The sequence below is a fragment of the Planctomycetota bacterium genome (genome assembly GCA_016207825.1).
Taxonomy (GTDB): domain Bacteria; phylum Planctomycetota; class MHYJ01; order JACQXL01; family JACQZI01; genus JACQZI01.
In genome coordinates, this window is the sequence record JACQZI010000022.1 from 1 (window position 1) to 57671 (window position 57671).

40 protein-coding genes and 1 tRNA gene (1 of these 41 running past the window's edge) are annotated in these 57671 nt (G+C 46.7%); 13 read left to right on the top strand and 28 right to left on the bottom strand.

Translation table 11 applies throughout. The features are described 5' to 3' along the window. The 5 genes from HY811_08035 to HY811_08055 form a co-directional block, all read left to right on the top strand. A partial coding sequence (locus HY811_08035) for a hypothetical protein (protein MBI4834749.1) occupies nt 1–6607 on the top strand: 6607 nt, incomplete at its 5' end. Nucleotides 6608–6786: 179 nt separating this feature from the next. Then, nucleotides 6787–13044, top strand: a complete 6258-nt coding sequence (locus tag HY811_08040) for a hypothetical protein (protein ID MBI4834750.1) — start codon at nt 6787–6789, stop codon at nt 13042–13044. A gap of 11 nt (nt 13045–13055) precedes the next feature. Beyond that, nucleotides 13056–16643 carry a PQQ-binding-like beta-propeller repeat protein gene (locus HY811_08045; protein ID MBI4834751.1) on the top strand — a complete coding sequence of 1196 codons (3588 nt, stop codon included), beginning with the start codon at nt 13056–13058 and terminating at the stop codon, nt 16641–16643. 58 nt (nt 16644–16701) lie between these two features. Beyond that, on the top strand, nt 16702–17457 hold the full coding sequence (locus tag HY811_08050; protein MBI4834752.1) for a hypothetical protein: 756 nt from the start codon (nt 16702–16704) through the stop codon (nt 17455–17457). 1055 nt (nt 17458–18512) lie between these two features. Beyond that, on the top strand, nt 18513–19424 hold the full coding sequence (locus HY811_08055; protein ID MBI4834753.1) for a nucleotidyltransferase family protein: 912 nt from the start codon (nt 18513–18515) through the stop codon (nt 19422–19424). 55 nt (nt 19425–19479) lie between these two features. Here the strand turns inward: HY811_08055 and HY811_08060 are convergent, their stop codons facing one another. From HY811_08060 to HY811_08110, 11 genes are all read right to left on the bottom strand, one after another. Next, nucleotides 19480–19740: a GIY-YIG nuclease family protein gene (locus HY811_08060; GenBank protein ID MBI4834754.1), complete on the bottom strand. Its 261-nt coding sequence runs from the start codon at nt 19738–19740 to the stop codon at nt 19480–19482. A gap of 57 nt (nt 19741–19797) precedes the next feature. Further along, a complete protein-coding gene (locus HY811_08065; protein ID MBI4834755.1) occupies nt 19798–20901 on the bottom strand; it encodes a radical SAM protein in 1104 nt (367 codons plus the stop codon). Between the two features lie 8 nt (nt 20902–20909). Further along, complete coding sequence (locus HY811_08070) at nt 20910–21188, bottom strand: PqqD family protein (protein ID MBI4834756.1); 279 nt, start codon at nt 21186–21188, stop codon at nt 20910–20912. 164 nt (nt 21189–21352) lie between these two features. After that, a complete protein-coding gene (locus tag HY811_08075; protein MBI4834757.1) occupies nt 21353–21775 on the bottom strand; it encodes a S24/S26 family peptidase in 423 nt (140 codons plus the stop codon). Next, nucleotides 21741–22547, bottom strand: a complete 807-nt coding sequence (locus HY811_08080; protein MBI4834758.1) for a hypothetical protein — start codon at nt 22545–22547, stop codon at nt 21741–21743. The genes HY811_08075 and HY811_08080 overlap by 35 nt, the downstream gene beginning before the upstream one ends. Before the next feature lie 158 nt (nt 22548–22705). Further along, nucleotides 22706–23341: a HEAT repeat domain-containing protein gene (locus HY811_08085; protein MBI4834759.1), complete on the bottom strand. Its 636-nt coding sequence runs from the start codon at nt 23339–23341 to the stop codon at nt 22706–22708. Nucleotides 23342–23406: 65 nt separating this feature from the next. After that, nucleotides 23407–23700 (bottom strand): GIY-YIG nuclease family protein, encoded by a 294-nt coding sequence (locus HY811_08090; GenBank protein MBI4834760.1) that lies wholly within the window; start codon nt 23698–23700, stop codon nt 23407–23409. 468 nt (nt 23701–24168) lie between these two features. After that, nucleotides 24169–24363 carry a hypothetical protein gene (locus HY811_08095; protein ID MBI4834761.1) on the bottom strand — a complete coding sequence of 65 codons (195 nt, stop codon included), beginning with the start codon at nt 24361–24363 and terminating at the stop codon, nt 24169–24171. A gap of 238 nt (nt 24364–24601) precedes the next feature. Next, on the bottom strand, nt 24602–25033 hold the full coding sequence (locus HY811_08100) for a hypothetical protein (protein ID MBI4834762.1): 432 nt from the start codon (nt 25031–25033) through the stop codon (nt 24602–24604). A 39-nt stretch (nt 25034–25072) separates the two neighbouring features. Next, complete coding sequence (locus HY811_08105; GenBank protein ID MBI4834763.1) at nt 25073–26275, bottom strand: cation:proton antiporter; 1203 nt, start codon at nt 26273–26275, stop codon at nt 25073–25075. Nucleotides 26276–26435: 160 nt separating this feature from the next. Continuing rightward, nucleotides 26436–26507: transfer RNA gene (locus tag HY811_08110), tRNA-Asn, on the bottom strand. 93 nt (nt 26508–26600) lie between these two features. Between HY811_08110 and HY811_08115 the strand changes: the two genes are divergently transcribed. Both HY811_08115 and HY811_08120 read left to right on the top strand, forming a co-directional pair. Next, a complete protein-coding gene (locus HY811_08115) occupies nt 26601–27947 on the top strand; it encodes a replication-associated recombination protein A (GenBank protein ID MBI4834764.1) in 1347 nt (448 codons plus the stop codon). Next, entirely contained in the window at nt 27944–29068 is a 1125-nt protein-coding gene (locus tag HY811_08120) for a glycerate kinase (protein ID MBI4834765.1), read from the top strand. The genes HY811_08115 and HY811_08120 overlap by 4 nt, the downstream gene beginning before the upstream one ends. 69 nt (nt 29069–29137) lie before the next feature. Here the strand turns inward: HY811_08120 and ilvE are convergent, their stop codons facing one another. From ilvE to HY811_08145, 5 genes are all read right to left on the bottom strand, one after another. Beyond that, nucleotides 29138–30040 (bottom strand): branched-chain-amino-acid transaminase, encoded by a 903-nt coding sequence (ilvE, locus tag HY811_08125; GenBank protein MBI4834766.1) that lies wholly within the window; start codon nt 30038–30040, stop codon nt 29138–29140. Nucleotides 30041–30059: 19 nt separating this feature from the next. Next, a complete protein-coding gene (locus HY811_08130) occupies nt 30060–31199 on the bottom strand; it encodes an acyl-CoA dehydrogenase (protein MBI4834767.1) in 1140 nt (379 codons plus the stop codon). 106 nt (nt 31200–31305) lie between these two features. After that, the gene (locus HY811_08135) at nt 31306–33345 is read right to left on the bottom strand and encodes a DUF4838 domain-containing protein (protein MBI4834768.1); all 2040 of its coding nucleotides are present in this window, start codon (nt 33343–33345) and stop codon (nt 31306–31308) included. 38 nt (nt 33346–33383) lie between these two features. Next, nucleotides 33384–34115, bottom strand: coding sequence for a PIG-L family deacetylase (locus HY811_08140; protein MBI4834769.1), 732 nt, complete (start codon nt 34113–34115; stop codon nt 33384–33386). 9 nt (nt 34116–34124) lie between these two features. Beyond that, on the bottom strand, nt 34125–36308 hold the full coding sequence (locus HY811_08145; protein ID MBI4834770.1) for a hypothetical protein: 2184 nt from the start codon (nt 36306–36308) through the stop codon (nt 34125–34127). Between the two features lie 315 nt (nt 36309–36623). Between HY811_08145 and HY811_08150 the strand changes: the two genes are divergently transcribed. The 6 genes from HY811_08150 (at nt 36624) to HY811_08175 (ending at nt 41845) form a co-directional block, all read left to right on the top strand. Beyond that, complete coding sequence (locus tag HY811_08150) at nt 36624–37451, top strand: AAA family ATPase (protein ID MBI4834771.1); 828 nt, start codon at nt 36624–36626, stop codon at nt 37449–37451. Nucleotides 37452–37488: 37 nt separating this feature from the next. Next, nucleotides 37489–38763, top strand: a complete 1275-nt coding sequence (locus HY811_08155; GenBank protein MBI4834772.1) for a hypothetical protein — start codon at nt 37489–37491, stop codon at nt 38761–38763. Nucleotides 38764–38895: 132 nt separating this feature from the next. Continuing rightward, entirely contained in the window at nt 38896–39822 is a 927-nt protein-coding gene (menA, locus tag HY811_08160; GenBank protein MBI4834773.1) for a 1,4-dihydroxy-2-naphthoate octaprenyltransferase, read from the top strand. A gap of 31 nt (nt 39823–39853) precedes the next feature. After that, entirely contained in the window at nt 39854–40474 is a 621-nt protein-coding gene (locus HY811_08165; protein MBI4834774.1) for a hypothetical protein, read from the top strand. A gap of 63 nt (nt 40475–40537) precedes the next feature. Next, complete coding sequence (locus tag HY811_08170; GenBank protein ID MBI4834775.1) at nt 40538–41056, top strand: hypothetical protein; 519 nt, start codon at nt 40538–40540, stop codon at nt 41054–41056. 48 nt (nt 41057–41104) lie between these two features. Continuing rightward, on the top strand, nt 41105–41845 hold the full coding sequence (locus HY811_08175; protein ID MBI4834776.1) for a hypothetical protein: 741 nt from the start codon (nt 41105–41107) through the stop codon (nt 41843–41845). Between the two features lie 768 nt (nt 41846–42613). Here HY811_08175 and HY811_08180 read toward each other — a convergent pair. From HY811_08180 to HY811_08235, 12 genes are all read right to left on the bottom strand, one after another. Then, nucleotides 42614–42949, bottom strand: coding sequence for a PAS domain-containing protein (locus tag HY811_08180; GenBank protein MBI4834777.1), 336 nt, complete (start codon nt 42947–42949; stop codon nt 42614–42616). Nucleotides 42950–42995: 46 nt separating this feature from the next. Beyond that, nucleotides 42996–44201, bottom strand: coding sequence for a hypothetical protein (locus HY811_08185; protein ID MBI4834778.1), 1206 nt, complete (start codon nt 44199–44201; stop codon nt 42996–42998). 152 nt (nt 44202–44353) lie between these two features. Continuing rightward, entirely contained in the window at nt 44354–45046 is a 693-nt protein-coding gene (locus HY811_08190; GenBank protein ID MBI4834779.1) for a hypothetical protein, read from the bottom strand. Beyond that, nucleotides 45027–45341 (bottom strand): hypothetical protein, encoded by a 315-nt coding sequence (locus HY811_08195; protein MBI4834780.1) that lies wholly within the window; start codon nt 45339–45341, stop codon nt 45027–45029. Before HY811_08195 ends, HY811_08190 begins: the two co-directional genes overlap by 20 nt. A 231-nt stretch (nt 45342–45572) precedes the next feature. Then, nucleotides 45573–46646 (bottom strand): redox-regulated ATPase YchF, encoded by a 1074-nt coding sequence (gene ychF / locus HY811_08200; protein ID MBI4834781.1) that lies wholly within the window; start codon nt 46644–46646, stop codon nt 45573–45575. Next, on the bottom strand, nt 46643–47866 hold the full coding sequence (locus HY811_08205) for a DEAD/DEAH box helicase (protein ID MBI4834782.1): 1224 nt from the start codon (nt 47864–47866) through the stop codon (nt 46643–46645). Before HY811_08205 ends, ychF begins: the two co-directional genes overlap by 4 nt. Next, nucleotides 47847–49310: a ribosome biogenesis GTPase Der gene (gene der, locus HY811_08210; protein ID MBI4834783.1), complete on the bottom strand. Its 1464-nt coding sequence runs from the start codon at nt 49308–49310 to the stop codon at nt 47847–47849. Before der ends, HY811_08205 begins: the two co-directional genes overlap by 20 nt. Nucleotides 49311–49331: 21 nt before the next feature. Then, a complete protein-coding gene (locus HY811_08215) occupies nt 49332–50768 on the bottom strand; it encodes a GAF domain-containing protein (protein ID MBI4834784.1) in 1437 nt (478 codons plus the stop codon). 4 nt (nt 50769–50772) lie between these two features. After that, a complete protein-coding gene (locus HY811_08220; protein MBI4834785.1) occupies nt 50773–51549 on the bottom strand; it encodes a hypothetical protein in 777 nt (258 codons plus the stop codon). Beyond that, nucleotides 51550–52812 carry a M20/M25/M40 family metallo-hydrolase gene (locus tag HY811_08225; GenBank protein MBI4834786.1) on the bottom strand — a complete coding sequence of 421 codons (1263 nt, stop codon included), beginning with the start codon at nt 52810–52812 and terminating at the stop codon, nt 51550–51552. It abuts the gene before it with no gap. Nucleotides 52813–52910: 98 nt separating this feature from the next. After that, entirely contained in the window at nt 52911–56348 is a 3438-nt protein-coding gene (locus tag HY811_08230; protein ID MBI4834787.1) for a hypothetical protein, read from the bottom strand. Beyond that, on the bottom strand, nt 56299–57671 hold the 3' portion of the coding sequence (locus HY811_08235) for an outer membrane beta-barrel protein (GenBank protein ID MBI4834788.1). Its footprint extends 247 nt past the window's final position; the window shows 1373 of its 1620 coding nt (coding positions 248–1620); its start codon lies beyond the right edge, outside the window — the gene reads right to left on this strand; it ends in the stop codon at nt 56299–56301. Before HY811_08235 ends, HY811_08230 begins: the two co-directional genes overlap by 50 nt.

Genomic DNA, 57671 nt, shown 5'->3' on the forward strand with positions numbered 1-57671 from the left:
ACCAACCACGCTTAATGAAGATGCCGGCACGATCATATTTGACGGCACAGGACAGGCTATACCGGCTGAATCATATTACAATTTAAAGACCGGCAGTATCAATACGACTTATACATTAGGCGGAGCTATCCAGGTAAAAGGCAATTTAACGATAGACGAGACAGACGACGCGACCAAATCGACATTGGATGTAAGCGGAAGCAATCATGGGATAACCTGCACCGGCAACTGGCAGTTAAACGGCACATTTAATCCGCAAGGCGGCATGGTGGAATTCAACGGGACCGCCCCTGCGCTCAATATCAGCAAGGGAACAAACGGCACTGCCCTGTCATTTAATAATCTCAAGGTAAATATCGGTCCAAGCAGCGTATTACAACCTAATGCCCCGCTTACGATAGGCAACAGCTTACAAGTCAGCGCCGGAGAATTCGACCTCTCAACCGGATTAAGCCACAGCATCAACGGCATTACCACAATAGATAAAATAATGGATATAAACGGAAGCCAGTTAAGTTGCGCCAACAATCTGTCTGTCTCGGCTTCAGGCGGTTTGATTATGAGGGATAACGCCGTATTAAAGATGGCCGATGCCAAGCCCATAGCCATTGCGGGAGGATTTACGACCTACTGGGGCGGCGGAGGCGCGACTAAGCCTAAGATCACCACATCCGGAGCGGTTGGAACAAATTCATATAGTTTTGACGCCAATTCAGGCAGTAGTGTGGATATCAGCGGATTAACGATTGAAAGCATAAACGCAAACGGATTAAAGATAAATACCGGTGCGAACATACTGGATATAGACGATGTCGCGTTTGCCTCACAGGTCGCGCCGACAGGAGGAGCCGCACTTAATTTACAGGTAACATCGGGATATAATACGACGCAGTCATTCACATTCTCTGACATGGGCTTTGACGGTAGCTATAAAGGCTCGGCTGGCGGGCCGTCATCAACAATAGGTAATGTGGTGGTTGGGGATAATGCCAATGGGGTAAACGTTACGATCACACTGTCGAATGCGAATGATGTAGTGCCCGGGCAGGAAGACTGGGATTATGACGACCCGACTCCTGGAGACGGGAATGCAGTAGTAAACTGGGTGCAGTTAAATACCTGGATAGGCAATACCACGAGCTGGAATTTAGCAGGCAATTGGACCAATGGGATACCTGACGGGACAAAGGACGTATTAATACCAACTACACCAGCTGGAGGGAATTTCCCGATATTGGACACAACCGGTAATTGCATCGGATTAAAGATAGAAAACGGGGCCTGCCTTACGGAAAGCGGCAGCGGAGCATATAATCTGGAGATAAAAGGTGATATACTTATAGAAGGTAACGGAACTTTTGATGCCGGGGACGGAAAGGTAATCTTTAACGGACTCGGTAGCCAGACCGTTGACCTCGGAAGCGTAACGAACAATGAGTTTTACAAACTGGATATAAGCAAAGCAAGCGGAACGATTACATTATTGAGGGATTTAACGATAGAGAATAATCTGGCTGTAACCGGGACGTTAAATACAGGCAATAAGACTTTAACCATAAACGGGGCGACGACAAATAATGGAATAATACAGGTCGCAAACGGAGTATTAGACACAAACAATAACTTAACTGGAGGCACCCTGACATTTGGAACCGGCCAACTCCGGTTTAGCGGGGTAACATTCTCTCCAATAACATTAACGGCTGGAAGCGGGACAATTATATTTGACGGCAAAACCGCGGACCAGAATATACCGGTTTATAATTATTACAATTTAGAGATAGATAAATACTCGGGAAGCGTAAGTTATACGGCGAACGCAGGTGCAAGCGGGCTAAATGTAGAGGGTAATTTTACTGTAACATCAGGCATATTTAAGGCAGACCCGATAAACGCCGGATGGAGCCATAGCATCGCGGGCAATTATAATATAAATGCTGCAAACAGCGAATTCAACCCCGGATTAAGTATCATAACATTGGATGGCGTTTCGCAATTAATAACGCAGAATAACAATAGCTTCTACAAGCTGAATATCGGAGATGACGCGGCAACCCCATCTGTTACAATAAATACGGGAAATAATTTAATAGTCGCAAATAACCTGGTGGTAAACACGGGAAGTTCGTTAATCTTCAATTCCAATACAGGGCATAGCATAGGGGGAACGCTTGTAATAGATAATACAAGCACATTAAATCCATCAAGCGGTCGTATCGTGATTACCGGGAGCATGACGAACAACGGAATGATAAACATGACCAATTCAAGCGCATATATCAGTGCGGCTTCATTTACCAATATAGGAACACTTGATTTCGGCACATCATCCGCCGCAGGAATGGCTATAAGCGGCAATTGGAATGATTCAAATACTGTTAATCCGGGATATTCAACGATTACTTTAACTGGAGGCGCAAGCAGTATTATTGCAACCGCAGGGATCACCGACTTCTATCATTTGGTTATTAACGGGAGTTATACCGCTTCTAATGCATTGGATATCGAAGGCAGTGTAACTATTGGCGGAACGTTTAACCCTGATATTTATACGCATAAGATAGCCGGCAATTGGAATGATAGTGCCGGAACATTCAGTACTACAAATGGAACTATCAGATTTGACGGAACGGGAAGCCGGACCATAACCACGAAATTATCAACAGGCGGGAATAAGTTTAAGAATCTTGAAATCGGGAATGATACGAATACGCCGTCGTTTACAATTGTATCGGGCGATTTAGTAGTCAATGGTAACCTTATTATCAATACAGGAAGCGGATTAACAATTAATTCTAATACCGGACATTCTGTTTCCGGTTCGGTTACCATAGACCCTTCGGCAACCCTCTTTATCAAAACAGGGCAGATAAACGTCGGTGCGGTCGGCAATAATGGAACGATTGACCTGACTGAAACGACCGGGGTAAATGGTAAATTAACAGCTTCTTCTGTAACTAACGGAGGGCTCATTACATTCGGAACAAGCGCAAGCGGCAAAATAACCTGCAACGGTACATTCATCAACAGCAGCGGAACATTTACCAAGGGAAATTCAACACTGGAAATAGGAGGTTCAACGACAAATCTTAATGCGCCAACCACAAACGGATCGCTGTATAATTTAACTGTCAGCGGAACGGTCAGTGCCGCATCATCTATCAATATTGATAATAACTTAGCTGTCAATTCTTCCTGCAGTTTTAATCTCGGAACAGTATTGACGACGACAGTAAACGGAGTCACCTCTGTTTCCGGAATGCTTAATATTAACAATTCAATATTCGTTGCTAACAACAACCTGACAGTCTACGGCAGCGGTACATTACAGATAGTCGGGTCTAATATAAACGGACAACAGGGACAGCTTAAAATAGCCGATGGAAAAATAGTCAGCATGCAGGGATTTCTCCAGACCAATCCAAGCGGGACTTACACATATAAACCCGTGGTAACACATGCCGCCGCTGGTGCCCGGTACTCATTTAACGTGGAAAGCGGGGGAAAACTTGATATTAACGCCCTTATCTTTGAATATGCCAACAGCAATGGATTAACCATTGCTTCAAATGCGGACATTTCCAATATCGATATAGATAACACAGACTTCCGCTATGTCCTGGAAAACCCATCCGGCACAAAACAGGGCAATGGCGCACGCTACTTATATATTGGGTTTGCTTCGGGCAGTTTCGCCCAGACCTTTGACAGTTGCACTTTTGATAATTCTTTCGGAATAAATACGGGTAATAATATTATCGGCGCAGCAACAACTGGCTCAAACCAAATATCGCTTTCTAATTATGGAGGCTTGGGCTCCGGCCCGGCTTATGAATGGGAAAGCAATGACACCGATGTGCAGATTAAATGGCTGGGCTCAACGACCTGGGAAGGCAATAATTCCAGCAATTGGAATGACAACGGCAACTGGTCTAACGGCGTGCCAGGCTCGGAAAACTCGGCCGTGGTCGTTTATCCGGCTTCTGGAAGAAACCCTGTTATGGATATAAGCGGCGCCTGCGCATCGCTTGAAATAAAAACCAACGGAACACTTGACATCAACGGCAAATCACTTACCATTACCGGTAATTTCATCCTTGCTTCAACAGGCATCCTGCAGATGACCACGGCTAATTCCCAAGTGATAATCGGCGGCAACTGGAGTAATACAGGCGGAACGCTTAACCAAACTGCCGGACTGATTGTCTTTAACGGAACTAACACGATTATTTCAAGCGAGCAAAACTTCCGCGCTGTCAGTATTACCGGCACTGCGTCTTTGGCTTCAGGCTCATTCGTAAAAGTATCAGGAATAGGCTCGGTATTCGCCGTGCAAGGAGGCATTTTCAACCTCAGCAATGCTACTTTCAACACGAATAGCTGGTCGAAAAACGGAACGTTTATTTCTGATACCGGAACATTTGTCTGGATGGGAACAACTGCCCTTCCGGCAGAAAACTATTACCATCTGCAGGTCGGTGACGGAGTTGTTTCTTTTGCCTGCAGCATGGCAACTTTCACATACAACATAAGCAAAAACCTTACAATCAAGATGACCGGTAATCCCAATTATCTCGATGCCGGTTCGGCTACAATCAATATTGGCGGCAATCTCACGATTGATGGCAGTGTCGCGGCTTATGATATTTTCAGGCCATCTACCAGCAACATAAAGTTTAACGGCAATACCACCCAGGCAATAGGCGGAACAGCCCAGCAGCCATTTGTTCTTAATGATCTTAACATATCTGGCATATCAACAATAGTTTCATTACAGGGCAATGTCAAATTAGCCGAAAGCGGAGTAGATACGGGTGATATCAATCCTGATTTAACCGCCCCTCTTAAAGGGCAAGCCGGAATACTAAAGCTTAACTCTTACACAATGGAAGTCCAGGGAAATTACAATGATGACAGTAATGATAGCATCTCAACCGCCCCGTTTAACGATAATATTTCCGAAGATACCGGAACTGTTTATTTTAACGGCGACCAGGGAGCAACGCCATTAACCGTATCTTTTCCAATCGAAACTTACTATGATCTTATTGCCGGAAGCGGTGGAAATGCGGATATAGAAACTTATAATCTCGTTTCGGACACGACCGTCAGCCGCAGTATAACAATCACTTCTAATAGCTTACTTGATGTCACAGGCGGAAATTATTCCCTGGCAATCGGCGGTAATTTCACACTTAGCGGAACATTCAATCCTCAAAGCGGAACTGTTGCTTTTAATGGCAATATTAATCAAAATATTACCGCTAATTCAAACTTCTATCATCTCATAACAAACAATACCGGTGTTGGCACAAGTGTATTGGCACAGGGAAAGTTGGCGGTTAACGGCAACCTGACGATTTCCAATGGGACACTGGATTTAGGGACTGGTTTTATCGGTGGAAACAAGCATACCATAGGCGGTTATTGCTATATAGACAAGGGCAAGCTGAAGGCGAATACATCATCAATCGGCATAACCGGCTTATTGCGGATAGGCGACGGGATAAATACGGGTATCTTAGATATGACGAGTAATTCCACGGACGACCCGGATCTAACGGCAGGAGGCGGAGTGAATATCACCTCGACCGGTACATTGGATGTAACCGGCTCTTCTGCATCTATCTCGTCTGGTGGCAACTGGGTGCGGACGGGCAGTTTCAATCTGGGGCAATCCAAGATTACCCTAAGCGGAGCCGGCAATTATATTACCACCACCGGAACGGGTGATTTCTATGCCCTGCATATCGCCTCGGGAAGCGTCATTTCCGCGGGAAGTAATTGCGGCATTACGAATAATCTGGTCGTCACCGGCCAATTCGGGACAGCCAACAAAACTGTGTCAATCAACGGTAATATAACTAATGGTGGAATAATCTATATCGGGCAGTCCGCGGCAGCCGGAACACTCGACCTGGAAGGCGATTTCACCGGCGGGTCATTGCGGTTCATCAATGGAAGCGGTTCCCTGATGTACTTTAGCGGAGCTAACTTTACCCCGTCATCACTAACTGCCGCCGACGGCACCATTATCTTTGATAATACAATAAGCGGGCAGACCATTCCATCGTATACGTATAATAATATCAGGATTCTCAAAAGCGGACAGACATCCACATCCGGGGGAAATCTCACCATAAACGGGACATTAAACGTAACTAATGGCATATTTGACGGCGATGATGGCTCAATCAGGGTGCATACTATTGGCACCATCTCAAATAGCGGCACGGTCAAGATGGACCTGGCTTCTACCATAAATGTTACCGGTAACACGATAAACGCAAGCCAGGTAGATATCGGAATCGGGACGTATAACAATGCGGTTAATTATACCAATACCGGAGGCACAACCACCCTCGGTGCGGGACTGCTGGATATAAACGGCAACCTGAACGGCGGGACGATTGAATTCAATAACTCAACCGGCATATTGCGAATAGCCGGCACCTTTGCACCAACCACGCTTAATGAAGATGCCGGCACGATCATATTTGACGGCACAGGACAGGCTATACCGGCTGAATCATATTACAATTTAAAGACCGGCAGTATCAATACGACTTATACATTAGGCGGAGCTATCCAGGTAAAAGCAATTTAAAGACCGGCAGTATCAATACGACTTATACATTAGGCGGAGCTATCCAGGTAAAAGGAAATCTGACCATAGACGAAACCGATGATGCGACCAAGTCAACACTGGACATAAGCGGAAACAATTACGGGATAACCTGCACCGGCAACTGGCAGTTAAACGGCACATTTAATCCGCAAGGCGGCATGGTGGAATTCAACGGGACCGCCCCTGCGCTCAATATCAGCAAGGGAACCAACGGCACTGCCCTGTCATTTAATAATCTCAAGGTAAATATCGGGGCGACCAGCGTATTACAACCTAATGCCGCTCTTACAATAGGAGGTAATTTACAGGTTAACGCCGGAGAATTTGACCTGAATACCGGATTAAACCATAGTGTCAGCGGACTCTCAACCATAGAAAAAACGCTTGATATTAACGGCAGCCAGTTAACCTGCAGCGATAATTTTACGGTATCTAATCAGGGCAGTTTAATCCTGAGGGATAATGCAGTATTAAAGATAGCAAACAATAAAGCAATAGCCATAAACGGGGCATTTACAACCTATTGGGGCGGCGGAGGCGCGACTAAGCCTAAGATCACCACATCCGGAGTGATTGGGACAGATTCCTATAGTTTTGACGCTAATTCGGGAAGCAATATAGACATCAGCGGATTAACGGTCGAAAGCGTAGACGCAAGCGGATTAAAGATAAATACGGGCGCGAATATACTGGATATAGACGATGTCGCGTTTGCCTCGCAGGCAGCTCCGATCGGCGGAGCGGCCTTAAATTTACAGGTTACTTCCGGTTATGTTTCCACGCAGTCATTCACCTTCAGCGACATGAGCTTTGACGGCAGTTACAAAGGGAGTGCCGGAGGGCCGTCAGCCACGATAGGTAACGTGGTAGTAGCAGATAATGCACAGGGAGTGACAGTAACTATTACACTATCAAATGCCAATGACGTGACACCGGGACAAGAGGATTGGGATTATGACGACCCGACTCCGGGAAACGGCAATGCTGTAGTTAATTGGGTGCAGTTGAATACCTGGGTTGGAACTACCACCAGTTGGAACTTAACCGGCAACTGGACCAACGGAATACCGGATGGCAGTAAGGATATATTGATACCTACTGCTCCGGCCGGAGGCAATTTCCCGGTGCTGGATACGACCGGTAATTGCATCGGATTAAAGATAGAAAACGGGGCGTGTTTAACGGAATCAGGAAGCGGGACATATAACCTTGAAGTAAAAGGCGATTTTATCATAGAAGGCAACGGCACATTCGGCGCGGGTGACGGCAAGGTGATACTCGACGGCAACGGCACCCAATCGATAGATTTGGGAATTGCCGGCAGCACTTATTATAACCTGGAGATAAACAAATCAACCGGCACGGTAACGGTTTCAAGGGACTTGACGATAACCAATAACCTGTCAGTAACCGGCACGTTAACCAGCGCGGGTAAAACCGTAACCATAAACGGGACGACCGCGAATAACGGGACTATCCAGCTGGCTAACGGCATATTTGACATAAACGGGAATCTAAGCGGAGGGATAATAGACGGGGGAACGGGGACAATAAGATTTTCAGGCGCAACCTTTAACCCAACGACACTGGCGCCAAATTTAGGGACAATTGTATTTGACAATAAAGCTTTAGACCAGACGATACCGGCATTAAACTATCATCATTTAGAGATAGATAAATACTCAGGAAGCGCAAGTTACACGGCCAATGCCGCATCAAGCGGGATAAACATAGACGGCAATTTCAAGGTGACATCGGGAATCTTTAAGGCAGACCCGACAAACGCCGGATGGAGCCATACAATCGCAGGAAATTACGACATAAACACGGCTAACAGCGAATTCAATGCCGGATTAAGCACAATAACATTGGATGGTATTTCGCAATCCATAACACAGAATAATAATAGTTTCTACAAGCTGAATATAGGCAATGGGACAGCCACTCCGACAATCCAGATGACAGGGAATCTTAAGACCGGAGGTAACTTAACCGTAAAGGCGGGAAGCACCCTGGCATTAAACAGCAATAACGGACACACAGTCGGAGGGAGCATAACCATAGAAAATACGGGCAGGATAGATTTAACCACCGGGACAGCGGCGATAACCGGCGGCTTAACGAACAGCGGAACCGTGGATATGGACCAGGCATCCATCTTGAACTGCAACGCATTTACGAATACCGGAACAGGGGTATTGGACTTCGGCTCAGCCGCCAGCCAGATAACCGTCTCCGGCAATTGGGATGATTCGGGCACGGTTAATCCCGGAAATTCCACCATCAACCTTACTGCCGGCTCAGGGACAATCACCACATCAAACTCAACCGATTTCTATAGTTTGAATATCAACGGATCTTATACGGCGAATAATGCTCTGGATATAGTCGGTAATATAACTATAAACGGCTCATTTAATCCGGGTAGCTTTTCACACCGTATTGCCGGCAACTGGAATGATTCCTCCGGAACGTTTACAGGCGGAACTTCTAATATTATATTTGTCGGAACATCCCAGTCTATTAACACCGATGTCGGTTCTGGCAATAATAAATTCTATACCCTGACTATTGGCGATGGAACGGCAACCCCGTCTGTTTCCGTTACATCCGGTAAGGACTTGGAAATATCAAATAATCTGGTTATAAGGAGCGGTTGCCAGTTAACCCTTAATTCTAATGTCGTCCATACTGTCGGAGGCTCATGCACCATTACCGGAACCTTAAACACCTCCACAGGTAAAATCACGATTAGCGGCGCGGTCACCAACAGCGGCTCGCTTGACGCTTCTTCTTCTGTTGCCGCATCACAAGGGCTAAAGTCCGCCGGATTAACCAATACCGGCACAATAAACTTCGGTGTTTCCGGCAGCGGGATGATTGAATGCGATGGCAACTGGGTTGACACCGGCGCGTTTACATTAGGCAACTCTACCGTAAAAATAATCGGCTCCGCGCGCACTATAAAATCCAACCGTGCAACAGGTGATTTCTATAAATTAATTGTCAGCGGTTCCGCTTCTATTGATTCAGGCTCATCTAACGGATTGGATGTAGACAGCACGCTCCTCGTGAATAACAGCGCTTCGCTGGATTTGGGCACGGGTTTTACAAACGATGTCGCCGCCACTTGCGATGTCGGAGATACCTCAACAACCGGCACGCTCAATATCAATAACAGCAAGCTTATCGTTCATGGCAATCTTACCGTCAAGAACAATAGCACGCTCATTATAAAAGGTTCTAACACCGCCGCCAATGTGGGAGAATTGCGCATGGGCAATAACGCTACGGTCTATATTGAAGGGTCCTTCCAGACCAATCCAAGCGGCTCGTATACCTATAAACCGAAAGTCACCCGCGCTTCCTCCGGAGAACGATATGATTTCACCGTCCAGAATAGCGGCGGAATTGATATTAACGCTCTTATCTTCGAATATGCCAAAAAGTATGGATTAACCATCGCTTCCACGGCTGCCATTACCAATATTGATATCGATGATGCGGACTTCCAGAATGTTGAGGAAGACCCAACCGGCACCGGACAAGGCAACGGCGCCAGGCATCTCTATATCGGATTTGCTTCAGGCAGCTATACGGGCAACTTTGATACCTGCTCCTTTGACCAGAGTTTCGGGACTGCCACCGGTAATAATGTTGTCTGCGCCGCGACATCAGGTTCAACCTCTCTTAATTTCTCCAACTGGCAGGGTAATAACGGAGGCGGCGACCAATATGAATATGAAAGTTCCGGAACGAGCATTATCTGGATTGCCACCAACACATGGGTCGGAGGCGCCAGCGGGCATGAAACCGCCTGGAACTGGGGCGCTAACTGGAATACCGGGAGCAAGCCGGGCGCCGGTTCGAGTGTTATCATTCCCAGTCGCGCTTATGCCCCATCGCTTAATGAAAGCGTTATCATTGCCTCATTGGAAGTCCAGGATGGCGGCATCCTTAATATGAGCGCTGGTTATCAATTAATTGTTAACGGAACCGCCTCTATCGTTACCGGCACAACCGGCGGCAAAATCAACATCACCAATAGCGGCGCTGTTTTGACCTGTAAATCAGACCTGCTGGATAATAACGCCGCAGGTGGCATCAACCAAACCGCCGGTAAAGTCGTATTGCTCGGCACCAATTCTACATTTTATTCCGCCACGATAAAGACCCTGGAAATCGGAGACGGGAACCAAACGGTCAATATTAATATTCCTTCCGGCAAGACAGTCAAATTGGCGGCTAACGGGACACTAACGGTAAAATCCAACGCCGCTTATTATTTACAGGGCGGAACTCTTGTCCTTGGCAACGGGCTCACTATCAATGTTAACTCAAACGGGACTTTCAAGGCGGATAATAATACCGCCATCACGACGCCTGCGCCGGGAACCGACCGTTTTTACTTTATTGTTAACGGCGCCGTTAACCTTGATACCTGTGAAATCCGCTCAATGACTGCCAATGGATTAGACATCCAAAGCACGGCCGTTACGCCAACCCTGAAAAACATCAGCTTCTACAATCATCCGGGCACATCCAATAGCCGTTATATATCTATTGCTCTCGCTAATCTTAATATTGACAGCCCCGATTGCTGGTTTGAGACGATTACCACCGGTTATAATGTCTCTGCTACGGGAGCGAGTTCAGTCATCCGTTTCCAGGACAGGTTCCAGAAGAAGGAAGAGCAAAACGACCTGATTACCCAGGCAGGTTCCAATATTATTACTTCAATCTCGGCAACGTTCACCACCAAGAACGTAATGAACGGCGATATCCTAAGGATTGAACAAGGAATGGATATCGGCACTTATGTAATCAGCGCCGTTAACAGCCAGACCGAATTAACCTTAACGTCTAATTTAACCGCCTCGGATAACGGCATCAAATACTCAATCGGCACCATGTCAAGCGGGCGCGGCGCCGGTGAACCGTTTGATTATGATGATGACTCCAACGATGACGGCGTGGCGGACGGCACCGGGGCGGTCGTTTTATGGACTTACACTCCCGGAACCCAGGCGCAGGGTCAAATCGAGGGGTTCCCCACCATTGCTTTCGACCTTAATACCTATGCGTATTACTCTACTTATTTGCCGTCAAAAAATATACAAGGGCCAAATACCGTTGACCGTATTTATGTCATGGATAGCCAAGGTGCTTTTAAGGATTATTATTATAATATAGATAACTCCTACGGCGATATAGTCGGCCAGGTTTGGTGGTATACGGAAGGAACGGACCATACTGTTTACTTTGGGACAACCGGCGGCCATCTTTTCAGGTTAATTGACACCGGTAGCGAACTTCAGCTTTCCCCCGGCTGGCCTCTCGATGTTCCGGGCTGCACTGAAATCACCTCGCCGGTCATCACCGATGGAATTAATCTCTATTTCGGCGGCATGAACGGTGTCACTCCAAAAATCTATGCCGTGGTCATCACTTCCCGTGAAGTGCTTTTTGCCCGGACGGCCGCTTCGCCGGTCCGCTCTATCCCTTCTTGGGATATGTCAGGCGGCACTACCTATCTTTTTGTCGGCTCGGATTACCAGGAGCTTGCCGGCGGCAACGACTTGCAGATTACGGCCGGGGAACCTTATGTCACTTCAACCAGTGCTTTCTTCCTAACCGTTGGGCTTGAAGCCGGCGATATCCTAATCATCTCCAGCGGTTCTCAACAAGGGCGCTATCGCATTACGGCAGTAAACAGCCTCACCGAATTAACCGTAAATTATACTTTTACCTCCAACGAATCCGGCATAGTATATTCTGCCGGGCAAACGCCCCTATTATATCGTTTGGATATTTCCAACGAGGCTAATGACAAGCAGAATAATTCCCCGTTGGATAGCGTCCGGGCGCCGACCACCTATTGGCCGTTTACAAACGGGCTCTATGTGGGTGATTATTACGGGTTGATGCATGGAATAGACGTCTGGTCCGCCACCTTCACCAATACCGACAGTTTTCCATATACCCCGGCAGTAAAAAATTCTATTAAAGTAATGGCTTATGTAATGTTTATCTATCATGACCCGCCTAACGGACCTGAAACCAGGCTGCTCTATGCTGATACCGGTGGTTATTTCTATAGCCTTAAGATGAACGGCACTGCCTACGACCCTGATAAAGGCGGGTCGATTACGCCTTATCCATTATTGCTTGGCGGAGGAACAGCCATAGAATCATCGCCCATGCCCAATAACACCGGATTAATCTACATCGGCAATAATGACGGAAAGATATTTGTCATAGACGAATCTCAAAAAGCGGTCATCAAGACCTTTTCATTTGGTTCCGGGATAAAGATCGGGGATATCAATTACGATTCCGATAACCGGCGATTCCTGATACCGACTGACCAGGGCAAGATATATTATTTGGAGAATATGTTAGACCCAACTCCTTAAGAGAGGTTTAAATGTTTAAGAGTTTAAGAGTTAAAAAGTATTACGCGGTGCTTGTTACTTGTTACTTGTTACTTGTAACCTGTAACTTGTTTGCTGAGGACTGGCCTTCCCTCTCCCGCGATACCAGCCGCCAGCGCTCTACCCAGGAAAAATTATCCTCCGCCTTTAGTGCGGCGTGGCAATACGCCGGAAGCTCGGACCTGCCAGCCAGCCAGGCAGGGATAGTCTCTTCCCCGGCAATTGCCGATGGCGTAGTGGTTTTCGCCGCGCGCGATAACTTCGTCCGCGCGATTAAGGAATCCGATGGCTCGCTCCTCTGGTCTTTCCTGAGCGGCGATGAAATCATCGCCTCGCCTTCTATCAGCAATGGACGGGTTTACATCCCTTCCACTGACGGGAAAATCTATTGCCTGAACCTCTCAAACGGGGCGCTAATCTGGAATTACCGCACCGGCGGAACGGAATTCTCTTCGCCCGTTATCTCCGATAACACACTCTACATGGGCTCGGGATTCCCGAACGCCAAGGTTATTGCCATTGATGCCCTAACCAAACAGTTCTTATGGGAAACCCAACTGGAACAGATTGTTTATTCATCCCCGGCAATATCCGGCACGGTCCTGGTTGTCGGTTGCAATAGCGGCAAATATTACGCGCTTGACAAAACCACCGGAGAAATAATCTGGTCCTGCCAGGCAGGCGGACAGGTAATGCTTTCCTCTCCCTTAGTCGTGGATGACTCCGCTTACTTATTGCCCGGCGGAACCAACCTCTCTTTCTATCGTGTCGCGATTAACCAGGCTGATTGGGCGACGAATTACCAGATACTTCTTTCTGACCCGCTCTCTCCAGCTGGCAGCACCATACTTAACACCAAACTAAACTCATCTTCTCCGGTAAAAATCGGTAATCTCATCGGCTTTACCGCCCGCTTTGATTATTTTATAGACACCAACGCCGACAGCATTGTAGACCAATACACGCTTAATGAATATATCATTGCCATTGACCCCGCCGCGCATTCTATTAAATGGCAAAAGAATATCGGCGCACGCATTACCGCCGACCAGAACAAAATCCCGCCTTTGGGCTTGTGCCCGGCCCCGGCAACAATGTCATCCGCTTCAGGAGAGCTTATCGTAACGGCTTCTTCGCTCGCGGAGGAACTAAGGATTATCAATCCCGCCGACGGCGAAACAATATCCATCTATCCGCTGGATGACGCCTGCCAGTCTTCGCCGGCAATCGCCAACGGTAAAATATTCATCGCCACTAAAAAAGGCTCGGTCTATGCCTTCCGGAATGACGGCAACCGCGCGCCTTCTCCGCCGACCGCCGGATTTACTCCGGCTGATAACGCAACCATCACCTCGACCACCCCGGCCATCAGCTGGAACGCGGCGGTTGACCCGGATGCAGGAGACCCGTCAAACACGCTCAGCTATCTGGTGCGCGTAGATGACGACGGCGAAATCCTGCTCGATTACGATTATATCACTGCCACTCTTGCCGGCGTAACATCCATCACACTGCCTTCGGCAATCACGGATAATACCAATCTTACCTATGCCGTCAGGGCCATAGACGCCAGTCTGGCATATTCGGAATGGTCCGAAGCGCAGAGCTTCTGGATAAACCGCGCGCAAGACGCGCCTCTTTCCCCGACTAATTTCCGTGCCGAGGCCGGAAATGGTTATGTTGACCTTTTCTGGCAGTCCAGCGCTTCTCAGGATGTCCAGAGGTACCTGCTTGCTTACAAGGAAGAAGGTGGCTCTTACAACGCGCCAATCAACGCCGGTAACACAACCAATTACCGCGTCAACGGGCTAACCAACGGAACGATGTATACATTCCAGATTATCGCTGAAGATTATGACGCGCTCCAGAGCGCCCCGCTTGAAATCTCTGCCCGGCCGCTTTATCCCATTATGGTCAATACCACGCCTTATAATAACCTCATTTATGCGCTGGCGCAGGCGCAAAGCGGCGATACTGTCCGCTTGGGCGTGGGCACATTCGTAATCAATTCCACCTTATCGCTTAAACAAGGCGTCAACCTTGCCGGTTATTCGCCTCACCACACTATTCTTAACGGAACCGGCTTGGACCGCTTGGTTCTCCTAACCGCGGGCGCCGGCATCACCTCGACCATCAGCAACTTGACCCTTTACGGAGCGCATGTCGGCATAGATACATCCGGCGATAACGCCCTCATCAGAAACACCGTCATCCGTAATTGCAATATCGGGATATTTGCCGGCTCCGGCTCGGACACCTCTATCATCAATAATACAATCATTAATAATTCCATCGCCGGAATTTACGCCAACAGTTCCCAATGCGCAATCCGCAATAATATCATTATGTATAACGGCGACGGCGTTTACGCCGCCACCGGAATTATTCCTGCGATAACCTATAACGATGCCTATCAAAACACGGTAAACTATAATAACGCCTCACCGGGCATCGGGAATATCTCCCTGCATGTGGTTTTCCTGGATGAGCCGAACAAGGATTATCGGGTCGTCCTCGACCAGCCGACCATAGATATGGGCGCGCCATCTGATGATTATTTGAATGAACCGCATCCGCGCGGCACGCGGGTCAATATGGGCGCTTACGGCAATACCATTTATGCCGCCACCAGCGGTCCTTTTTCTATTGCGGACGGGACGCTCTCTAATTCAGAGACCGGAGCTTATTACAGCGCGTTACTCAGCACGCTGGGCGGTTCAGGGCCAGTGACCTGGACTATTTTCATCGGCTCCATCCCGCCGGGACTGAACTTAAATACCTCAACCGGCGACATCACCGGCACAATCCAGCTCGGGTCCGCAGGATTATATAATTTCACGGCGCGGGCAGTTGATTTCCTTGATAATAACGATACCGCAGATTTCTCTATCCAGGTCAGCCAGATAAGCGGCAACACCCTGCATTTTGTGACTAATGCGCTTTCAAGCGGCTATGTCAGAGCCACATATAAGACAACTGTTTCCGTAGCCGGCGGATTCCCGCCTTATGCCTGGTCAATAACTAACGGAGGACTGCCGCCGAACTTCACTTTGAACAGCGCCACCGGCGAAATCATCGGCACGCCGCCCTACGGGACGGATAACACCTACGGCTTTACGGTTCAGGTTAAGGACGCCGATAATTTCACTGTCTCCGGCATATTTAATATAACCATTAATGCGGGACAGGCAAGCGGGAGCAGTGCTGAAGGCGGCGCCGGGAAAACCTGGTGCTTTATCGCCACGGCGGCTTACGGCTCGCCCCTTGCGCCCGGAGTGATGGCGTTAAGGCATTTCAGGGAGAAATATCTCCTGACCAATTCGCCCGGCAAATGGTTAGTCGCACAGTATTACAAGAATAGCCCGCCTCTGGCGCAGTATATCGGGCAACATAACTGGGCGAAACGCATAGCACAAGTTATGTTGATTCCTGTAGTTGCCTACGGCTGGTTTATGGTCTCAACCGGTTGGATGGTAAAACTCATCACCTGTATCGGCATAATGATTCTCGGTATTTTCCTCATCCGCCGCTTAAGACGCATACGATCGGCAAAAAGAACTGCTTCTAATGCAGTTAAATAATAGATGCTGATACGCTGGTAAACCGAGAATTTGTCCTAAAAAGAATGAGGTTAAAATTATGAATGGGAATTTTGATGATGCCATATTTAAATGGGCAAGTGAAAAGAAAGATGAGATTAATAAAGGAATTATAGCTAATGACAGTAAATATACACTTCTTCTGTCATTATTAGATACTCTATCGACATGGGCATTTCCGCATGAAAAAGATAATCGTAAACGATTCGTGAAATTAATTGATGAGTATTCAGATTGGAACCTTAAAGATAGAATAAGCCTTGTTCAACTACAATATCTTATGGAAAAGATTAAAATTCAAGACCAACCAGATTATGATAAGTTGAATAAAGACGTATCTGGAAGACTAAGCAAATGGGAATATGGTAAGGTTCATCGTTCTGCCGATGTTGACCCATTATTAAGTGATTTTGACCGATATAAAAATGATTTGATTAGACCTCTTATCCAAGCGGTTCGTTATCCATTTCTTCTCTGGGTTATGCGTAATTGGTCAGTTCATAGTTTCAGGCAACACGGATTTAACATTTCCAGTGACCAATCGAGCCCCTATTATTTAGGGGGTTCTGACATAAACGATAGAAATAAAAATTATTGGATTTTAACAATTCCCCCTCTAGTCATTTCGTCTCTTATAGATAATTGTGCTACCAAACTGAAAGAGTATTTTAAAAAGCATCCGATTGACCCAGATAAACAAATTCCTTTACTCGATAATTGCTGGCTATCTGTAAGAGATACGAAGTCATTACAGAATAAGATAGACCGCTTACTTACTGCATCTTCAACAAAGTAAGCTGGACGTAATTCGAGGGACGCCTTACCTGATTCTAAAACCCATTTTTGTGATATCAGCAGTAAGATTCTGATGTTTTAAATTTAAACGCGCCGGCGCCTGATTACTTACTCGCATGCACCGGCAATTCAGGGACGCCATACTGAATCCTTAGCGATATAGTAGCTCACGGGTATCCTTCCGAGCCTTTCCGGGTATACTTCAGCTACGTGTCCCAATCCCTTCAGCTACGTGTTCCTATCCTTTCGGCTATGCGCCCTAACCTTTTCGGCTACGTGCCACACTCCTTTCGGATACGCTCCCTAATCCTTCCGGGTATATGCCCTAATCTCACCGGGGATATATCCCAGTCCTTTCGGATACGTTCCCTAACCCTTTCGGCTACTGGATGGTATCCTTTTGGCGTGGGGAGGGGTAGCTTTCGGGTGGTAGGGGGGTAAGGCACCCTCCACCCCTAGATGGGGGTAGACTGTTTCTAACCGCCTTATAAATCACAAGATGGAAAGACCTCGTTTTCGTGGATAAAGACCGCGGAGATATTTTATCCAATCCCTAAAACCATCCTAATCCCGAACCTGGCATATTTCCTGTTTTTTCCACAAGGGGTATATCAATCTGCCAGAGTATAGGTATTACGTCCATATATAGAGTATATTACGTCTTGATATGGAGTATATCACGTCTAAATATGGAGTGTATCACGTCCAAATATAGAGTGTATCACGGCTAAATATGGAGTATATCATGTCCAAATAGAGGGCGTATCACGTCTAAATATGGAGTATATCACGTCCAAATATAGAGTATATAACGGCTTGATAGGAGATATATTACGGCTTGATATAGAGTATATGACGGCTTGATATGGAGTGTATTACGTTCTGATATGGAGTATATTACGTCCAAATAGTGGGGATTATACGGATTTAACTTGGGAGTATAACTGTTTTAGACTGGGGGTAGGTAGGGTATCTACACCCCCCTATGCCACCTTTAACCCTCTTTTGTTTGCTTTAAACTTTGATTTTTCAGGAGTGATTTGATAGTTTTAAGCCATGGATAACTGGACTCTGGCAAGGAACATTATCATCTATAACGAGCTGGCTAAAACACTAAAACAATTAAACAATCCTGCCTGCCAAAGCCTCGGCGCAGGCAGGTCCAATATTAAAACTATAGTCCTGGCAGGCGCGGCGCTGGCTCAAACCGTCTACCCGGATATAGGCTCACGCCCGATGTCGGATATTGATTTATTGGTGAAACGCGCGGATTTGCCGTTACTTGAAAAGTCAATGGATGCCTTAGGCTATAAGCTGGAAATGCGCCGGAGTTCTGAAGCCCATTATAGCAATAATCTTCCTGAATTCACCATACATATTGATATCCACACAGACCTCTCTTTCCTCGATACACGAGGCAATTCCGAAATATGGGAAAGGGCGGTAAAAGCCGCCCTGTCCGATAACGAGACCTATATCCTTTCCCCCGAAGACGCCCTTATTTACGCCCTGACATATTCCTTTACCGGGCACGGGCATATCAAGAATGCGGCGATAAATGATGCCTCATGGATTATACGGAAACACAATATAAGCTGGGATTTAATCTCAACGCTCATAAAACGCTATAACCTTGAAGTCCCGATGTATTGCGGGCTTATGGCGGCGCGCAAGAAGGCTGTTATTGACGATGAAGTATTAACCAAAATCAAGCCGCCTACCCGCAAATCTATGGAAATGAAAATCTATTGCATGGCATTAAATCATCCGTCCGAAGACATGGCGCCGGTATTGCGCTTCCTCACCTGCCCGGGCAAATTGCGCTTATTGAAAGACTCCTTTTTCCCCTCTTCCGATTTCATGCAACGGAGATATGGATCAAGCGCCTCTCTCGCCGTATTATATTATCCCCTGCGCCTCATACATCATTTCTGGCGAATACTGAAACTTGCCAGCCGGATGATGTGAAACAGCCTTTCCTCTACTGTCATTACGATTCCGATGTATATCGGAAGAATCAATCTCAAAGTTCCTCGTATAAATCCTTCCACTCCGGATTCATACGCTCAATTAATTCTATCTTCTTGTTACGAGACCCAGCTTTAATCTGCTTCTCTCTGAGAATCGCGTTTTCAATATTATCAAATTGCTCATAATAAACTAATTTTATCACATTATATTTTTTCGTAAACCCATCTATCATTTTTTCTCTGTGCTCATACACTCTTCTTTTTAAGTTATTTGTTACGCCAGTATAAAGGACTGTATTCCTTTTATTAGTCATTATATAAATACAATATTGTTTTTCTTTCATAGCATTAGATTGCCACGCTCCCGAAGTTTACCCCAAGCGAGATTGCTTCAGGGCTTTGCCCTTCGCAATGACAGAGCGAAGGAGTCGCTCGCAATGACAATCAATCCTCTGTGTTCTCTGCGCCTCCGTGGCTAATTCTCTTATCGCCCTCGCATGTCGGCAGGCTTCCCTGGACGGCTTATACAAACTCCCCTCTTCCACATACGCCACCCCCGGGCATCTCCGGCAATAAGACGCCAAATCACACCTGCGGCATTCCTTAACTTTATCGGCAGAATATCCCCTCAATTCCTTAAGCCATTTGGATTCGCGCCAGACTTTAATAAACGGTCTTTTTATAATATTACCTGCTGAACGCGGCACTTGGATACAGGGATAAACATCACCGTATGTGTTAATGGCGCAGAGCGAACGTCCGAAAGAACAGGAAAACGTGCCCGGTGTCGTGCGTTTGGCGTCAGGCGTTTTAATGGCGCGGCTATAAATCTTCTTGAGTCCTTCATCGCTTAAGCGTAATTTGGTCGGCGCTGTATCTCCGTTATCGCACGGCGTAATTACCGGGTCGATATCGTAATAAACGCCCATCTTTCCCGCAAGCTTGCGCATCCGGCTGTATTCTATGATATTATCGTTCATCATAATAAACTTAACGCGGACCGGCAGTTTATGCCTCTTTAATATAGAAACCGCCCGAATGGTTTTATTGAACGAGGCATTATCACCGGTAATCCGGTTATGCGTTTCCGGGGCCGCGCCGTAGAGCGATAAAGAGATGTCTGTTATATTAAAACGAGATAATTCCCGCGCCAATCCCGCGGTAACCAGCGTGCCGTTGGTAAAAATCTGGATTGCCATATGCGCGTCATTAAGCGCCGAACATATTCTCAATAAGTCAGGATGAAGCAACGGCTCCCCCCCGGTAAGCGTAACGTATAGAGAACCTGCCTTGCGTAATTCATTGACCAGGGAAATAACCCTTGTGGTTGGGATTTCTTTGCGTGCTTTATTAACCACACGATAACAATGGCGACAGGAAAGATTGCACCGCTTGGTAAGCTCCAAAACAGCATTCAAGGGGATGAGGTGTTTATCCGCATTATCACGGATTGATTCGGGAATTGATTTATCCATATTCAGGATTAATGCTTTTTCACGAGATTCTGCCTGTGCAATTCTTCCAGGAAACCTATGACGTCCTCTTTCACATCGGCATCAGCCGTATCATATTCGGCGTCAATCTCTTCAAGTAGCTCGTTTATTGTCACCGCCTCAGACAGTTTCTCCCAGATAAAACTGCCGACCTCGTTAAAAGAATGCATCAGGCGGTTGTGCGGGTCAACGATTATCGTTTCATCAACTATTTTCTGGAAAGGCAGGTTACTCACCCGTTTGACGGTATCATTTAATCCAATTTTCATCTTACATCACCTCAATATTTCTAGCTTCTTAGAGCATGTAATCCCGCTGCGGCGGGAAGATTGCCACGCCCCTCTGGGGCTCGCAATGACAGTCATTGCGAGGGATCCCGCTTTGCGGGAGACCGAAGCAATCTCATTTCAGTCATTATGCTAAACGCTCATAATCAATGCCCCCGCGCAACCTGATAAGGTATAAACACCAGGGAATATATCAGCCGGAATAAGCCAACCAAACGGTTTTCCGTGGAGATATATTTATTGCGTCGGATTATTCTCACCACTTTGCCGAAAAGCCTGCTCTCGGAATCAATCCTGACCTTTTCCATCCTGGATATATCATCGCCTTTGATTATTAAATCAGCGTGTGTTCTGCGTTCCGTGCATTTACGCAAAAGCCTATGGACGCATATCATCCCGTCCGTGCCTGCCAGGGCAACCGCGACAATATCCCCTGCTTTTAGTTCGCCGGGCGAACACGGACTGACCAATACGGAATCCCCATTAAATAAGAACGGCTGCATGCTTGTTCCCTTAACCGATAAAGCAAACATATTATTTCCCGCTGATAACTCTCTTAATTGATTCATAGGAGCTCTTTTTAGCCAGCCAAATATTATAACAAGGTGTTTCCATTATACATTGTCTGACTGTTTTAAGCAATCTTTCCGTGCTTAACTTATCGCGGGAAAAGAATAATACGAGCTTGAGCATTTCCTTTACCGCATCGCCCTTGGGGAGCTTTTCCACTTTAATAATATTACTTTTATGGAGGAAATAGATGCCTTTTAAAGGTTTACCGAATGGTTCACCCGGCGCCCTGAATTCTCCCCAAAACGGCGTTGATAGTATTATCGGCTTTCCGTTCATTATGCGCATGCAAACCAGCTCATCGCTTAAAACAACAGATTGGGGTGACTTTTTTGCCAGGGTGGTTTTTCCTCTGCCTGATTCTCCCGGCAGTAAATATCCATTATTGCCGATTCCTAATCCTAAGGCATGGATTAAAAACCCATTTTTCAGGTTGAGCACCTGAAGTAGCGCCAAACGAAGCAATGTATCGAAAGAATATATATTTCCCCTTACCTCCCCTTTCACGTAAAATCGCCCGTTAGCGCGCGACATTTGGCAGCTAATTCCGGGACCTCGTATATCCCATCCCGTGCCGGACGGTAAAATCGCCGGGCGGTAACTATTACCGGATGATTTCACCAGACATGAAATGACAATATCCGCCCGCGTTGTAGCACAGGTGAGGTGGAAATTCGAGTATCTTTCGCGTATTGTTTTGGCTAAGCGTGATTCGTTTGGGATTTCGGCAGTGGCAATAAGATTGCAAATATTGAGGCGAATAATCCCCATCTGGCGATACCTTATTAGGATGTTTTGAGGTTCCTGAGGCATCCGGAGGTTTGTGGCTGAGTTTTTCCGCAGGCAATGGCATTACCCTCGAACACCTTCTCTGTCTTTATTTTAGGCGATTGGTATTTTTTCTTGGCTTTATTCTTCATAATAGCATATTACTTATTTTTATTGGCTGAGTCAAGAGTATTAATCGCCTCTTTTGCCAGTTGCCGGATTTTCTCCGATTTATCCACTTCGGCAGCCTTTTCCAATGCGGGGATATATTTAGGGTTTCCTAAGACCTGCAAAGCCCAGATTGAATTCTCTCTCACGAACTCGCTCTGGTCTTTTCGCAGGAGCTCAACGTACAAATCAGCCAAATCAGCCGAGCGCATCGAACCCATAGAGCGGACGGCAAAGGCTCTCACACGCTCATTTTCATCCTCTTTCGCCAGTTTGGAAAGAAATGGAATTGCCTCCAACCCCATCCCCTGGATTTCACGGGTGAGCCGTGTAATATCATCAATACGCTTGATTACGATTGCTTCGCGCCAGGCATTGATTATCTTGCCGATATTGCGCTCCTTTGGTGAGGTTTCCTCACCTGTCGGGAAAGGACCGCTCAAGCCCATCCGCTTCTTAGCATCCTCAGAAAGTTCCGGTGCTGAAATAGGTTTATTAACATCGCCTTGATTTATTGGAATAATCGGTAAAGGCGGTTTTGACAAGCTTAATATATCCAATTTAAGAATAACAAAAATGATAACACCCTGAGCTAAAACTAACAAACCAATAATCAGCTTTATTTTCATAGGCAAGCTGTAATATTACATCAAGATGGCTGGCGAAGGATGGCTCCCCGCGTAGGTGTACTTCGCTAAAGCTTCGTATCACCTTTAAACTCGACAGAATAATTCTTCGCTAAGGCTACAGAAACAAGTCGTTTATACGCAAATGCTTTACCAGAACCAGTTTTTAGATATTGTTCAAAATCTTTCGCTTGCTTACTTGTTTCAAATGCAGCGTAAAACACAAGCCTCCACGGGCAATGTGGTTTAGTAGCAAGCACTTTCCCTTCGTTATGTTCTTTTAGCCTCCTTTTTAAATCCTCGGTATATCCATAGTAGAATATTTTAGACTTATCACTTCGTAAGATATATGTATAAAACATAGATGCGTAGCCAATACGTAACGTTGGAGAAAGATGGCACAGCCATTCCGTAGTCCCGATAAATCGGGACGAAGGATGGCTCCCCTTATGCTCGGAAAATCCGAACGCCGTCAGGCGGGGGAACAAGTTCCTTAATACCTTGTTTTACTTTAACAAGAACCTTGATAGAAGTCAATATTTTAAATCAGCAATCAATATTGAGGACTTATTTCCTCCTGAAAGCCCAAATCGAACGGTTTCCGAAACAGTCCAACTCGCTCTCCTTTATCAAACAGCATTGATAGAACGACCCTACCTATCCCGTAACCAATTTTTCAAAGAACAAGGCAAGCTCGTTAGCCGAGCAAGGATGACGCAGATCGTCAATCTTTTAAAGTTACATCCAAGAATATTGGAATATCTAAAAACAACCAATCTCTATGTATCTGAACGAAATCTTCGACCACTGGTAAATTTACCCAGAAGTCGTCAATTAACCGGTTTCTTAAGGTTGCCCGAAGTAAGCGCAACATCTTTGCCTCCATTAGTAGCCACCGCGGATTGATTAGATTTGGTTAATTTTTCATTCTCAAGACGCTGTTTATGCTGGAGATAAAATATACCTTTTAATAAAATTCGTGATATTAATTCTAATCGTTCTTGAAGGGATAGATGTTCATACATAAATTCGTTCTTCTTTACCTAACGCTAATGCAGGCTGTATTATTTACATTGCGAGCATTGGTCGTATTTCTAATCTAATATGTGCGACAAAATATGTCACATTATGATAAAAGGAGTCGCAAAAGAAAAATATTTGTTTGACTCACAGAATGGATAGGGAATAGGACGATGTTCCTGATATTCCCCGTGAGGTCGCTTATACTGTTTCAATGGACGCCCCCACGCGGGCGACTTAATATCAGTCAGTTAATTCATCTGAAATAATCTGGTAGCCCTTAAGAATAATAGACAATAAAACAAAACTTAATCCGGTAAACTCTAAATAATATGGGGCAGAAACGGTAGAAGCAACGCTGGGGATAATATGAGCGCTCCATATTAATCCAAATAACAATATCATTGCTCCAAATTCTAAACATCCAAAAATAATCCATGATAGTTTTCCCACCTTGCTCGCCTTACGAATAAACAACGCAAAGACAATATTTACAAGCCCTAGGATTATCAAATAAAATCTCATCAAATTGCAAACATAGTTTTGCCATGTATTATGGCTGTTTTCCACTGTTTCCACAAATCTATCCGGAGTTCTCACAAAGCCAAAATCAAAGACAATCCCAATTATTAGCAGGATAAATCCAATAATCACATATAACTTAAACAGTTTCATGCTCCCTTCCTTTTTACCTGAAATATAAATGATAATAACTTATTCATCTCCGGCACTTTCTGATTTAATTGTTGGTTGTTTTTTAGCAACAAGTACCGGCAATAAATGTTTCGGCAAAAACCTAAAATTGGCAATCGCCGTCGGGATGACGGCACTGGCGATGACAACTATCACCAGAAAAGAATATTGGGATTCTGTTACGATGCCGTGTGTGAATCCATACAGGGCGGATATCGTGCCGAAGGTTAATCCGGTGGACATCATCAGCGTATAATACCATCGTTCTGATGATTCCTTCCGGAATCGCCCGATTACCGGGTATAATCCGAATATTTTGGTTCCGGTTTTTCCCGTAAAGAGCATGATAAATATCAGCGGTGCCGATAAAAGAGCGGGGATTGAAACGAATGAACCTGCACGAATAAAATAGAAGGGTGTGAGGAACCCGACAGTTAAACTACGTAAGCGTCTTACCCAGATATGATTCTGTGAAGCAAACTCCGCAAGCACCATTCCGGCAATATATGCCGGTAGAACGGCCTCGCTTCCAGACCATATCGCCAATGCGCCTAAAGCGAACAATACTAACGAAACCCATTTTACGCGGATTGCCGCGGTTCGGTTACCATATACTCTTGTCAAGAATGTCGTCAGAAACGGGAATAATGTTATTACCACTACCGCGACCATGATAAAGATTAATGTCTTATAAGTAAATGGCGCGAAAAGAAGCCCGAGAGCGATAACGGTTCCCAAATCATTAATGAAACACGCACCCAGTATTCCCTTGCCGAATTCCGTGGTATTAAAACCTGTTTCTAGCATTACCGCATAAACCACAGCCATAGATGTGGTGGAAAGAGCCACTCCGGTTAAAAGGCTTGCCTGACTGCTCCAATTAAGTAAATAATATGCAACTGCCGAGCAACCCAGGAAAGGCGCCAGAAATCCTATAAATCCTACTATTAATACTTCTTTCCACTTAGTTCTTATGACTTTCGGGTCCAGTTCGGCGCCGGCAAGGAATGTGAGAAAAACAGCGCCTGCTGAAGCGAGGAATTTTAACCATTCAAGATTACTGCCAAGAGAATTGGTGCCAAAATACTTATTGGCAAGTGTGCCGGCAATGATACCAATGCATATTTCAACCAGAGCTATTGAAATCCTAATGTGGTATGCGATGATAGCGGATAAGACAGCAAGTCCTAACCATAAAGTGCTGATAAAATAAATATGTTCCATGGCGTCCTCCTAACTATTTATTACATAGTAGGAGTTATTAGCCATGAAAGGCGGTTAGAGGTGAACTCCATCACCTTGAGGTTTTGCCAACCTTTAACTTATATCGTCACTTTTTTGTTTAATCTTAATAAAACTTATCGTTCGGATTTTGGGGGTACAACTCCCCGCGTAGGACTCGAACCTACAACCAACCGGTTAACAGCCGGCTACTCTACCATTGAGCTAGCGGGGAATATTTTCAGACTCAACAAATTATAGTTAAGCTCTTATTAATTGTCAATATTTTTATGATTGACCCCATTAGGCATAATTGATATAATTCGGTATGGAACTCTTTGATGAGAAAACTGATAATACTACCTCTAATGAGCAACTGCAACAGCCCCTTGCAGACCGGATGCGCCCCACTAATTTCAGCGAGTTCGTGGGACAAACCGAGATAATCGGGGAAGATAAACCGCTGCGTAAAACCATTACAAGCGGAAAACTGCCCTCGATAATACTTTGGGGCCCGCCCGGCTCTGGCAAAACTACATTGGCCTATTTAATCTCACGCGTGACCAGCTTTGAATTCGTCTCTTTCAGCGCGGTTACATCAGGCATCAAGGAAATACGCCAGGTCATGGAACGCGCCGAATATAATAAGAAAGCACTTAACCGCGGCACTATACTTTTTGTCGATGAAATACACCGCTTCAATAAATCACAGCAGGACGCCTTCCTCCCCTTTGTGGAAAAAGGCGTGATTACTTTAATCGGCGCGACTACGGAAAACCCGTCATTTGAACTCAATTCCGCGCTTCTTTCCCGATGCCGGGTGTTTATCCTGAAAGGACTTACCAATGATGAAATAAAAACCATCGCCCAAAACGCCCTTTCCGATAAAGAGCGCGGGCTCGGAAATTATAAGGTAACAATCGGCGAAGGCGTCATAGAGCACCTGGTTAATATCGCCAACGGAGACGCTCGCGTGGCGCTGACCCTTCTTGAACTGGCCGTGGAATCAGCCGCGCCTGATAAGGAAAACAAGCGGACTATCACCAAGGAACTAATCGAAAACGCCGCCCAGAAAAAAGTATTATTATATGACCAATCCGGCGAAGAGCATTACAATATTATTTCGGCCTTGCATAAAAGCCTGCGTGGGAGCGATCCGGACGCATCGTTATACTGGCTGGCCAGGATGCTCGAAGCCGGCGAAGACCCGTTATATATCGCCAGGCGGCTGGTGCGCTTCGCTTCCGAAGATATCGGTAATGCCGACCCGCAGGCGCTGGTAATCGCCATCGCCGCGAAAGAGGCGGTTGATTTTGTCGGCATGCCGGAAGCCAACCTGGCGCTTGCCCAGGCGGTTATCTACCTCGCCACCGCCCCGAAAAGCAATTCAGTTTACAAGGCATACAATAAAGTCAAGGCAGATGTTGACGCAACCTATGCCGAACCTGTGCCTTTACACATGAGGAATCCGGTGACCGACCTCATGAAAAATATTGACTACGGCAAGGGCTACAAATACCCGCATGACTTCCCGAACCACTTCGTCAAGGAAGATTATCTTCCGAAAAGCCTCGTTGGCAAGAAATATTACGAGCCGGGCGAATTCGGATTTGAGAAAGAAATACGGAAACGAATCGAATATTGGGAAAAGTTGAGAAAATCATCTCCCAAATGAAAGTCATTGTCGCTTTAAGCGCGTTTAAAGAATCCATTTCCGCTATAGACGCCGTTAACGCATTTGCCAGCGGAATTAAGAAAGCATATCCTGATGCACGGATTATCAAACTCCCGACCGCCGACGGCGGGGACGGGACGCTCGAAACGCTGCTTAACGTTACAAAAGGTTACACCGTTACAAAGAAAGTTACAGGACCTCTTGGAAATAAAGTCACCGCAAGGATAGGATTTTCGCATGATAACAAAACAGCTATCATAGAAATGGCGCAAGCCTCCGGATTGAAACTCATCTCACCCTGCCAGCGCAATCCGCTTATTGCCCATACATACGGCACTGGCGAACTGATTAAATACGCCCTGGATAAAGGCGCGCGGAAAATAATCATCGGTATCGGAGGGAGCGCGACAGTGGATGGCGGCGCCGGCATGGCAAAAGCATTAGGCTATCGGTTCCTGAATAAAAATGGCGGCGAAATCGGCTTGGGCGGCGGCGCATTAAATAAGCTTCATTGTATAGATAACTCAGGAAAAGATAAAAGGCTTGATAATGTTAAAATCATGGTTGCCTGCGATGTAGCGAATCCGTTATTGGGCACAAAAGGCGCGGCGCTGACCTACGCCCCACAAAAAGGCGCCACACCACGCATGACCAGAATATTGGAAAATAATCTGGCGCGCCTGGGGAAAATAGTCCGGCGTGATTTGGGGATTGAGATAAAGCGCATCAAGGGAGGCGGCGCGGCAGGCGGATTGGGCGCCGGGCTTTATGCCTTTTGCAATGCCGAACTAAAACCCGGCGCGGAATTTATTCTGGATACAATAGGATTCCATAAACACCTAAAAGGAACTGATTTGGTTATCGTCGGAGAAGGTCGGTTTGATAAAACATCCCTTTACGGAAAGTCCCCTGCCGTGATTTCGAAGATAGCTAAGAAACACCATATCCCGGTAATCGCCGTATGCGGAACGTGTGACTTATTACGAAAGGAATTATCACGTCTTGGAATCAGAGAATGTTTTCAACTGGTTGACAGCACTAAATCGCTTGGCGATTCTATACGCAATGCGCGTAAATACCTTCGGCAAACCGCGGGCGAATCAATTAAATTCGTAAGCTGATTCAGCTGATATAACAGATATAACGGATAAAAGCAATCAGTTTAATCCGCTTAATCCGTGTACTGTTTATTAGACTTTAACTTTCTCCCCTGTATAAATCTCCACCCCTTGTGAATGGGTAAGCTTCTGATAAGCTGAATGCAATTCTTTGAAGTATTTGCCCGGTTTCCCGCTGCCGATTGGGCGGCCATCCACATCAATAACCGGAATAAGCTCGGCGCCCGAACCGGTCAGGAAACATTCGGTCGAGGCATAAACCTCATGCATGGTAAACGGCATCTCCACCACCTCGTACCCCAAGTCTTTGGCCAAAACCATTACAGTATTCCGGGTGATGCCCTCCAAAAGGCCCAAATAAGCCGGAGGAGTCATTAACTTCTTGCCATTCTTTATGATAAAAATATTATCCGCGGTCGCTTCGCAGACATAACCGGCGTCATTAAGCATAATCCCCTCGTCCGCGCCGTATTTTACGGTTTCTATTTTCGCCAAGACGTTATTGAGGTAATTCAGGGATTTTATCTGTGAATTTATGCAGTCCGGCCGGTTGCGCCTTGTGGCACAGGTAACTACAACCAATCCTTTTTCATACTTTTCCTTAGCATAAAGCGCAATCTTATCAGCCATGATTACGATGGTCGGCTTATTACATTTACGCGGATCCAGACCGAAATCACCCGCTCCGCGGCTGACCACAAGGCGTATATAGATGTCTTTCTCGCCGCTGCGGCGGCAGGTTTCAACCACGGCTTTTTCCATCTCTTCGATGGTCATGGGAATATTTATCATCAATGAATTTGCGGAATGGAACAGCCTCACAATATGTTCATGAAGCTTGAAGACACGTCCGTTATAGGCGCGGATGCCTTCAAAAATCCCGTCACCGTATAAAAACCCGTGGTCGTATGCAGTGATAATGGCATCTTCTCTTTTCGCCACATATTTCCCGTTTAAGTAAATAGATATCCCCATGATTCGTCTCCTTCCTATTTTATTTCAGCAAATTAGATGCAATCACAAGTCGCTGTATTTCTGAAGTGCCCTCGTAGATTTCTGTAATCCTGGCGTCGCGGTAAAATCTTTCCATCGGGTAATCCTTGGTATAGCCGTAACCGCCGTGAACCTGAATTCCCTTGTGTGTAGCGCGCGTGGCAGCCTCGGAGGCGTAAAGCTTGGCCATGGCCGCTTCCTTGGAGTATTTCTCTTTTTTGTCTTTCAGTGAAGCCGCCCGCCAGGTTAAAAGGCGCGCCGCGTCTATCTCCGTGGCCATATCGGCTATCATCCACTGGATTGCCTGCAAGTCTGCGATAGGCTTGCCGAATTGTTTGCGCTCCTTGGCATATTTAATGGATTCCTCCAGCGCCGCCCGGGCGATGCCGATCGCCTGAGAAGCAATCCCAATACGCCCCCCGTCAAGCGTAGCAAGTGCAATCTTAAATCCACTGCCCAGTTCGCCCAAAAGGTTTTCTTTGGGGATGCGGCAGTTATCAAATATAAGTTCGGTCGTGGATGAGGCATTAATGCCGAGTTTCTTCTCGGCTTTACCCACACTGAAACCGGGTGACCCTTTTTCCACGATAAACGCACTGATGCCTTTATACCCTTTTTCCTTGTCCGTAATGGCAATGACTATGGCGATTTCCGCCTGCCCGCCGTTTGTGATGAAAAGTTTGGTGCCGTTTAAAACCCATTCATTGCCTTTAAGTTCGGCAATCGTTTTTAGGCTTGCCGCATCAGAACCGGCTCCGGGCTCGGTCAATCCCAAACAGCCCAGTTTTTTCCCGCTTGCCATGGGCTTAAGAAATTTCAGCTTCTGTTCTTCGGTGCCGAAGTTATATATAGGATCGCATGCCAGTGAACTGTGCGCGGAAACGATTACGCCGGTTGCGCCGCAGGCGCGGGAGATTTCCTCCACGACAATAGAATAAGAAAGATAATCCATTCCGGCACCGCCGTATTTTTCCGGGAAGGCCACGCCCATAAACCCAAGTTCAGACATCTGGGCGACTAATTCAGCGGGATATCTTGAAGTGGCGTCTAAATCTGCGGCTATGGGTTTAACCTGGTTCTCGGCAAAATCGCGGGCGGTATCGCGGACAAGTTTTTGTTCTTCAGTCAGTTGAAAGTCCATTAGCCCCTCTCTGAAGATTAATGTCTGTTACTGTTTATTCAACGATTTTATTATACCTTATTTTTCAACGGGGTCAAGATAATCAGAAAAAATCAGCTGATTGAATTTAATACAACGGTGCAACGCCGATGGTCACCTTCAATTCAATCTCTTTGCCGTACCTCAAGACTTTAACGGGAATCTCATCCCCTGCTTTGCAGCCCCTGATTACCTCTACCAGTTCCTCCACGCTCTTTACCGGCTGGTTATTAAACGATACAATAACATCATCCGCCTTTAACCCGGCTTTTTCCGCCGGATAATCCTTATAAACGAGCTCAATCTTGACGCCTACCACGCCTTTTTCGTTATACGGCTTAAGCTGGACGCCGATAAAAGGCCTCGGTATTTCCAACGCCTGCCTGAATTGTTCTATGTTTTTATCTCCCCATTCGCTAACATTAGTCACGCCTGATTCTTTCGTGATTTGGACAAAGCGTTCTATTAGTTTCGGGTCGCGCTTGCCATGTGGAGCCAGCACAAGCTGGGCGTATATCAAGGGAAGCCGTGCCAGCCTTACCCTCTTGGCAATCTCCTCATTATCCACCAACTCTTCCGCCTCGTCAAAACATTCCACCGCGGAGTTTATGACATCCTCCGTAAGATGTCCGGAAGATGGCGGGGAAAATATACCCAGATGGATATTATCCTTTTTCACCTTGTCGTGTATCAGGTCGAAATACTTGCGGATAGCAGGAGCGGACTTACCGTAATAAACATCCATGAATTCATTTATCGCCTTTTGGGCATCATATTCCGGATTCCACAATAATTTCGCCAGCACATAGGCGCGCAGTTCGGCAAACTCACCTCCCCCTCCTTCGGAATAATTGCCTTCTTCAAATATACCTTTGACATTATTGGAGGTAAACAGCCTGGTATTTGGAGCGAGTGACGCGAAATTTGGGAATGGCATAACGTAATGGGTGAAATTGGTGACGTAATCCCAGATATAAAGCCGGTTGCATATTTTAGCCCAGGCTTTAAGGTCATTGACAAACGCGGCATTTTCCGGGCAGGAATCAAGCGGGTGAGTAAAACAGCACTCGATGGAACACAGACGCACGATGACATTATGGCGCGGCTTTATATTCTTGGGAGGCGTACGGCTGTATTGATACGCCAGGGTATCTATTGCCACATCCGGGTATTCATTTTCTATCGCTTCAGCAACTTTATTGACGAAACTAACAATCGTTCCGGCCGGTGAGCCTTCGTTTTCATCTATGGCAAGGCAGTTGGCACACTGGCACCAACCGCCGGAATCGTTCTGGGAAACGGAAACGATATTCACGCCCGGATTCGCCTTCAACCATTCCTCGACCTTTTCTATGGTCAGTTTCAGTACATCCGGATTGGTCAGGCACAACTGACCGCTTTCAAAGAAGCGCTTTCCGTTCAACTCTGAATAATATTCTGGATGCTTTTCGAAATATTCTTGCGGCGGCAGTATGGCGTAAAAGCTATGGACGAATGGATAATAAGTTATCTTCCCGCCCCGCTGGTTATCTAACCCGGCGCGGGAGCTGTTCATCCGATTGCGCGCCGCCCAATCGCCGTCAAAGGCATCCGTGTAAAAAGGCTCGCGGTATTCAAGCGCCGGCACCATGGAAATATCCATCGGCGCTAATTTTAAATTCGGCTGCTTAGGTATGCGGCTGACTTTGGAGGAAAACCAGCGGCAACCGAGATAATCTTCCAGTAATGTATAAACCCCGTACATGGTTCCGCGCAATCTGCCGCCGGCAATCACTAGGTAATTGCCGAATGTCTTAATGGCAAAGCCCTCATGTCCCAGCTTGCCAAAATCTATCTGGATACCCAGCTTTTTCAGGTGTTCATTTGCCCCTAAAATAATTTCATGTTCTCCCAGTGGTTGCTCATCGGTAATGACAGGAAAATCGGCGCCGGAGATTTCCTTAAGAAACTTGGCCAGTTCCACCGCCGCATGCCTTTCCGAATCAGATGCGTTAACAGCTGTTACTATCACGTAATCCGTCTTATTATTACGGACGAACGTGATATCACCGGCTCCCCTGCCAACGGATTGTCCGTTGCAACCGGCAAAAAGCAAAAGGGAAAGAAAGACTAATTTTATTATCTTCATGATGTTTTCCTTTCGATATGGCAGGATTGATTGCTCCATTATAACACAAAACGGTAACACATAAACGCCTCAGCCGCCTCAACGGATATCTCCCTGCCGCGTAATTTGACCAGTGTTTCCAGCGTATCCAAGCTGCAATGGTGCAGGCATGGCTTAAGCTGCGATTTATGGAATGATAACGCCTTTAATTTCTTATCAAGGTGCTTTGAAATATCAACGTAGAAATTGGGATGGAATTTTTCCCTTTCAACGTTCCAGAAAAGCGTGGGATTGTCATAAGCCAAGACGATGCCCGGGAAATACTTCATCTCCGGCAGGTGCGGACGGCAGGCGGTAAAGCCGGCATGGAAAACCGCATAGTGATCCTGGTTATAGGATATCGCCGGCAGGGCGACCATGGTCGGTTTTATTCGGTCTATGGAGACCTTGCTTTCCCGCTCGATCTTGGCAATCAAATCGCGCCGCGGCATCGCGTCCAGACGCATGTGTTTTTCCGTATCGTCGAAAACTATATCATAGCCATCCACTTTCAAAAAAGCGGCGGTTTTAATGAACTCGGACCGGCGGGTATCCCTGGAAACAATATCGCGCTTGCCGTTATAATGTTTCAAATCGCCGATGGACATTATCATGATGTATACCTTGCCCCCTAAAGCCTTAATCTTGGCAATGGTGCCGGCGCAGCCGAATGCCTCGTCATCCGCATGCGGCGAAACCACCAGCAATGTCTGCCCCGCTAAAAACTTGTCGCTGATGTTATGATAATTCATATTATTCCTTTAAAATAATCTTACAATAACCTGCCAGACGGTCACACCTATCAAACCTGCTCCGGCAAGTGATATAGCTACCCAGAAAACAAGCCTTGATTTTTCCGCTTCAGTTTCCGCAGTTTTTATTTTACCCTCCTTGAAACCGGGCTGGGCTTGCTGGAGCCACTTAAATTCATCCTGCTTCTGACCGAGCTCGGCGGCAGTCAGCCCGATTGAGTTTTTCGTGCTTTCCATAAGCTGGTTATACTGGTCTATGCTCGTCTTAAACTGCGTGATTAAACCTTTACCCTGGATAACCTGCATATCCTTATCGTTGACATCGCGTTCGAGCCTCCGCAAGGCACCGGAAAGCATATCCCATTTGTTCTTGGCTTCTTTGTATACAATCTTCAATTTAGCCTCTTCAGCCTGCAAGGCGCGCAGTGTTCCGTTCTGCACCGGAATCTCGCGCAGCAATTCCGCCAGTTTTTTCTGGTATTGATTGACCGTATCCTGCGCCTGTTTTATCTCGACCCAAATCTTTTTAACCTCCTCCTGCTGCCTGGGCACAACCGACTCGCTCAGCTCTTTAATAGCTTTAGCCAGTGATTCTTTTTCCTTGGTCTTGGTATTAATCCTTTCCTCAATGGTAACACGCTCATCAATAAGTTTCTGGAAAAGCGTTTTCTGCTCCTCCAACCTCTTTTCCATGCTTTTCACATAGCCGAATGTTTCCTGGTATTTCGCATTAACCGGTGCATGGTCCTTTTCTACGCGCAGGAGTATTTCCTGATGCTTTTTGAATTCCGCCTGGACCGGAGCCAGTTCCTCATCGACTTTTTTCAACTGCGCCTGAACTTTGGGTAGTTCGATTTCCTCCAAACGCTTGATTTCAACGGGGTATTTACTTTTCTGTTCGGATTTCTCTTTCGCCTGGACTTCCAGGCGGCCGGTTTCCTCGATGATTTTGCGCTGCTCGTCTTTCTTTACCGTCAACTGCGCCTCCATCGTTTCCTGTTTCTTCTTTAACTCGTTATAACGCTTCTCCAATGGCACAATCTGCTTCGTTGTTTCCTGGATATTCTTCTGGAACTCGAATACTTTCAGGTTTGCATTGGTTATATCATCGCTGATTCGTTTGAGCTGCTCCTGCATTTTAGCCAGCTCGTTATGCTCCAGGTTTTCGGCCTTCCGGATAAACTCATTCTTTTGAGCAGTCTTATCCCTAAGCTCACTCTTTAAATATTCGAGCTCGGCATTCAATTTCCCGAGTTTCTTATCGGATTCATCTATCTTCTGCTCGAAAAAAGGTATCTTCTTGGAAGCTTCGCTAAGCTTATTTTTCGCAGATACGATTTCATCGTTTAAGTTATCCAGCGTTTTCCGGCGTTCGTCCAGTTCGTCCTGGGCGCGGAAAACCATTGCCTCCGTTTCCTTCAGCTTCTCAGACCGCGATACAACTTCTGTTTCATGGAAAATCTTGACTTTCTCCTGGATATCATTCTTTTCGTTTCCTACAACCTGTATTTTCCTGTCGAGCTCCCGAAGGGCCTCCTGTTGTTTTTTATACTCCTCTTTCTGGAAATTCAACTTCGTTTCCAGTTCCTTTGCATTTGCCAGCAATGACTCTTGCTTCTTAAACAACTGCTTCACTTCGTTGGTTTCGGAATCGTGCAACAACTGCTTCCGGGAACTTTCCAGTTCAGCATGTTTTAAGCGGTCGCCAAGCTCATTAATCTTTTGCTGCAGGGATATTTCTGTTTCCTGGGAAGCCTTCACCTTCGCCTCCACAGCCTGCTTTTCTTTGCCCACTGCATCTATTTTCCGGTCAAGCGTATTTATCTCTTCTTCCAGCTTTTTAGACTGCTCTTTCTGGGAATTCAGCTCCGTTTCCAATTCGGCTATCTTCTCCACCGACGAATCCTGCACCTGGATAAGCCTCTTCAATTCATCGCTCTGGGCAGCAAGAGAAAATTCCTTACCGGAGAGCGCCCCTTCCCTGTTTTTAAACTGCTCGGCCAGATCGCTCAAGCTGCGCTGCAAAGATGCTTCGGATTCGGAAGAAAGCTTATTGAGATTTGACAGGTGTTCTTTTTTACTGGTATGCAACTGGTCTTTTAAATTCTGGTTTTCCTCACGGAGTTTTTGAAGCTCCTTTTCCAACTTTTCAGAGCCGGTCGAACTCGATGAACGTGACTTTCGCGGAGCCATTAGCCTCACCTTCTTTAAACTCGCATCAATAAGTGACACTATAAAACTATCATCAGGTTCGGTCAATATAATTTCGCCATTCTATATTAAACCGATTGGCTATCACCTACTGTTAATACTATAATCCGTGTGTCTCCTTTAGGGGGCTATCCCCCGGAAAGTATTGACGTTCCGGAGAATGCCGGGATACATTCCATAACAATTTGTGCGTCCCGCCTTCGGCGGGACCACCGATAAATACCGGGATATTATATATTCTCTCTCTATATATAAACAGTTCAGGAAACGTCCCTGTTTTTGACGATAATAGGATATATGTACCTGGGATATTGGGGATTTAAAGAAAAGCCGTTTGAAAATACGCCTGACCCGCGCTTTTTCTATGCCACTCCCAAGCACGAGGAAGCGCTGATGAGGATGTTTTATTCCGTTACGGAACGCAAACCCGCCGCCATGCTCTCCGGTGAATACGGCAGCGGCAAGACCCTGCTTACCCGCGTCATAACCTCCAAACTCCTGAACGACAACAGCAATTATAACGTCGCCATAATAATAAATCCCGATATAACCTCGGATGAACTGCTGGAGGAAATAATCTACCAGCTGGGCAAAACCCCGATGGTCAATAACAAGAAGAACGAACTTCTGCGGGAGCTGAATTCCCTGCTTTATGCCACCAGCCGCAGGGGAAAACACACGGTCGTCATCATAGACGAAGCACAGGCAATCAAGGATGAAAAAACCCTCGAAGAATTGAGGCTACTCCTTAATTTCCAGCTGAATGACCGGTTTCTGCTGACCCTGCTTTTATTCGGCCAGCCGGAATTGCGCGACAAGGTCTCCCATCTTAAGCAGTTTGAACAAAGAATCGCCTTGCGTTACCACCTGAGCAATCTCTCGTCAGAGGAAACGAACGGGTATATAACATACCGCTGCCGTGTTGCCGGCGCCCAGCATGATATATTCACTCCTGAAGCATGCCATCTAGTTAACTTCCGCACCGGCGGAATCCCCAGAATGATCAACACCGTCTGCGATACGGCCCTCTTGGTCGGAATGAATAAAGGCGCAAACGAAATAGACTCCGGTATCGTGGAAGGCGTCTTGAAAGATTTGCAGTTATTGACAGAAGCTTCGGCTTAATGTATAATGCCACAAAAACCGGCTTAAGGTTAAAAATATGGTGCGTTTCTCAGATATTTTCAAGAAGAAAAATGAGGCTCCTGATACGAAGCCTCTCCCTGCCCAAACTCAACCTTTACCTCAATCGCCGCCTACACCTGAACCTAAACCTGAGCAACCTAAATCTTCTTCTCAACCTCAACCTCCTCCTTCAACTCCTTCAATTCCACAGCGCATCAGGGTAATAAGGGTGGATAAGAATGCGCTGGAAAATACCGACACCAAGCGTCGGGAGGCTGGTGCACCGGCTAAACTCCGTGAGAATATTAAAAGTAAGGAAGAGATTATTCCGGCGACAAAAGACGGGGAGAAAAACACCCCGGTAAGTTTTGCCAAGGCAATGTTCCAGCCGCCGCAAACACCTACAACCCCGAAAACAAATTATCCGCCGGCAGACGGCATCAGCCTGGCAGAAATCGTCAGGCAGCGCGATGCGGCAAAACCGGAACTCGCCGGACAGTTGTATAATGAAGCATGCGATAATATCAATAAAATAATAACGCAAGTAAAAAAGACGGATGATTTCGTTAAAAGCTATTATGACGAATTGGCGAAAACGACAAACGAAATAATCAAGCTAATCTTTTCCGAGAACCAAAATCTGCTGGACATGGCTTACCGGTATTCACCCGAGGAATACATGAAATACCACCTAACCAATGCCGGAATCATTTCGCTCTATCTGGGGCGAGAAATGGGCTATGAAAAAGTGGAGCTTACGGAACTGGGCATGCTCTCATTTCTCCACGAACTGGAAATAACCGAAGCTTCGGCCGAATCTGGAGAAAACCCTGATGTCAAACTGCCCATTAAAGTAAGATTGTTCTTATTGCAAAAGATGTATGCGCGTTATGCCCTGCCGGCCTCAGTGAAAACAGGCTATGAACTCGAGGACTACATTAAAATCATCCAACTGGCGGATATTTACGAAACGCTCTGCCGCCCGTCGCCTTATCGCAAAGGCAAACTTCCCCAGATCGTCATAAAAGAACTCATTGAAGCGGGCGAGGTTGATAAAGCCTTGCTGAAAACGCTGATAAAACTTGTCGGCATATACCCGGCAGGAACCTGGGTCCGCCTAAGCACCAACGAAATCGGGCAGGTAACCTGCGTCAACCGGAAATACCCTTTAAGGCCCGTCGTCAGCATCATCATAGATGAAAGTAAAAGGCAAATAGCACAGCCAAAAACTCTTGACTTATCCTCAAACCAGAATGTATATATACAAAGCGCGCTGACAGAGGATGAGTTGAGAGACCATCCTGAGAAATAAACTTCTCTTGTCACTCTGACCCCGAAGGCATTCGTGGAAAGAGTCTATTAACAAGATTCTTCGCTCCCGCAAAGCGAGACTCAGAATGACAGCGTCTTACGCATTTACAAAATATCTCTTAGGAGAGGCTAAATGAAAAAAATCAAACTGTGGCTTAAGGCAGTCCGCGCTCCATTCTTCACCGCGACCATCGTCCCGGTAATACTCGGAAGCATCATCGCCTGGTACGCCGCGCACACCTTCAACTGGTTCTATTTCTGGCTGACCATGCTGGGAATAGTTCTATGCCATAGCGGCACGAATCTGGCAAACGATTACTTCGACCATACCAGCCGAAATGATTGGGTGAACAAGACCCCCACCCCGTTTTCCGGCGGCAGCCGGATGATACAGGATAATCTCATCCCGGCAAAACAGATTCTAGCCGCCTCTCTCCTTTCATTTGCATTAGCGGCTGCCATCGGGTTGTATCTTAATTATGTTACAGGCGGAAAAATAATTCTCGCCATAGGCGTCATCGGGATAGCGCTGGGGTTTTTCTATACGGCATCGCCCTTAAGGCTGGGCTACCGCGGATTCGGCTTCGGTGAGTTCGCCACAGGCATGGGATTCGGTCCGCTTGTTGTGGTCGGCGCTTATTTTGTCCAGACCCAAAAGCTGGATTGGCTCCCTTTATGGGCGTCTATCCCGGTCGGGATACTGATTGCTTTAGTCCTTTACATCAATGAATTCCCGGATTATGATGCCGATAAAGAGGTGAATAAAAGAACGCTTCCGGTCGTGTTGGGCAAGCGAAAAGCGGCCGTGCTTTATTACATATTAATAGCGCTCACATATTTATGGATAATCGGCGGCGTGGTGTTGAAAACATTCCCGATACTCTCGCTTTTGACCCTGCTCACTTTGCCGGTCGCGATTAAGGCGATAAGGACGCTTTCCAGGAATTATGAAAAAGTGTATGAGCTCATGCCGGCAAATGCGGCGACGATTGTCCTTCATTTAACTTTTGGAATTATCTTGAGTCTTGGTTTTTTTTTGCATAAACTACTCATTAACTAATAACTTGTAACCTGTGACTTGTAACTTTGAAATGGTAGAACAAATACTCGTTGTCCCGCGTGAAAAGCTCTTTGGCGGAAAAGACATCCCCTACGGATTCGGTAACACGGATTTGGAAGGGCTGATTAAGCGAATCTACGCCAACGCCTATTTCATCGACCGGCCAAAGGCGGAAAACGACCCTTCCCTAAAACAAATTATTCCCTATATCATGTTCACCTATCAGGATAAAATCTATACCCTACACCGCCAAGCTACGCAGACGGAAAAGAGATTGCATAATAAATATTCGATTGGAGTTGGGGGACATATCAACCCAATTATCAATGAGCAAGGAGCAATGAATAAAGAGCAGATTGATGGGATGATTGAGAACGGCTTGGAGAGGGAACTGCACGAAGAGCTCTCGGTCAAGTGCCCATATAAATACAAGCTCGTCGGGTATCTGAATGACGACACCAATGACGTCGGCAAGGTCCATTTCGGGATGGTGTATCGTTTGGAGGTTGAGGATGACGCTAAGGTAGAGGTGGCGGAAAAGGATATGATGGTCGGCGAGTTCTTGAAGCCGCTGGAAATAGAGAAATTATATCCCACCCTTGAGACCTGGTCGCAAATCGTATTCACCGCGCACAAGAACAGGTTAATCTAATAGTAAGCGGATTTAGCGGATTACGCGGAAAAAATAAAGCTTTTGTAAGGAATCCAGGAAAACATGAAAAAATTGTTATCATTAATGTTTATATTAATTGTTGTATTAATAATTCTTATAACCATCTCATTCATTTTCCCTCTTAAATCACAGAAAAGCGAGGGCGCAATATGGTGTCAAGATAACTTGCGCAAACATCTCTATGAGGGGATGTTAAAGTATGTCCAAACAATAAATTATGGGAATTACCCAAGCCTGCGTGGTGAACAATTTTGGGAGGCATTAAGAGAATTTCCATCAAGAGACAAATCAATATATCAGAATCGCGAGCGCGAAGCTGGATATTTTGTTTGTCCTGAAAGAGGTGGCTGTGGAGAATACGGATACTGCCAATATCGCGGTCCAAACTACCATATAACGAATGAAACTCCTAAAACGCTTCCAATTGCCGCTGATAAATATCCACATAAAGACGGTGGCGTTTCTGTGCTTTACTTGGATGGAACGGTCAAATTTGTTTATCCTAAGGATGAAGCTTGGGAACAGGCAAATAAATACCTAACAGGTAATGAGTCAGACTAATAACATGAATAATTCTGACTATATAAAAAGAATAAATCCGTGTAATCTGTGGCTGGTATAAATATGACCGTATCTGATTACATCGCCAAAAAGCGGGAGGAAAAGAAGTCAGAAGGCATTTACTTAGGCCTATTGGGAATACTATTCTTGCCCATTACCTTCATCTTTGCCAACTTAATCTATTTCTATATTGCATTGCACTTCCTGCCTATCAGCGCCTTTAAAGACCTCGGCTGGATTATCGCAAACATCGTTGCAACCGTAATCATAGTTATCGATGTTATCTGGCACCCTGAAGAAGACTGGGTACGGGTTAAATTTTATTTATCAGGCGTCTTTAAACACGTCTCCGACCCCGTTGCCACACGGTTTATATGGCAGGACGGCAATTGGGGAGAATTGTATTTGGGATTTGAAAAAGGCGTGTTCGGAGGGATGCCTTACATGACCGCAGTAAGCGACCCGGTAAATATTTATTCTCAGATTAGACGCATTGCCAATGGCTTCGGCAATTTTATATTAGGCGGTCCGCGCTTATTAAAGCGAAGCGTCGCGGCCTTGTGGTTGCGTTCCAAGCTGGATGACAACATGGTGTTAAGGCTCCAAAACTTTATAACCAGGCTGAAAGGACTGGGTGAGGAATACACCCTGCGCAAAGGGGAGAAATTAGCCGCTGTTATTAACGATTGGCAAATACTGCCGCTGGCGATTGAATTGGGATTGGTCGGAATGACCACCAAAAAAGATACGGGCGATTACGTCATCAGCACCATGCCGGAAATAGATTAGCAACAGAACTTTACCGAAAAGTAGTGTCATGACATCCCTTTAATAGACAGAAAGGATAATTTCTTCTCTTATATAGGACAGCCACAGCCCAAAACGCATATATTGAGAACAGGAATGAATATATTGAGTTTTATGGGGGGGGTATCTACTCCCCCCATCTGTTATCTATATATCCCATGAAAATAGCCCTATCACCTGCCTGACGAATGTTCTACTATCCCTTGACGTATGTTGTACTAACTCTAGACGCGCGTTCTGCTACCCCTTGACGAACGTAGCACTGCCCCTTGACGAATCGGGTACTCATACTCGACGCATCGGGTACCCACCCTTGGCGAATCGGATACCGATACTTGACGAATCGGGTACTACCCCTTAACGAATCGGGTGCCCACACTTGACGAATCGGGTGCTCATACTTGACGCATCGGGTACTGCTCCTTGACGAATCGTGTGCCCACACTTGACGAATCGGGTACTCACACCTGACGAATCGGGTACAACCTCTTAACGAATCGGGTATATATACATAGGAAAATTTATACATCCCCTGCGGAAAAAATTGATTTGGGAAAAGTATCTATAGTTATGAGCATAGCAACGATTACCCACCCCATGGCAGGGAGTAGATAAGAGAATATATGTGAGGATGGTCACTATTTAAATTAGGATAAATCCGCTTAATCCACCCCCTACCTACGGTGGGGACTCCCTATCGTTCGGGTGTCCCCGAATCCCGCAAAGCGGGAGGAGCGGGGCTTATATCACTTAGGAACGGATGAAGTGCTTCATCTTGGATGGTATCACTAACGATAACTCGACAAAGCCCATATACTTGCCCTTTTGGAACCAAGGCGACTGGTAAATAAGTTTTTTTACGCCCTTTTTCTCTATGGTATAAGCGTTAAACTTTTTATCCTTAAGCATTTTAGCGAGTTTCTTTCTTGCCGGTTCGGGATGGCATTCTAAAACGCTCTTCCCGATGAGTTTGGCGCCCCCATAACGCGACCATGTCTGGGCGGATTTCGCGTTCATATAGAGAATCTTACCGGCCTTATCGCAGACCGTAACAGCACCGGAAAAGTCGCTGAGCCAATCGGGCATTTTCATCATTAGTTCAAATGTTCAATTGTTTAATAGTTCAATAGAGTTATTTTCCCCACTCGCTTTCGTTTATATGAGGGAAAGAACCTGAGAGTTCGCATCGTTTCTGCTTGGGAAGTACTTTTTTGCAAACCGGGCATTTTTCCTCGGAAAGCTCTTTTTCCGGGTCGCATTTCATACATTTATAATATATTATCACCCTGGAATAAACAATATCACAGACTTCCAGGTTCTTTTTGCATTTCGGGCAGGGCGAAGTGTTCTTAAAGTAAAGCTCATCCGGATGCTGGGGACAATAATAAACCTTCTTGACGCAAACCGACTCTTTTTTTACCTCGCACTGGCAGGAAAAGCATTTACCATCAACCGTTAATTCAGCCGGCACTATTTTTTTACTGTTGCATTCCGGGCATTTCCTCTTAGCATCTCTATCAAGGAAAAACAGCTTCTTGCAATCCGGGCATCTATAGCCCATTAATATCTTATTGCAGGCCGGGCAAAAGGGCAATGATTCCACCTTGTTGCAATCACAGGGCGTTTTCCCCTTGATTGTCTTAATCCGCAAATCGTCCAGCCATTTGACAGCATCTTCCCCCACTTCTTTAGCCGGCATCTGGTGAGTGCCGGGAAAGACCTTGAGCATTACCGGAATTTTCTTCTTCTTTAAGGCTTCTTCCGCCTGTTCCATTTCCTTGCGGTTAAAACAGGTTTCGCCGCAACACAGCCAGTAAGCCATATCGGGCAGGTTATAATTATCCGCGGAGAAAATGCCGCCTATGGCGATATGGCCTTTCGCCTTAAAGCCCGCGGCAACCATGGTCGCCACACGCGAACCGCCGGAAAAGCCGGAAACGCAAATCCAATCCTGATCGCAGGAGAACCTCTTTTGCGCATCCTTGAACATGGCATTGATGGCGTCTGTCTGCATGGGCCCGTTTTTGGAGTCGTTGGAGGCGACGACTATCCAACCGGCTTTTTCGCAGGCAGTCCGGTAAAATTCCACAAAATACAATCCATTCCCGTCCGGCGCGAAGCAATACAGAATAGGATATTTCTCTTTGGGATTATATTTCTTAGGGAGATAACAGGCATAGGAATGGTTGGGGCTTTCCTTGCAGGCTATTTTTTTATGTATCTCACCGGGTTTTATGGTCTCTTCTTCTCCGGATGCAAAGTGTATACCGGATGAAAACAAGATGCCGGCAAGAACCATTAGCGGGATTACCGAATAGAACCAATATATTCTTTTCATACTACTTTAGCCACCAAGACACGGAGCACCAGCGACGTCCCCGAAGCCGTAGGCGTAGGTGGGACTGAAGACGCCAAGTTACTAATTTATTCTCTGTGAACTCTGTGCCTTCGTGGTTAATTACACATTAAATCTGTTTTACACTACAATAATCACTTTTCCTTGTTTTGTAGTGTATTTATCAGTTCTTTCTCCTTGGCTTTCTCCAATCCCATGATAATCTTTTTCTGCCATTTTTGGGGGATGGAGTTGAATACCGATCTGATAACCTTTATTTCACCTTTCTTGATAAGCGCCCGTAAAACCTCAAGGGCGATATTCCTGTCCTTTTGGGCTTTATCCTCTTTGGTCCGCCTTTGGAAGATAATTAACTTATGCAGGGCAAAGTTAGCCGGATGCGGCAGGGTCAAATAGAAGTTTTCCACTTTCACCCTGATGGTATTATCCGTCAGGAAGCTAAGGAACCTCAAAGCCGTGGCGTTTATCCCCAGTTTTGGAATCGGATAGGGCTTATCCATGCCTTTCCCCTTTTCCGGCACCAAGAATTCTATCAATAATTCAGGATGGGTTAATTTGATATAGCCCTTACTGCCTTTGAAGTCAGTCACAAACCCCAAACCGCTCAATAATTCAGGGATATCAATCTTACCCTCCGACCTAATCGGGAGTGAAACCAGAAAATCAATATCCCGCGTTTTAATAAAGGGGAGATAGTCAACAGTATTAAAATAGTCACGGTAAAAATAGGCGCACCAGCTCCCGATAAGGATTAAATAAGGCAATGCCGCCCCTTTATCCAATGTCTTTAACACTTCGATACAGATTTTATACTGATTCTTTTCCACGAAGTGCTCTCTTTAAGAATTTAATCTGCTTTTTCACCTGAGACAAGGATTTTTTATACCGGTTAAGCTTCTTTTTCTGCTCCGGGTAGGACTTTTTTATTTTATCAGGATCCGCACCCTGATAGATAAACCTGACCTTTTTGCCTTCCCTTCTGGCTAAATAATAATAATATTTTTTTCCTATCTTTTTCCTTACAAGGCATCCTTTAACCTTATCGATTTCCTCTTTATAGCGTTTAACCATCCTGACAGAATTACCGAGCTCTTCCTTTAAGACGCCTTTGATTACGCCCATATACATCTCCTATTACCAAACATAAGTTGAGTATTATTGTATATTGTTTGGTAAAGAATAGCAACATATTTATTACCTAACAAAACCGTTCTATTTCAAACAATTGTTTGGTAATTGATTTCAAGGAGCGGTTACCTAACAAGCATCAAAGAGATATAATTTGTTTGGCAACAACCCTGTTCCGTTTATATCCAGTGTTTTAGCCTCGTCCAAGTCTCGTTAAAGTCCCTGTTAAACATTGAATCGAATATTCAGGATATCGCCGTCTTCAACGAGATAGTCCTTGCCCTTCAAATACGCCTTGCCGGCGGCGCTGACTTTTTCCTCGCTCCCCAACGCGTTCAAATCCGCGTACTTCATCACCTCGGCGCGGATAAATCCCTTTTCCAAATCCGTATGGATTGCCCCGGCCGCTGCCGGAGCCAGTGTATTCGCTTTTATCGTCCACTGCCTTACTTCGTCTTTGCCGACCGTAAAGAAGGAAATTAGATTTAACGCCTTGAGGCACACTCTTTTCAAACGGTCGACTGCCGGCTCGTTAATGCCCAGAGAACCCAAAAACTCCTTGCGCTCGGCTTCGGTCTCCAGCTTTGCTATCTCCGATTCCACCTTGGCAGAGACCTTGATAAAATGTATTTTTAGATTGCTGAACTCTTTTTCTAGCGTCTCTTCCTCACCTTTGGCTCCCAACGCCTCTTCCGAGACATTGAGGACGATAATCAGTTCCTTCAGTGTAATCAACTGGTAATTAATGATAATTTTGCGCTCTTCCGGAGTGAATGAATAAAGCCTTAAGGGCTTGCCCTCTTCCAGCCACGCCTTTATCTTAAGCAAGAACTCCTTTTCCTTTATGAGCTGTTCTTCCTTAGTGCGCTTGGTTTCCTTATCAATCCTCTCAATGCGCTTTTCCGCGAACATCAGGTCGCAGAGAATCAGTTCCGAATTCACCTCGGCAATATCGCGCTTGGGGTCAACCGAGCCTTCGACGTGGTAAACCGAATCGTCCTTAAAAGCCCTGACCACGTGGCATAAGGCGTCCACCGTGCTTAAGACGCGGATGGATTCGCTCTTACTGGCAAATCCTTTTTCCAGGTTCGGCAGGAGTTCCACATTGATTCTGGCGCGGACGAGTTTCTTGGGCTGGTAAAGGTTTGCCAGCCAGTCAAAGCGCGGGTCGCCTATTTCTGCGATGCCGGCAACGGCTTTCCCTGCCAGCAAATCGTGTTCAGAAGGATGCGCGCGGGTAATCAGCTCGAAAAGCGTCTTTTTGCCCACCTGCGGCAGACCTATCAATCCTATTTTCATATTATCGGTTCTCTCTTATAATAGTTTTTCTCGTGGAAGCGCTTTCGCGGATTAAAGCGCTCGCTTGCCGCATCAGGCGGATGGGAAATCGGCAGTGATTTCCTGATGATTCTTTCTATCTCGTGGACATCCGGAATCTGGTTAGGCAGCGCAAAGGAAATGGCGTGCCCTTTGTGACCGGCGCGCGCCGTCCGGCCGATGCGGTGGACGTAATTGCCTTTGTCATCCGGCAGGTCGAAATTCACCACGAGCTCTATTCCCATGACGTCAATTCCCCGCGCGGCGATATCCGTCGCCACGAGGACCTTGTATTTGCCTGACTTAAATCCTTCCAAGGCTTCCCGGCGCTGCGCCAGCGAGCGGTCGGAATGCATGGCCGCGGCGGTGAATCCCATATTATTTATTTCCCGCGCAATCCGGTTGCAATGGTGCTTCATGCGGGAGAACAAGAGAACCGAGCCGGGATACTTGCCGAGTATTTTACTCAGGAGCCGGAGCTTAAATTCCCGCTTGACGATATAGACTTCCTGGGTGACGCTTTCCACGGTCGTGCCCGGCGGCGCGATTTCCACGGAGATAGGCAGTTTCATATAGCGAGAGGCAACCCGCATAATCTCTTTATCCATAGTGGCGGAAAAGAGCATGGTCTGCTTTTTCTTGGGCACCTGCGCGGCGATTCTTTCCACCTGCGGGGCGAAGCCCATATCAAGCATCCGGTCTGCCTCGTCCAGCACGAACATTATAACATTCCCCAGGTTGACGTTCCGCCGTTCCATATGGTCGAAGAGCCTTCCAGGAGTGGCGACGATGACGCGCGGGTTACGGCGCAAGGCCTGCACCTGCGGAAACATCGAAGCGCCCCCGATAAGGCAGGCGGTCTTTATTCCGAATGGCTGGGCGAGCTGGCAAAAGACCTCGTCTATCTGGAGCGCCAGTTCGCGGGTCGGCGCCAGAACCAGCCCCATCCCCGGTTTCTGGGCGAGCGACTGCACCATGGGAATGGCGAAGGCATGGGTTTTTCCTGTGCCGGTCTGCGCGATGCCGACGACATCCGAGCCGCTTATCGCCAGCGGAATCACCTTCGCCTGTATCGGCGTCGGCGCGGTAAACTTTATGCGCTGCAAAACCTCAAGTATCATGGGCGCGATGCCCAGCCCGAAAAAGCCTCCCGGTGAAACTGCCGGACAGGTGTTCGCCGTATTAGGCGTCTTGTTCATCATTGTGTTTTCTTCTTCCTTGTCCCCTAAAAGCTTTAGGAGAACTGCAATCCCGATACCTTTGTTCGGAATGCCCGGAAGGCCGGGCGCCTTTCTTATCCCGTTCCCTTTGCCTTAAGACAAGCTGGACTGGAATATTTTCTAATTTTAAATCTTTCCTTAAGTGATTGGTAACGAATTTTAGATATTCGTTGTCAAACAGCCTGCGGCTATTGACAAATATGGTAATGGTTAACGGGAGGTTCCCCGTTTGCGTGGCATAATACATCCTGGGAAACTTGCCGGCCTTTGCCTTTGGGTGATACGCGTTCTTTATCTTATCCAGGTATCTATTAAGAAGCGAGGTGGAAATCTTGCGCTTGGACTGCCGGATTAATTCCTGCGCGGTCTTTATGGTCTCCTTGACGTTAAACCCACTCTTGGCGGAAATAAACGAGATGGGCGCGAACTTCAGGCTGGGTAAGTTACGTGAAAGATAATCAATATAATCATCGGGCGTGGTGCCTTCAGGGACAAGGTCCCATTTGTTGATGATGATAATGCAGGGCTTACGGCCTTCAACGAGCGTCTCGGCAATCTTTTTATCCACATCGGAAACCCTTTCCCGGGCGTCAATCAGGAAAAGGATGACATCGGCGCGCTCCATGGCAAATTCCGTGCGCATCCGGCTGAAGACCTCCACGGAATCTTTGGGTTTGGCTTTGCGGCGCAGTCCGGCCGTATCTATGGCGATAAAGACTTCGCCGTCAATCTCAAAGCGGACGTCCACGGAATCGCGCGTGGTGCCGGGAATCTCACTTACAATCATCCGCTCCATTTGGGCGAGGTTATTGACCAGAGTCGATTTGCCTACATTGCGTTTCCCGACGATGGCAACTTTTAAGGGCTCATTTTCTTTTGCTCCATCATCCGGGACAAAGCCCTTGGATTTGATTATCTCGATTATCCTTTCGCGCATGGTATCCAAGCCCCGTTTCTGCAGGGCGGAAAAGAGGATGGGTTCGCCAAGACCGAGGCCGTAAAACTCACCGGCATCGTTTTCCAAGGAGGCCGTATCTGCCTTGTTGATTGCCAGTATCAGGTGGTCATGGTAAGGGCGCACCAGCTTGGCTATTTCCTTGTCCAGCGGCGTTATCCCGTCGCGGATATCCATGAGAAAGAGAAGCACATCCGCCTGCTTGATTGCATGGAGTATCTGAAGGCGCATTTCCTTATCAAAGACACCGAATTTACGGCTTTTGCCCTCCAGCATTTTTGTATCGAGAATGCCTCCGGTATCGGTCAGCTCCAGGCGATAGCCTTCGTGGACGAAGGAACTCGTGACCGAATCCAGGGTCGTGCCGGGAATACCGTCCACAATCGACACCCTCTTTTTCACCAGTGAATTCAATAGCGTAGATTTGCCGACATTCGGCCGGCCGATGATGACAATTCTCGGGCTCTTCATATTTATTTAGTCAGTATTTGCCTATTGCCGGCCTTTTTCTACGGCGAGCTCCAATTTTTTAAGCGTCTCTGGAGGCATGTCGGCGAATTCTATGGCGATATTGTATTCACCAGGATGAAAAAGCCTTTCTACCCTCAACACCCGGCCGGATAAATCCAATTTATTACCGGGAACATCAATTGTCAGCGAAATTATTATGCCCACGGCCAGATGATGCGGGGAATGCATGAGAAGCCCCAGTGTGCTGATATTTACGGTAGTGGCTTTGATAACATCAGCGTTTGTTTTGGCAATCTTTTTATCTTTGACCAGAAGATAAGGCCTGAACTCAACGGGCAGTTTCAGGACATGGCGCTGGGCTTTACGGCGTTCGATTAAATACAGTCTCTGGTTCTTGAATAAATCAAGCAATTCGGCATCGAACTTGCTGCCCTTATCTTTTTCCAGGATTGCAATTGCTTCCTCAACCGGCATTGCCTTTTTATACGGGCGGTCTTCGGCTGCCAGCGCGTCAAAAATATCGGCAATTGCCAGGATTTTCGCCGAGATGCTCATATCACCGTTTTTAAGGCCAAATGGGTATCCCGAGCCATCCAATTTTTCGTGGTGGGAAGAAGCAATATGGGGAATCTCGCGGAGATTCCGGCCGGTGAACATGTTTTCCAATATCTCCCTGGTCTTAAGCGCATGGCTTTTCATTTTCTCGTATTCTTCCGGAGTAAGGCGGCCGGGCTTAAGGAGCACATCGTCCCTGACGGCAATTTTTCCCACATCATGCAAAAGCGCGGCATATTCGAGTGTTTTTAATTCTTCATCATTAAACCCAAGCGCCCTTGCCATATTAAGGGCATAGCGGGCAACGCGCTCGGAATGGCCGGCGGTGGTCGGGTCGCGTGCATCAAGAGTGGCGGTAATGGTTTTCAAGAACTGGCTAAAGGTATATTCCTGCTCGAGATACAGCTGCGCGTTTTCCAAAGCCACGGCAACCTGGGCGGAAAAAGCCATGATAAGCGATTCATCATATTCGTTAAACACGCCCTTTTTCTTGTTCAAGACCTGAAGCGCACCGGTAACCTCGTTCTTGTGGTTAATCAAGGGCGCGCAAAGAATAGACCGGGTCCGGTAACCGGTTTTCTTATCTATTTCCGGATTGAAGCGCGGGTCGTTGTAGGCATCCTTGATGTTAACGACTTCGCGGGTCTGGAAAACATGGCCGGCGATGCCTTTTGCCCAGGGAAATCTTATTTCCGTGATGTCCACGCCTTCGGTAACGCGGCCCCATAATTCCTGTGTATCTTCATCCGCAATAAATATGCTGGAACGCTCGGCCTCCATAACCTCGGTTGCCTTGTGGGCAATCAGGCGAAGCAGGCGGTCTAAATCCTTTTCCAACATCATGGCGTTGGAGATTTCCAAAACCGCTTCCAGGTCTTTTACTTCTTTGCTTTTGCGTTCCATATTCTTAGAAATGTAATCCGAAACCGAACACGCTCATTATGCCGTATAAATTAGTCTTAACGTTCGTCGTATGCTTATTGTAATTCGGGTCTTCAAACATCAAGTGGTCGTTTATCAGGCTGAGCAAACGAAACTCCAAATTAATGCTGAAGCGGCTGCCGAGATAAACATCGCATCCGGTAAATACCTCTTTAAAATTACTATTATCCCAATTGCGGTCATTCTCCAATACAGCCGCGCTGCCCGGTAATTTGGTTACCCTCGAATATTCCAGGCTGGTATAAGCCGGTCCAAATCCGAATCCAACATAAGGCTGGACATTGCTTTCGATAAAAGGCGATATTTTGACGTGGCCGACCAGGCAGGTGCTTTTGGAAAATATCTCGTTCTTTTGGTAAGACACTTTATCGGATAAAAGGGTGGTAATCGTATAACCGCCGTTAAGGTTAAAAAGGTCAATCCCGGCTGAAAACCATTTGCCCATACCGGTTTTGGCGGAAGGGAAAACGGGCACATCGGAAATATTGAGCCCGAACGCCCAGAAGTTTTCGGTCAAGTCCTCTTCCACATCTTTAATCTTATTGACCTTATCGGTAATTTTTACTTCACTGGCGGTGACATCGAAAACCCCGCCCCATAATTTGAGCGAAAAAGAAGTCCGTTCCCGCGGCTCCGGCTCCCCGTATTCGAACCAATAAGGGGAATCTGCATGCAATGATACGATGGCGCTTATCACCAATATAGCCGCCAATATCACGTAAGCAATAAGACTACGGTTCATTTATTTTCTTTCTTCCAGAGTCACGCTGATTTCTGTTTCTTTTCCGTCGCGTAAAACGACCATTTTTATGGTATCGCCGACCTTCTTTTCCATCAGGACTTTTTGGTAATCACCGATTTCTTTTATTTCAGCGCCGTCAATCCTGATAATGACATCGCCTTCTCTTAAACCGGATTTTTCCGCGGGCGAGCCTGGGTTTACTCCTTTTATCAATACACCCTTGACTTTCGAATCGAAACCGGGCTGCGTACCGATATAGGGACGCGGCTTGCCGGACGGCATGGCAATCTTAGGCATTTCCTTAAAGGCTTCGATTTCCGGTAAATTAGCAATATCCATGATAAAGCGCCCGGCTAGACCGGTTATCTTTTCCAGCCCTTCGTAATTTATTTTCTCCGATGTATCGCTCGGACGATGATAATCCTGATTGGCGCCGCTAAAGAAGAAATAAGCCGGAACGCGCGCCATCCAAAACGCCACCTGATCGCTGCCGGAAGAGATTTCCTCGTAAGCCAGATTAAGTTTGGTTTCGCGATTGGCCTTATCCAAAACATCCTTCAACGACGGGATGGTCTTTCCTCCGAAGACATAAAGCTTATCAGTCATCCGGCCGATAGTATCAAGATTCAACATAAACCGTGTCTTCTGTAAATCCCAGAGCGGGTTTTTGACGTAATTGCTTGAGCCGAGCATTCCGCCTGATTCGGTGGATTCCTCGCCGTCAAAGGCGATAAAGATAATCGTCCTTTTGGGCGCTTCCAGCATCGCGTGCAACTGGCGCGCCACGCCCAGCAAGGCAACAACACCGGAGGCATTGTCATCCGCACCATAATAAATCTGATTAGTTTTTTCATCCATTCCAAGATGGTCGTAATGGGCACCGATGATAACGGCTTCTTCCTTTTTTGAAGAGCCCCAGATGCAGCCGACCACGTTCTGGAGCGTTTTTTCTTTAACATCGAAAGTCTGGAGATAAACCGCCGGGGTTATTTCCGTTGCCACCTGCGGCTTCAAAGTTTCCAAGCCAATTTTATGGAATTCACCGGCGATATACAACGCAACTTTCAGGTTTTCCATGGAGCCAGCTTTCCTGCCGGCTAACTCATCGCCGCAAAGGAATGACATATCCTTTTTCAACTGGTCCAGGCCCGTGATATTGGCAGGTTGCTTATCAAGCGGTTGTGTAACCGGCGCTTGTTTACAACCCCATTGGCAGCTTACAGACAAAACCACAAGCATTACCACAATTAACAGCTTCCTCATATTTTATCTCCTATATTAATAATATTGATATAAAGTTTTACCTCATATTGGTGGAATCGTCAAGTATTTAGGGCATGACTGTGAGCTTACCGAAAAGCCTAAAAATCCCTGCCGCCTTCGCTGTTATACTTCCAATTGACCTTTATGGAATCGGTGCCGTTAACAGTTTCTATATAAAGCACGGCGTATTTGCCTTTAATTGTTTTTAAGGCGTACGAATGCCCTTCGACGGCCGGCATATATGTAGCAGACTGGTAACCGGCTTCAGGCACCGTTGCCACTTCATCAAGCTCCTTGGAACCAAGGTCAATTAAGCCACCGTTAATGGAGCTGATGATGCCGCTGGTATTCCAGTAAAAATCCGGGTCATCCAGCACGCTTATCATGCCGCCGGAATGGAAACTGTACCCCTCATTGCTGGTAAATTCATTCTGCATGGTTATCCGTCCGGTTGTGACATTGGCATTGCCGCCCAAAGGCGAAGCCGTATCAGAAGGTATCACAAAAATCACATCGCCTTTCAGGGCAAGCAGCTTATTATCATCCGCGGAAAAAACCAGCGTCGTCTTCCCGCTCTGCTTGGTCTGGGCAGCGGAGCCGGTCGCGACAAATGTCCTGTCCCAGTGCGCCGACACCATCCTTTTGGCTCCCTGGGTATCGTAGGAATCTATCACGATATTCAGGCGCACCGTATTGGCGGCGTCAAAGAAACGCCTTAGCTGGTCGCGCAACGTATCATCGCCGAAGTAGAAATCGGAGGAAACATTATCCATAAAACCCTTTAAATCCTTTTTCTCAAAGGCGTCTTTCAGCCTGGCAATGACTTTCTCTATCTTTTCGCGGCCGGTGGTTTCGTCATAAAACACGGTAATCCGCGGAAAATCGATTGAATCAGAAACGGCGCCATCAGGATTAACCGCCCGGACGGATATTTTCATCTCGCCTGTTTTAGGCTTGAATTTATACGCCCAGGATTTTCCTTCATAAGAAACTTCTTTCCAGCCATCGCCGGTATCTATTTCTATTTTGGTCTTGCCGACGACAAATCCGCTGCCGGCCTGCCCGGAAATTTCTATCTGGCCGTCTTTCAATTCATCTTTATGCACAACTATTTTATTTTCAATATCGTCCCAGCGCCGGCCTTGTATCATGACATTCCTTAATCCGGGTGTTTCCGGCTTTTCCTCCGGAACGTTCGTTGTTTCCCCGTCAGGCGGATTAACCGCTTCCGGCACGTCCGCGGTGGTTTTTCCGCCGGCTTTGAGGCGGCTCATCAGGTCTTTCCACTTAACCAGGTATTCTCCCCACCCGGCGACATCGGTCTTTAATTCCTTGCCGCGCTTTAAAACCACGTCCATCTTTTTCTGGAGCGGCGCAACGTATAAATCGCAGCGCTCGATGAAATTCCCCGCATCCGTGGTATAGCCCAAGCCATAACCAAGCTCGGTTGTCTCCTTTTCCAGTTTATCCAGTTCCGCCTGTATCTTAACCGCTTCCGCGCGGTAGGTATCCACATAGCTTTTTGCCGTGGGAAGCGACTCTATGAAAGAAAGCTGTCCTTTTATACGGGAGATTTTATCTTCCACTTTCTTGGTGATATTTTCATCCCAGGAAGCGTTGTAAGACCCGGTTTTTTCCCAGGCGGCCATATTGCCAATATCATAAACGCCTGGCGAATCGAAATTAACCACCTTGCCCTTATAAATCACGCCGCCCTCCCAGCTGACTTTGCCGTCTTCGTAAAAAGCCACGGACATATCAAAATCCCTGCGCATCTTATCCATGACATCTTCCCCGGCTTTGGCAAGCTCGCTTATCAGCTGGCGCTTGGGAATAGCCTTTACGGCGCGGTCATGGCAATCGTAAAGCGCTTCCAGGTTACCTTTCGGCTGGCGGAGCAATTCATCCAATCCGGCAAGGCTTTCCCGCACGCTTAAAGTGAGCAGGTTATAACGGAGATTCGCCACGGCAAGTTCCCCCTTAATTTCGCCTTCGGGCGAATCGGCGGGCTTACCCATCAAATCCGGAGTAATCAGGTTATTTAAATCCATGACGGTAACCGGCTTTTGGGCGCGGTAATAAACGGAGACGATTCCCGGAATCTGGCCAACGGTTTCTTCAAGCTTGGCGCTCAAAGCGAGCCCTTCTTTAACCTCGCCGAAGTTATTAAGGTCGGTTTCATGCTTTTTAAACTTAAAAATATCCTTTTCCACAAGTTCACGGTCCTTCTTAAAAACACCGTCCCACTTGGACTTGGTTTCCTCAGGATTGGCAAGCATATCCATCCTGAGATTATCCCAATTTATATCATATGTAAGATTGCCCTGCGAGACCTTATTATCCACGGACTGACCTATTTCTTTCTTAAGCTCGCCGATTTTACGGTAAGCGCTTGAAGACTTGGAACGCAAGGATTCCAATAAATCCTTAAAACCGCTGTTATTAAGCGACGATAAAATCGAATCTTCGGCGCTCTTCAGCGCGGAAGAAAGTTTGGCTTCATCCTCATTGGTGTTTTCCGAATCGGTTATTCCAATCTGTTTGACATTCTGTTCATACGTGCCGTAAAGTATGACGCCGGCGATTAACTGCGCCTTCTGGCTTTCCAGATAGGCAAGAACTTCTTCGAGCGTTCCCTTTTGTTTGCCCTCTGCCCCGCCTGAAGGCTTCTTAAGTCCCTTAACCGGTCCGGCTGCCATCATTTTTTTCAGTTCCGCATCAGTTAAAATATCTTCAAGCGCCGATTCCGAGACTTTGCCTTCGGTGATAAGCTCGGCGATTTTGCCGGCGGATTCTGAGGACATCCCGGGAAACATCTTGGGAAGCGCTTCCTTAAATATCTTTTTACGGACTGTTTTCTTCCCTTCCTCTAAATCAGCGTTGATAGCATTATCCACCGCCTGCTCCGTTTCCATTCTTTTATTAAAATACTCCAGCGCCCAATCCGGGAATTTCTTTGCGCCGTATTCAACCATTCCCCATTTCCACCATCTGTCCAAATACATATCGCGGGTGACATCCTCGCCAGCCCAGCGGTTGGTGGAGCGGTAAGATTCATAAGTCGCCTCAACCGCTTTATTCTTTTCGTTGGTCACCATGGAGTCGCCCAGATATTTGCCCAGTTTCCCGGCGGCATAAGCCATATTAACCGCCTTGGCAAGCGTGAATACCTTGGCGGCCTGCTCAAGCCCGTATTCGCCGAGCGTCTTCAAGCCATCCAGCGCGGCATCTTCGTATTTGCCCTGCTTGATTTTCCCCAAAAGCTCCGCGCATTTTATGGTCAACCCAAAGGTAGTGGGAATGGGCGAATTGACGCCGAAAGTGGTGCATAAATCGTTAAAGGCGCCCTGGTCATTCTGCAGGTTTGAGAGGCGTTTTTCTGTTTTGCTTAAAAAATCAGACTTCTCGCGCGCGCTTATACCGTCATCTTCCGCCCAGGCAGGAAGGCACGCCAAAGCCAGCGCCATGGCCGACAATAATACGAACCTAAAAACTCTTGGTAACCGATAGGCTGAATACTGTTTCTGTGTAATCATTGCTTGAACCTCCGGAATAATCTAAGTTTTTTCTGCTCATCTCCGCCTCCACTCTGGGAGCGGTTTGTTTATCGGATACTTTCCAGTTAAATCTCAAAGCGGTCATATCCTGCCGCGAATCAATCGCGCCGGACACGCCGGTATTAAACCCGTTTATCTGGTGGATTAACCAGGCCGACCACGAACGGTTCCGGTTCAATTCAACCCCAATATTAACCCCTGAAGTAACGTCCTTTTTATCAGTACTCGTATTTTCATCCATGATAATGCTGTAGCTTAAAGAAAGATTCACCGGAACGGCTTGGTTTGCGAGTTCATAACCGCCGCCCAAATTGATTACATTAATAATATGGGATAAATCAGCCGGGGTTTTATCCTCCTGGTTCCTGTATTCGTAAGAAACATTGTAATCCAGCTTTTCGTATTTGCCGTCCAGCCTTAAGGGAACGCTGATGTTCACTTCGTCAATAGTTTCATCGGATTTAACGCGCAGTTCTTCCCGCGCCTCCGCGCTCAGTTTCATATCCTTATTGATTTGCCATTCGATAGACGCTTGCGGAGAATTGACGCGTGTGGTGCCGTTCAATTGCGATTCCAGATTATTGCGGCGGAAACCGTATGAGAAATTCCCGGAAACGCTTTCGGAAAACGCATGGTTTAAAGAAGCTTTCAGGCGCAGGCTGTCCGAAGATGCCGAGCCGGCCAGCGTATCAAAATCAGGATTGACATGGTAATATTGAAATCTTAATGATGTGTTAGCCCATCTTAAATTGCTTTTCAGGTTGAACGCGGTATCCGATTCCGTCGAAGTGCGCTGGCGCAAATCGTCGTAATTGCGGTAGCTTTTGGCGAATTCTCCGGCAAGGATCCAGTTGCGGATTGGCTTGCCGTTAAAATCGAGGCCGAATACCCTGTTCTGCCTTCCGGCCAACCCGTCAATCTTATCAGAGGCATCATCATCAACGGTGACAAATCCGAATCCGGCCATCAGGTTCGGCTTAAAGCGGTAAGTGACCCGTCCCGCAGTGGCGTATTGCTTGTATTCATCCGCCGTGCCGCCCCAGACATCCTGCCAACGCTGTGCGGTATTGCCGGCAAGGATATCCGTTGTCAAGCCTTCGCCCGCGGCAAATTCCCGCTTGTATTCAATCCCGCGCACGCTTTGGGAAAGTATAAACTCCGGGAAATCCGGGATAATATCGCCCGCAATCAATTCCTGCTCGCGCCATTTCAGCTTGGCAACCAACTGGGAAAGTCCCCATTTTTCCGATTCGATGGAAGTATCGTTGCTGGTGCGTCCGCGGAAAAGCAGGGAAAAATCCT

Bases quoted from the DNA above. Each gene is read 5' to 3' on its own strand.
- HY811_08040 (MBI4834750.1), top strand. From the start codon at position 6,787: ATGGTGGAATTCAACGGGACCGCCCCTGCGCTCAATATCAGCAAGGGA.
- HY811_08045 (MBI4834751.1), top strand. From the start codon at position 13,056: ATGTTTAAGAGTTTAAGAGTTAAAAAGTATTACGCGGTGCTTGTTACT.
- HY811_08050 (MBI4834752.1), top strand. From the start codon at position 16,702: ATGAATGGGAATTTTGATGATGCCATATTTAAATGGGCAAGTGAAAAG.
- HY811_08055 (MBI4834753.1), top strand. From the start codon at position 18,513: ATGGATAACTGGACTCTGGCAAGGAACATTATCATCTATAACGAGCTG.
- HY811_08060 (MBI4834754.1), bottom strand. From the start codon at position 19,740: ATGACTAATAAAAGGAATACAGTCCTTTATACTGGCGTAACAAATAAC.
- HY811_08065 (MBI4834755.1), bottom strand. From the start codon at position 20,901: ATGGATAAATCAATTCCCGAATCAATCCGTGATAATGCGGATAAACAC.
- HY811_08070 (MBI4834756.1), bottom strand. From the start codon at position 21,188: ATGAAAATTGGATTAAATGATACCGTCAAACGGGTGAGTAACCTGCCT.
- HY811_08075 (MBI4834757.1), bottom strand. From the start codon at position 21,775: ATGAATCAATTAAGAGAGTTATCAGCGGGAAATAATATGTTTGCTTTA.
- HY811_08080 (MBI4834758.1), bottom strand. From the start codon at position 22,547: ATGGGGATTATTCGCCTCAATATTTGCAATCTTATTGCCACTGCCGAA.
- HY811_08085 (MBI4834759.1), bottom strand. From the start codon at position 23,341: ATGAAAATAAAGCTGATTATTGGTTTGTTAGTTTTAGCTCAGGGTGTT.
- HY811_08090 (MBI4834760.1), bottom strand. From the start codon at position 23,700: ATGTTTTATACATATATCTTACGAAGTGATAAGTCTAAAATATTCTAC.
- HY811_08095 (MBI4834761.1), bottom strand. From the start codon at position 24,363: ATGTATGAACATCTATCCCTTCAAGAACGATTAGAATTAATATCACGA.
- HY811_08100 (MBI4834762.1), bottom strand. From the start codon at position 25,033: ATGAAACTGTTTAAGTTATATGTGATTATTGGATTTATCCTGCTAATA.
- HY811_08105 (MBI4834763.1), bottom strand. From the start codon at position 26,275: ATGGAACATATTTATTTTATCAGCACTTTATGGTTAGGACTTGCTGTC.
- HY811_08115 (MBI4834764.1), top strand. From the start codon at position 26,601: ATGGAACTCTTTGATGAGAAAACTGATAATACTACCTCTAATGAGCAA.
- HY811_08120 (MBI4834765.1), top strand. From the start codon at position 27,944: ATGAAAGTCATTGTCGCTTTAAGCGCGTTTAAAGAATCCATTTCCGCT.
- ilvE (MBI4834766.1), bottom strand. From the start codon at position 30,040: ATGGGGATATCTATTTACTTAAACGGGAAATATGTGGCGAAAAGAGAA.
- HY811_08130 (MBI4834767.1), bottom strand. From the start codon at position 31,199: ATGGACTTTCAACTGACTGAAGAACAAAAACTTGTCCGCGATACCGCC.
- HY811_08135 (MBI4834768.1), bottom strand. From the start codon at position 33,345: ATGAAGATAATAAAATTAGTCTTTCTTTCCCTTTTGCTTTTTGCCGGT.
- HY811_08140 (MBI4834769.1), bottom strand. From the start codon at position 34,115: ATGAATTATCATAACATCAGCGACAAGTTTTTAGCGGGGCAGACATTG.
- HY811_08145 (MBI4834770.1), bottom strand. From the start codon at position 36,308: ATGGCTCCGCGAAAGTCACGTTCATCGAGTTCGACCGGCTCTGAAAAG.
- HY811_08150 (MBI4834771.1), top strand. From the start codon at position 36,624: ATGTACCTGGGATATTGGGGATTTAAAGAAAAGCCGTTTGAAAATACG.
- HY811_08155 (MBI4834772.1), top strand. From the start codon at position 37,489: ATGGTGCGTTTCTCAGATATTTTCAAGAAGAAAAATGAGGCTCCTGAT.
- menA (MBI4834773.1), top strand. From the start codon at position 38,896: ATGAAAAAAATCAAACTGTGGCTTAAGGCAGTCCGCGCTCCATTCTTC.
- HY811_08165 (MBI4834774.1), top strand. From the start codon at position 39,854: ATGGTAGAACAAATACTCGTTGTCCCGCGTGAAAAGCTCTTTGGCGGA.
- HY811_08170 (MBI4834775.1), top strand. From the start codon at position 40,538: ATGAAAAAATTGTTATCATTAATGTTTATATTAATTGTTGTATTAATA.
- HY811_08180 (MBI4834777.1), bottom strand. From the start codon at position 42,949: ATGCCCGATTGGCTCAGCGACTTTTCCGGTGCTGTTACGGTCTGCGAT.
- HY811_08185 (MBI4834778.1), bottom strand. From the start codon at position 44,201: ATGAAAAGAATATATTGGTTCTATTCGGTAATCCCGCTAATGGTTCTT.
- HY811_08195 (MBI4834780.1), bottom strand. From the start codon at position 45,341: ATGGGCGTAATCAAAGGCGTCTTAAAGGAAGAGCTCGGTAATTCTGTC.
- ychF (MBI4834781.1), bottom strand. From the start codon at position 46,646: ATGAAAATAGGATTGATAGGTCTGCCGCAGGTGGGCAAAAAGACGCTT.
- HY811_08205 (MBI4834782.1), bottom strand. From the start codon at position 47,866: ATGATGAACAAGACGCCTAATACGGCGAACACCTGTCCGGCAGTTTCA.
- der (MBI4834783.1), bottom strand. From the start codon at position 49,310: ATGAAGAGCCCGAGAATTGTCATCATCGGCCGGCCGAATGTCGGCAAA.
- HY811_08215 (MBI4834784.1), bottom strand. From the start codon at position 50,768: ATGGAACGCAAAAGCAAAGAAGTAAAAGACCTGGAAGCGGTTTTGGAA.
- HY811_08220 (MBI4834785.1), bottom strand. From the start codon at position 51,549: ATGAACCGTAGTCTTATTGCTTACGTGATATTGGCGGCTATATTGGTG.
- HY811_08225 (MBI4834786.1), bottom strand. From the start codon at position 52,812: ATGAGGAAGCTGTTAATTGTGGTAATGCTTGTGGTTTTGTCTGTAAGC.
- HY811_08230 (MBI4834787.1), bottom strand. From the start codon at position 56,348: ATGATTACACAGAAACAGTATTCAGCCTATCGGTTACCAAGAGTTTTT.